The organism is Acinetobacter gyllenbergii CIP 110306 = MTCC 11365 (genome assembly GCF_000413855.1).
Classification (GTDB): Bacteria; Pseudomonadota; Gammaproteobacteria; order Pseudomonadales; family Moraxellaceae; genus Acinetobacter; species Acinetobacter gyllenbergii.
The window spans coordinates 57672-115342 of sequence record NZ_ATGG01000009.1 but is presented as its reverse complement, the minus strand read 5'-3'; the positions used below and the strand labels follow the sequence as shown (position 1 = coordinate 115342).

The 57671-nt window shown below is 38.0% G+C and carries 56 protein-coding genes, 3 tRNA genes and 2 pseudogenes (2 of these 61 cut by a window edge); 25 read left to right on the top strand and 36 right to left on the bottom strand.

The features are described from left to right. Window positions 1-260, bottom strand: the 5' portion of a protein-coding gene (gene glpK, locus F957_RS15610; RefSeq protein ID WP_016541215.1) for a glycerol kinase GlpK. 1255 nt of this gene lie to the left of the window's left edge; only the first 260 of its 1515 coding nucleotides appear in the window; it begins with the start codon at window positions 258-260; the stop codon falls past the left edge of the window. 261 nt (window positions 261-521) lie between these two features. Between glpK and F957_RS15615 the strand changes: the two genes are divergently transcribed. Further along, complete coding sequence (locus F957_RS15615) at window positions 522-944, top strand: hypothetical protein (protein WP_016541214.1); 423 nt, start codon at window positions 522-524, stop codon at window positions 942-944. A 61-nt stretch (window positions 945-1005) separates the two neighbouring features. On the opposite strand, the gene F957_RS15620 is transcribed toward F957_RS15615, so the two are convergent. The 3 genes from F957_RS15620 to folD form a co-directional block, all read right to left on the bottom strand. Next, on the bottom strand, window positions 1006-1290 hold the full coding sequence (locus F957_RS15620; RefSeq protein WP_016541213.1) for a GNAT family N-acetyltransferase: 285 nt from the start codon (window positions 1288-1290) through the stop codon (window positions 1006-1008). A gap of 143 nt (window positions 1291-1433) precedes the next feature. Further along, window positions 1434-2102, bottom strand: a complete 669-nt coding sequence (locus F957_RS15625; protein WP_004801487.1) for a class I SAM-dependent methyltransferase — start codon at window positions 2100-2102, stop codon at window positions 1434-1436. A 47-nt stretch (window positions 2103-2149) separates the two neighbouring features. Further along, window positions 2150-2998 carry a bifunctional methylenetetrahydrofolate dehydrogenase/methenyltetrahydrofolate cyclohydrolase FolD gene (gene folD, locus F957_RS15630; protein ID WP_004652016.1) on the bottom strand — a complete coding sequence of 283 codons (849 nt, stop codon included), beginning with the start codon at window positions 2996-2998 and terminating at the stop codon, window positions 2150-2152. Window positions 2999-3150: 152 nt separating this feature from the next. On the opposite strand from folD, the gene F957_RS15635 reads away from it, so the two are divergent. Both F957_RS15635 and F957_RS15640 read left to right on the top strand, forming a co-directional pair. Next, a tRNA-Cys gene (locus F957_RS15635) sits at window positions 3151-3224 on the top strand. Between the two features lie 8 nt (window positions 3225-3232). Continuing rightward, window positions 3233-3318: transfer RNA gene (locus F957_RS15640), tRNA-Leu, on the top strand. 129 nt (window positions 3319-3447) lie between these two features. Here the strand turns inward: F957_RS15640 and F957_RS15645 are convergent. Both F957_RS15645 and F957_RS15650 read right to left on the bottom strand, forming a co-directional pair. After that, complete coding sequence (locus tag F957_RS15645; RefSeq protein ID WP_228129635.1) at window positions 3448-3834, bottom strand: hypothetical protein; 387 nt, start codon at window positions 3832-3834, stop codon at window positions 3448-3450. Then, window positions 3835-4020 (bottom strand): DUF4339 domain-containing protein, encoded by a 186-nt coding sequence (locus tag F957_RS15650; protein WP_016541211.1) that lies wholly within the window; start codon window positions 4018-4020, stop codon window positions 3835-3837. A gap of 168 nt (window positions 4021-4188) precedes the next feature. On the opposite strand from F957_RS15650, the gene F957_RS15655 reads away from it, so the two are divergent. Further along, complete coding sequence (locus F957_RS15655) at window positions 4189-4386, top strand: hypothetical protein (RefSeq protein WP_016541210.1); 198 nt, start codon at window positions 4189-4191, stop codon at window positions 4384-4386. A 198-nt stretch (window positions 4387-4584) separates the two neighbouring features. Here the strand turns inward: F957_RS15655 and F957_RS15660 are convergent, their stop codons facing one another. From F957_RS15660 to F957_RS15680, 5 genes are all read right to left on the bottom strand, one after another. After that, window positions 4585-4845, bottom strand: coding sequence for a YkgJ family cysteine cluster protein (locus F957_RS15660; RefSeq protein ID WP_016541209.1), 261 nt, complete (start codon window positions 4843-4845; stop codon window positions 4585-4587). Then, window positions 4842-6491: a phage tail family protein gene (locus F957_RS15665; protein WP_016541208.1), complete on the bottom strand. Its 1650-nt coding sequence runs from the start codon at window positions 6489-6491 to the stop codon at window positions 4842-4844. Before F957_RS15665 ends, F957_RS15660 begins: the two co-directional genes overlap by 4 nt. A gap of 59 nt (window positions 6492-6550) precedes the next feature. After that, window positions 6551-7636 (bottom strand): hypothetical protein, encoded by a 1086-nt coding sequence (locus F957_RS15670; RefSeq protein WP_016541207.1) that lies wholly within the window; start codon window positions 7634-7636, stop codon window positions 6551-6553. Between the two features lie 30 nt (window positions 7637-7666). After that, window positions 7667-8566 carry a helix-turn-helix transcriptional regulator gene (locus F957_RS15675; protein ID WP_016541206.1) on the bottom strand — a complete coding sequence of 300 codons (900 nt, stop codon included), beginning with the start codon at window positions 8564-8566 and terminating at the stop codon, window positions 7667-7669. A gap of 321 nt (window positions 8567-8887) precedes the next feature. After that, window positions 8888-10648: an alkaline phosphatase D family protein gene (locus tag F957_RS15680; RefSeq protein ID WP_016541205.1), complete on the bottom strand. Its 1761-nt coding sequence runs from the start codon at window positions 10646-10648 to the stop codon at window positions 8888-8890. Window positions 10649-10860: 212 nt separating this feature from the next. Between F957_RS15680 and F957_RS15685 the strand changes: the two genes are divergently transcribed. Then, window positions 10861-10946 (top strand) — tRNA-Leu (locus F957_RS15685). Between the two features lie 142 nt (window positions 10947-11088). Here the strand turns inward: F957_RS15685 and pgaD are convergent. The 7 genes from pgaD to F957_RS15720 all read right to left on the bottom strand — a co-directional run bounded on the left by pgaD (window position 11089) and on the right by F957_RS15720 (window position 17822). After that, a complete protein-coding gene (pgaD, locus tag F957_RS15690; RefSeq protein ID WP_016541204.1) occupies window positions 11089-11505 on the bottom strand; it encodes a poly-beta-1,6-N-acetyl-D-glucosamine biosynthesis protein PgaD in 417 nt (138 codons plus the stop codon). A gap of 33 nt (window positions 11506-11538) precedes the next feature. Beyond that, window positions 11539-12795, bottom strand: coding sequence for a poly-beta-1,6-N-acetyl-D-glucosamine synthase (gene pgaC, locus F957_RS15695; RefSeq protein ID WP_016541203.1), 1257 nt, complete (start codon window positions 12793-12795; stop codon window positions 11539-11541). A gap of 13 nt (window positions 12796-12808) precedes the next feature. Continuing rightward, window positions 12809-14806, bottom strand: a complete 1998-nt coding sequence (gene pgaB / locus F957_RS15700) for a poly-beta-1,6-N-acetyl-D-glucosamine N-deacetylase PgaB (protein ID WP_016541202.1) — start codon at window positions 14804-14806, stop codon at window positions 12809-12811. A 257-nt stretch (window positions 14807-15063) separates the two neighbouring features. Continuing rightward, window positions 15064-15465, bottom strand: coding sequence for a hypothetical protein (locus F957_RS15705; protein WP_016541201.1), 402 nt, complete (start codon window positions 15463-15465; stop codon window positions 15064-15066). A gap of 365 nt (window positions 15466-15830) precedes the next feature. Continuing rightward, window positions 15831-16172: an FKBP-type peptidyl-prolyl cis-trans isomerase gene (locus F957_RS15710; protein ID WP_004652009.1), complete on the bottom strand. Its 342-nt coding sequence runs from the start codon at window positions 16170-16172 to the stop codon at window positions 15831-15833. A gap of 30 nt (window positions 16173-16202) precedes the next feature. Beyond that, window positions 16203-16733 (bottom strand): YaeQ family protein, encoded by a 531-nt coding sequence (locus F957_RS15715; RefSeq protein ID WP_016541200.1) that lies wholly within the window; start codon window positions 16731-16733, stop codon window positions 16203-16205. Window positions 16734-16787: 54 nt separating this feature from the next. Next, window positions 16788-17822 carry a CobW family GTP-binding protein gene (locus F957_RS15720; protein ID WP_016541199.1) on the bottom strand — a complete coding sequence of 345 codons (1035 nt, stop codon included), beginning with the start codon at window positions 17820-17822 and terminating at the stop codon, window positions 16788-16790. A 479-nt stretch (window positions 17823-18301) separates the two neighbouring features. Between F957_RS15720 and F957_RS15725 the strand changes: the two genes are divergently transcribed. Continuing rightward, complete coding sequence (locus tag F957_RS15725; RefSeq protein WP_016541198.1) at window positions 18302-18496, top strand: hypothetical protein; 195 nt, start codon at window positions 18302-18304, stop codon at window positions 18494-18496. 140 nt (window positions 18497-18636) lie between these two features. Here F957_RS15725 and F957_RS15730 read toward each other — a convergent pair whose 3' ends face one another. From F957_RS15730 to F957_RS15740, 3 genes are all read right to left on the bottom strand, one after another. Continuing rightward, a complete protein-coding gene (locus F957_RS15730) occupies window positions 18637-19152 on the bottom strand; it encodes an acyl-CoA thioesterase (protein ID WP_016660206.1) in 516 nt (171 codons plus the stop codon). Window positions 19153-19377: 225 nt separating this feature from the next. Further along, on the bottom strand, window positions 19378-20001 hold the full coding sequence (locus F957_RS15735; protein WP_016541197.1) for a MarC family protein: 624 nt from the start codon (window positions 19999-20001) through the stop codon (window positions 19378-19380). Between the two features lie 72 nt (window positions 20002-20073). After that, entirely contained in the window at window positions 20074-20484 is a 411-nt protein-coding gene (locus F957_RS15740; RefSeq protein ID WP_016660205.1) for a J517_1871 family lipoprotein, read from the bottom strand. 348 nt (window positions 20485-20832) lie between these two features. Here F957_RS15740 and F957_RS15745 point away from each other — a divergent pair, with 348 nt between their 5' ends. Next, window positions 20833-21168: a hypothetical protein gene (locus tag F957_RS15745; protein ID WP_016541195.1), complete on the top strand. Its 336-nt coding sequence runs from the start codon at window positions 20833-20835 to the stop codon at window positions 21166-21168. A 112-nt stretch (window positions 21169-21280) separates the two neighbouring features. On the opposite strand, the gene F957_RS15750 is transcribed toward F957_RS15745, so the two are convergent. Both F957_RS15750 and F957_RS15755 read right to left on the bottom strand, forming a co-directional pair. Next, window positions 21281-22168, bottom strand: a complete 888-nt coding sequence (locus tag F957_RS15750) for an ArgP/LysG family DNA-binding transcriptional regulator (RefSeq protein WP_016541194.1) — start codon at window positions 22166-22168, stop codon at window positions 21281-21283. 247 nt (window positions 22169-22415) lie between these two features. Then, window positions 22416-23579 (bottom strand): MFS transporter, encoded by a 1164-nt coding sequence (locus tag F957_RS15755; protein ID WP_016541193.1) that lies wholly within the window; start codon window positions 23577-23579, stop codon window positions 22416-22418. 388 nt (window positions 23580-23967) lie between these two features. Here F957_RS15755 and F957_RS15760 point away from each other — a divergent pair, with 388 nt between their 5' ends. From F957_RS15760 to F957_RS15785, 7 genes and pseudogenes are all read left to right on the top strand, one after another. Beyond that, on the top strand, window positions 23968-24564 hold the full coding sequence (locus F957_RS15760) for a LysE/ArgO family amino acid transporter (protein WP_016541192.1): 597 nt from the start codon (window positions 23968-23970) through the stop codon (window positions 24562-24564). A gap of 406 nt (window positions 24565-24970) precedes the next feature. Next, window positions 24971-25327: pseudogene (locus F957_RS21840) on the top strand (tyrosine-type recombinase/integrase); the annotation flags it as partial. Window positions 25328-25522: 195 nt separating this feature from the next. Further along, the gene (locus F957_RS15765; RefSeq protein ID WP_228129634.1) at window positions 25523-26413 is read left to right on the top strand and encodes a LysR substrate-binding domain-containing protein; all 891 of its coding nucleotides are present in this window, start codon (window positions 25523-25525) and stop codon (window positions 26411-26413) included. Between the two features lie 92 nt (window positions 26414-26505). Continuing rightward, entirely contained in the window at window positions 26506-27027 is a 522-nt protein-coding gene (locus tag F957_RS15770; RefSeq protein WP_016541189.1) for a hypothetical protein, read from the top strand. Beyond that, window positions 27024-27776, top strand: a complete 753-nt coding sequence (locus F957_RS15775; protein ID WP_016541188.1) for a glutathione S-transferase N-terminal domain-containing protein — start codon at window positions 27024-27026, stop codon at window positions 27774-27776. Before F957_RS15770 ends, F957_RS15775 begins: the two co-directional genes overlap by 4 nt. Before the next feature lie 52 nt (window positions 27777-27828). After that, window positions 27829-28176: a rhodanese-like domain-containing protein gene (locus F957_RS15780; RefSeq protein WP_016541187.1), complete on the top strand. Its 348-nt coding sequence runs from the start codon at window positions 27829-27831 to the stop codon at window positions 28174-28176. A 2-nt stretch (window positions 28177-28178) separates the two neighbouring features. Beyond that, the gene (locus tag F957_RS15785) at window positions 28179-29636 is read left to right on the top strand and encodes a GMC oxidoreductase (protein ID WP_016541186.1); all 1458 of its coding nucleotides are present in this window, start codon (window positions 28179-28181) and stop codon (window positions 29634-29636) included. A 199-nt stretch (window positions 29637-29835) separates the two neighbouring features. Here F957_RS15785 and dsbG read toward each other — a convergent pair whose 3' ends face one another. From dsbG to dsbD, 3 genes are read right to left on the bottom strand one after another with little or no spacing between them, the layout of a single operon-like run. Next, window positions 29836-30582 carry a thiol:disulfide interchange protein DsbG gene (gene dsbG, locus F957_RS15790; RefSeq protein ID WP_016541185.1) on the bottom strand — a complete coding sequence of 249 codons (747 nt, stop codon included), beginning with the start codon at window positions 30580-30582 and terminating at the stop codon, window positions 29836-29838. A 12-nt stretch (window positions 30583-30594) separates the two neighbouring features. After that, complete coding sequence (locus tag F957_RS15795; protein ID WP_016660204.1) at window positions 30595-31431, bottom strand: TlpA disulfide reductase family protein; 837 nt, start codon at window positions 31429-31431, stop codon at window positions 30595-30597. Next, entirely contained in the window at window positions 31428-33335 is a 1908-nt protein-coding gene (gene dsbD / locus F957_RS15800; RefSeq protein ID WP_016541183.1) for a protein-disulfide reductase DsbD, read from the bottom strand. The genes F957_RS15795 and dsbD overlap by 4 nt, the downstream gene beginning before the upstream one ends. A 109-nt stretch (window positions 33336-33444) precedes the next feature. Between dsbD and F957_RS15805 the strand changes: the two genes are divergently transcribed. After that, complete coding sequence (locus F957_RS15805; RefSeq protein ID WP_016541182.1) at window positions 33445-34116, top strand: response regulator; 672 nt, start codon at window positions 33445-33447, stop codon at window positions 34114-34116. Then, window positions 34113-35507, top strand: a complete 1395-nt coding sequence (locus tag F957_RS15810) for an ATP-binding protein (RefSeq protein WP_016541181.1) — start codon at window positions 34113-34115, stop codon at window positions 35505-35507. The genes F957_RS15805 and F957_RS15810 overlap by 4 nt, the downstream gene beginning before the upstream one ends. A gap of 122 nt (window positions 35508-35629) precedes the next feature. Here F957_RS15810 and cydB read toward each other — a convergent pair whose 3' ends face one another. Beyond that, window positions 35630-36634, bottom strand: a complete 1005-nt coding sequence (gene cydB, locus F957_RS15815; protein WP_016541180.1) for a cytochrome d ubiquinol oxidase subunit II — start codon at window positions 36632-36634, stop codon at window positions 35630-35632. Continuing rightward, on the bottom strand, window positions 36631-38064 hold the full coding sequence (locus tag F957_RS15820) for a cytochrome ubiquinol oxidase subunit I (RefSeq protein ID WP_016541179.1): 1434 nt from the start codon (window positions 38062-38064) through the stop codon (window positions 36631-36633). Before F957_RS15820 ends, cydB begins: the two co-directional genes overlap by 4 nt. Before the next feature lie 679 nt (window positions 38065-38743). Between F957_RS15820 and F957_RS15825 the strand changes: the two genes are divergently transcribed. The 3 genes from F957_RS15825 to F957_RS20845 are packed head-to-tail and all read left to right on the top strand — an operon-like array spanning window position 38744 to window position 40458. Beyond that, window positions 38744-39139, top strand: coding sequence for a rhodanese-like domain-containing protein (locus F957_RS15825; protein WP_016660201.1), 396 nt, complete (start codon window positions 38744-38746; stop codon window positions 39137-39139). Window positions 39140-39171: 32 nt separating this feature from the next. Then, on the top strand, window positions 39172-39819 hold the full coding sequence (locus F957_RS15830; RefSeq protein WP_016541178.1) for a peroxiredoxin: 648 nt from the start codon (window positions 39172-39174) through the stop codon (window positions 39817-39819). Between the two features lie 48 nt (window positions 39820-39867). Next, complete coding sequence (locus tag F957_RS20845) at window positions 39868-40458, top strand: MBL fold metallo-hydrolase (RefSeq protein WP_016660200.1); 591 nt, start codon at window positions 39868-39870, stop codon at window positions 40456-40458. A 550-nt stretch (window positions 40459-41008) separates the two neighbouring features. Here the strand turns inward: F957_RS20845 and F957_RS20840 are convergent. From F957_RS20840 to F957_RS15850, 4 genes and pseudogenes are all read right to left on the bottom strand, one after another. After that, window positions 41009-41895 (bottom strand): annotated as a pseudogene (locus F957_RS20840) (IS5 family transposase). 106 nt (window positions 41896-42001) lie between these two features. Beyond that, window positions 42002-42508, bottom strand: coding sequence for a DUF4411 family protein (locus F957_RS15840; protein ID WP_016541175.1), 507 nt, complete (start codon window positions 42506-42508; stop codon window positions 42002-42004). After that, complete coding sequence (locus F957_RS15845; RefSeq protein WP_016541174.1) at window positions 42501-43607, bottom strand: ImmA/IrrE family metallo-endopeptidase; 1107 nt, start codon at window positions 43605-43607, stop codon at window positions 42501-42503. The genes F957_RS15840 and F957_RS15845 overlap by 8 nt, the downstream gene beginning before the upstream one ends. Window positions 43608-44265: 658 nt before the next feature. Continuing rightward, window positions 44266-44628: a DUF2513 domain-containing protein gene (locus tag F957_RS15850; protein ID WP_016541172.1), complete on the bottom strand. Its 363-nt coding sequence runs from the start codon at window positions 44626-44628 to the stop codon at window positions 44266-44268. A gap of 312 nt (window positions 44629-44940) precedes the next feature. Here F957_RS15850 and xseA point away from each other — a divergent pair, with 312 nt between their 5' ends. The 6 genes from xseA to F957_RS15880 all read left to right on the top strand — a co-directional run bounded on the left by xseA (window position 44941) and on the right by F957_RS15880 (window position 53673). Beyond that, window positions 44941-46200: an exodeoxyribonuclease VII large subunit gene (xseA, locus tag F957_RS15855; protein ID WP_016541171.1), complete on the top strand. Its 1260-nt coding sequence runs from the start codon at window positions 44941-44943 to the stop codon at window positions 46198-46200. Continuing rightward, complete coding sequence (gene xseB / locus F957_RS15860; RefSeq protein WP_016541170.1) at window positions 46193-46387, top strand: exodeoxyribonuclease VII small subunit; 195 nt, start codon at window positions 46193-46195, stop codon at window positions 46385-46387. The genes xseA and xseB overlap by 8 nt, the downstream gene beginning before the upstream one ends. 93 nt (window positions 46388-46480) lie before the next feature. Then, on the top strand, window positions 46481-49216 hold the full coding sequence (locus tag F957_RS15865; protein WP_016541169.1) for a UvrD-helicase domain-containing protein: 2736 nt from the start codon (window positions 46481-46483) through the stop codon (window positions 49214-49216). A 1034-nt stretch (window positions 49217-50250) separates the two neighbouring features. Continuing rightward, complete coding sequence (locus F957_RS15870; protein WP_016541168.1) at window positions 50251-51435, top strand: ComEC/Rec2 family competence protein; 1185 nt, start codon at window positions 50251-50253, stop codon at window positions 51433-51435. Continuing rightward, complete coding sequence (locus F957_RS15875; protein ID WP_016541167.1) at window positions 51428-53191, top strand: ThiF family adenylyltransferase; 1764 nt, start codon at window positions 51428-51430, stop codon at window positions 53189-53191. The genes F957_RS15870 and F957_RS15875 overlap by 8 nt, the downstream gene beginning before the upstream one ends. Further along, window positions 53188-53673 carry a Mov34/MPN/PAD-1 family protein gene (locus F957_RS15880; protein ID WP_016660199.1) on the top strand — a complete coding sequence of 162 codons (486 nt, stop codon included), beginning with the start codon at window positions 53188-53190 and terminating at the stop codon, window positions 53671-53673. Before F957_RS15875 ends, F957_RS15880 begins: the two co-directional genes overlap by 4 nt. On the opposite strand, the gene F957_RS15885 is transcribed toward F957_RS15880, so the two are convergent. The 4 genes from F957_RS15885 to F957_RS15900 form a co-directional block, all read right to left on the bottom strand. Further along, window positions 53656-54411, bottom strand: a complete 756-nt coding sequence (locus tag F957_RS15885) for a hypothetical protein (RefSeq protein WP_016541166.1) — start codon at window positions 54409-54411, stop codon at window positions 53656-53658. The genes F957_RS15880 and F957_RS15885 overlap by 18 nt on opposite strands. A gap of 438 nt (window positions 54412-54849) precedes the next feature. Continuing rightward, entirely contained in the window at window positions 54850-55746 is an 897-nt protein-coding gene (locus tag F957_RS15890; protein ID WP_016541164.1) for a recombination directionality factor, read from the bottom strand. Window positions 55747-55971: 225 nt separating this feature from the next. Then, the gene (locus tag F957_RS15895) at window positions 55972-57084 is read right to left on the bottom strand and encodes a YqaJ viral recombinase family nuclease (RefSeq protein WP_016541163.1); all 1113 of its coding nucleotides are present in this window, start codon (window positions 57082-57084) and stop codon (window positions 55972-55974) included. A 165-nt stretch (window positions 57085-57249) separates the two neighbouring features. Continuing rightward, window positions 57250-57671, bottom strand: the final stretch of a protein-coding gene (locus F957_RS15900) for a DUF932 domain-containing protein (RefSeq protein ID WP_016541162.1). 628 nt of this gene lie beyond the right edge of the window; the window shows 422 of its 1050 coding nt (coding positions 629-1050); its start codon lies off the right edge, out of view; the stop codon is at window positions 57250-57252.

Sequence of the window (57671 nt, the reverse complement as noted above, 5' to 3'; positions counted from 1 at the left end):
TGGTTAGTGATTCCAATTGCTGCAATCTGCTCACTAGAAATACCTGCTTGCGCTAAAGCTTCAACCCATACGGCGCTTTGTGTCGCCCAGATTTCCATTGGATCATGCTCAACCCAACCTGGTTGTGGGTAAATTTGCGTAAATTCACGCTGAGCAATACTGATGACATTCGCATCGTGATCCAATACGATCGCACGTGAACTGGTTGTACCTTGGTCAAATGCAACCACGTATTTCTTTTGACTATCTGTAGAGATCATGACATACCTATCCAGACTTGCTTATGTATAGTGCAATAAATTAAATGCCCGTTAAAAAACGGGCTCAAATACTACAAAAAAGCAATGACTTCTGTATTAAATAAAAAACTTGGCAGATTATATGCAAAATTGTTCGAAAACGAAAATTCTTTCTTGATATTTGAAGCTAAAAAACGATGAATAGCCTGTGTTTTAAAGATTCCTCACAATAAAAAACTTATTTTATGCGATACTAAAACCAGAAATAACAGGATCATTGATATGAAAAAAACCAATTTATTGTTAATTATGAGCGGTGCTCTTGTTCTTGCAGCCTGTCAAAGCAGTCCACATCAATACAATGGCACAACGGGTTATCAAATCGAAAATAAAACAGCCACTTCCGCGACTGTTGCCTATACTCTCGCGGCACGGAGCAATAGCGATTTAGATGAAAAGAAATTACAACATGCCTGCAAGCAAATTTTAGGTGCAGACAAGACCTATAAACTTGCAGTATTGAGTGTCAATGAGATCGTTAACCCAACCCAACAAGAGCAATACGGCGTAAAAATCGGTAATAGCCGCGCAACATTTGGCTTATCGAACTCACCCGATTTAAATAATAGTGAAGGCTATGCAACCCGTCAGGCACTTGAAGCACGTCCAAGCACTCTCAAAGTGGTTCGCTATACCTGTTCTTAATTTTATGACTTGAGCAATAAAAATGGATGTATTCCATCATTGAGAATACATCCAACTCAGCCTAGCCTTTCAATACGTCATGAATCGAAAGATCTTTATCGAACACCGATTTTGCAAACGGGCATAGAGGAATGACTTTCACCTGACGTTCACGCACAAAACCAATCAACTCTTTTAACAACTTATGTCCGACACCTTGCCCACGAAATTGATCACTCACATCGGTATGATCAATAATGAGCATACTGTCTCCCGCCCATGTATAAGCCATTTCACCTGCGAGCACCTCGCCCTCAAACAGCTTAAATGCACCATGTTTCCCATCATCAGTCTGCTGGATACTCATACACCTTCCTTTTTTAAACATTCTTCTCTATAACAGCCCAAAGGCTATCTGTTTATTTCGTCTGAATGTTTTAGCACGCATACTGAACAGAGTGTGTTGAGATTTGATAACCTCAATACAATATAGCTTTTCACTGAGGCGTATTATTTGGTTCGGTAAAAACTAACATTTCTAAACTCTTTGGCTTCATCCAAATCTGGCCAAGTGCTTGCGCTACGCTCATCAATTTTTAGATATTGAGGATGACTAAAGTTTTTGACTCGACTATCCGCGACCCAAACCTCAGGTGCAAATTTTAAAAACTCATCCAGAAAGAAACGATTGGATTGGTCATACAGTACATCTGCCGCCAATAACACATCAACTTGTTCTGACTGGTACAAATCGTCTAGATACTCGAGTTCAACATCATTCAGCAAGGCATTTTCACGACATGATGCAAGACTTACGGGATCAATATCACAGCAAATGACGCGTTTAGCACCTGCCATTTTTGCCGCAATCGCAACGACACCAGATCCAGCACCAAAATCTAACACAACCTTGTCTTTAACGTGATGCGGCTCAGCCAACAACCATTGCGCCATTGCCAGACCAGAAGCCCAACAAAAAATCCAATACGGTGTTTCATTCCAAATCCGTCGAATCACTTCATCATCTAAGCGGTCTGTTGGAAATACTGGCGGAATTAACCACAGTGAAATCGGCGTTTCAGGTAACTGCTGTGCGAGTAAATCAGTATTGGGAATCACCTGATGCAAGGCCTGTAACAAATGTTCAGGTGCTTTGGCAAATTGAAAAGTGCAACTCATATTTTTTGAATTCTAAAAAACCCCTCTTAACGAGGGGTTATTAATCGTTACGCTAATGCTTTTTCAGCAGCTTCTACAGTTTGACGAATCAAAGTCGTGATTGTCATCGGCCCCACACCACCCGGCACTGGGGTATAAGCAGATGCGATTTCTTCAATACCGACCAATTGAATATCGCCGACACCACCGCCATCACGTGGATGGAAACCTGCATCAACCACAACAGCACCTTGTTTGATCCAGTCTTTTTGGATCAACTCAGCTTTACCGACTGCACCAACGATAATATCGGCTTGTTTAACCAATTCTGGCAGATTTTGAGTACGCGAGTGGCAAATCGTCACAGTGGCGTTGGCTTGTAAAAGCATCATCGCCATTGGCTTACCTAAAATAGCAGAGCGGCCTACCACGACAGCATGCTTACCTGCAATTTCAATCTTGTTTTCTTGCAAAATGGTCATAATGCCAGCTGGCGTTGCTGAACCATACGCCGCTTCTCCCATTGCCATACGACCAAAACCTAAACACGTCACGCCATCGACGTCTTTTGCCAATGAAATCGCATCAAAACAGGCTCTTTCATCAATTTGTTCTGGCACTGGATGTTGCAATAAGATGCCATGCACATCAGGATTAGCATTTAATTTTTCAATTTCAGCCAATAATTGTTCAGTTGTGGTTTCTTTTGGAAGCTCAACTTTAAGCGAGTCCATACCAACACGGCGACAAGCATTGCCTTTCATACGCACATAAGTGGCAGATGCACCATCATCACCAACCAAAATGGTTGCCAAGATTGGGGTACGCCCCGATTTTGCTTTTAATGCTTCTACACGTACCAACAAATCCGTTTCAATTTGTTTTGCTAATGCACGACCGTCTAAAACCAATGCCACAGCGCATCTCCAAAGTGGGTATGAATCAATTGCGTAAATAATACATGATAATTTGAGCAATATTCTTTTAGATGTTGTTTTTATGTGCATATTCGCTCTAAACACTATTGTTTTTTTTTTAAAGGTTGCTAATATGTGCATCACCAAGAGATGGCGGGGTGGCAGAGTGGTCATGCAGCGGACTGCAACTCCGTGTACGCCGGTTCGATTCCGACCTCCGCCTCCATTGGTAAAGCCCGAGTGGTGAAATCGGTAGACACAGGGGATTTAAAATCCCCCGCCCACAAAGCGTGCCAGTTCGAGTCTGGCCTCGGGCACCATATTTCAGCTACTGAAATATGGTGCAAATAAAAATCCAGCGTAAGCTGGTTTTTTTATGTCTGAATATTCCCCAATAATCTAAAAGAGGCAACCTAAGCAGCCTCATGGTAAATTGTTCATTTTCAGTTTTAGCTGTAGTTTGCCACGATAAAACAAACAATCCATACGATAAAATAAGCAAGACTCTGATCTAGCGCTTTAGCACGTTGGAATAAATACACAGGCACTAACCACACCATACCTTTAAATTTTTCTGTTTTCACCCCAGCTTTGTCCAACCGTTTCTCATCTAGAACGGAAAGCATAATATTTAAGGCAATGGTAATTACAAAATAATAGCCCTCCTCTACTTTATAAGTCGCTAATTCAACATTGCCCCCAGAGAATATGCCTGCGACAAAATATTCAAGAAATAGCCCTAAAATAGGTGCAAAAGCCAATACCCACACCATGGTATTATTTACATGCTGTCCAGTTAATGGAGGTGGAAGAGTATTATCAACAAATTGATTCAACTAAGTTTTTTCTAAAAACACCCAATCCTTTAAACCTTTTCTCCATACCACAGTGTCTCGATGCAACCCTCCTGTTTGAATAAGATTAATCATTTGTGATTGTGAAATTGCCCCTATACGCTCCCCATTCTTTTCATAAAACCATTCATTAGCCAAATTTTCTTCAAGATTAAGATTTTTTTCCATTATCTGCTTCCTATAAAAGTTACAGATTGAATATGTACAAGCTGTTTGACAGCTTATGTCAGTATTAAATATTTTTCTTATTTTTATATTTAATTTTTAAAATGACACTAGCTGTCATTCTCTTTATTTATAAATACGCCACATTAAACACCAATTAAAGAGAAAATCATGATTATTGGACTTATTTTACATTATTCATCTTTGAATAAAGCAGGCATAGTTATTGATGAAAATTCTGTTCGCTATCAATTCTCTAGTGAAGAATGGCGAGAAGACATCGATTTAAAGTTGGGGTTTAAAGTCACATTTGATTTAAATCAGTATGATCAAGTCACTAACATTCGTAAGGAGTGGCTTACCGTTTAAATCATCTCAAAGGCAAGAAATTAAATCTAAAATCTATTATCTGAGTACATACAGCCTTTAGCTAAAGTCTAACTAAAACCAAACTCAATCGTTCAGTTTTTTATTGCCTCAGCCAATTCCACTTCAGCAGATTGATTTATCAGCTCTAAAAAATGATTAATTAAAATTATTAGAAAATCAAAAACCATAGATTTAATTTTAATCCAACTCATTTAATTGTTTACATACGATCAAATTTAACTCAATAAAATCATCCCAAACATACCGCTCTTTTAAATATTTTTTATAATAATCATCAACTCGACAAATTTCTGGTCGATTCTCATATATACCACATAAACGTGTATCTAAATCGTAGTAATGACAAACACCATCACCACGATCTAGATAAGCAGTCAATTCAGATAAATTGACATGACGGCAACATGCACCACATTGAGTACATGGAAACGGTTTCATTCTCTAGTTAACCCCAATAACCAATTTGTTGTGCTATCCTGATTACCAGTTTCAAATGGCAAAACGATGCCTTGCTTTTCAACTTCTTGCTTCAACACTAGATTTTTTTCAAATTCTGAGCTTTTTCGCTCTAACTGAGATGCAAATTGTGATAATTCATTAAGGTCTAGTCCAAACTCTAATTGAGTTAACTCAAATATATATCGATCTAGTTCAGTATTTATTTCTTTAAAATGATCAAGAGTCCGTTCATATTTTGTTTTAAATCCATCCAAATACTCCCAAAACTTTAACATAATAGGACTTTGTTCAATAAAATAGCTCAAACCCAAGGTAATAATACCAGTTGCAAGAGCTGTAAAAAACCCACGAATCTCTGCACTTAATAAAGGCAGTGCCTCTAATACAACTAGATTCTCATGAATTATCATCCCTGCAACAACACCTATACTCGCCGACAAAATTTTAAAAGTTGCTTTTGCAAGTTGGCCTGTACTTAAGTTTTCAGGATTAAAGAAAACTAACTTAGCAATATTAACTATATTCAACCATGTTTCACGAATCATCTTCCCCCAAATTTTTGTGGTTGTTAAAAATATATTTAATATTGTCGTCGTAATACTAGAAAATATTCCAGAAATTGTACCTGTTCCAAAATTTAATAAAAGATCTTTAAATCTTATCTTCACTCGCTCAACAATATTGATTATTGTTTCTTTCAAATCATTTAAAAAATCTAGAATTTTAAATTCAATCTTTTTATACTTTGCATAAATATTTGGTATCTGTTCTTTAAGTTCAAACCAAATTTCGGCAAAAACAAGACCAAGAGACTCTCTTAGCCCCATCTTAATTCCAGCTACACCTGCTGCATTTATACTTGCATTAAAAAATTTCGAGCTTGTATAATATGAATTAATCTGTTTTTCATTTTCAGCCCTTGCTTTTGCATCTACCTTTTTCATAGTATCAGGATTAACTTGCAGTAATTGCTCTAATCGTTCTTGCTGTACTTTTAGAGTGTTCAACGCTTGTTGATACTCATGTTTTTGTTGTGATGAATCTTGCGGCATACTCTCTAATTTGTTTTTTAACTTCTCGATATTCACCTCACGACTTGCTATAGATTGTTGCAATGGTTTCCCATCTCCTAGCAACTCTGTAATGGAATGCTTATTCTTTACCTTATTAATTGTTTCTCCAGTTACACACAAATTTGAGCTTTTATTTGCGAGCTCCACTCCATCAAGCCCTGCTAGGACTCGACCTGCATCATTATGAATTTCAACTGCTGCAATAACATGGTCTAAGTTTGTTTTTTCTTGCTTATTTTGAAAAGCAAATGTTTTATTATTTCTGTAGGCATCTTTAAGTTCACCAGATTTTTGTAATTCTTTATTTATTCTATTTGTTTCTATATAGTTTGCATGCCGATGATAAGCCTCTGAATCGTATTTTCCTCGACACTCATAATTTTGCATTTCTTGCTCTGTTGCCCATATCCCCTGCCTAACATTATGAATAGTATCAACATCACCACCTTTTTTATCTTCTAACAATAGAAAATCTAGACCAAAAGTCGTTACTAAACTTTTAGTCACAACTTTATTAATTTCTTCTGACCAATCAAATACCTGTGCTACCATACCAACATCCAAAGTCATCCTTTACTTTATAAAAATAAAGGATGCATGATTATTTTTAATTAACGAGGATTTTTAAAATTATAAAAATCTTCACTTGCTGTTTCCAAAGCTTTATCCAATCTAGCTTTATCTAAAATCTGTATACCATCTGCATCAACTTGAATTTGAGGCAAATTATCATTACCTAAAATAGCCCCACCTTCAAAATCTCTTTTGACCTTAAATAATGGTGTCGAAATAAGCTTAGCCATAATAGCAGCGAGTATGATTCCATTTTGAATATATAAATTTGCAGTAGCGGTAAGATTTCTAATTTTTTCTTCATCACCATTTTTTACAATTTCATTTACATCCTTCAATAATTCAAAATACTCTTGAAAAATGACATATATTCTTTCTAATTCTGATGCAATTTTCTGAGCATATTGTTCTACCCTGAATAATTGCTCTTTTGCTTTATCCATTTTATCCACAGCATCAGCAATTTGTTGTTTAACATCTTGCGCATTTTCTAATGCTTTTGAACCATGTATCGCATAAGCAATACCAGCCACAGCCAATACAGGTGCAACTACAGCCCCACCTAAAACCATTGCCCCGCCAGCCATTCCCCACCCCCCAGCAGCTAGAGAGCCTCCTCCAATTGCAGCCATTGTTGCATTATATGCAGCTGCACCAGACAAAGCTGCTATTGGTGTCCCTGTGGAGGCTGCACCTAGCGCCATTACCCCACCATACACAGCAAATCCAGCTGCGGCACCAGATACCCCACCACCTACCGCCGTTCTCAAATAATCTGTTGCACTAATTGCAACCTCCTTAATTTGATTCAATTTATGCTTCGGAAGTTCAATTTTAGTATTTCCATATTTCTGAAAATTATTATTACGAAGTATCTCTTCAACTAACCGATCAAACTTATCAAAATCTTCACCTATTTTAAGTTCAAGCTCACCCAAACTCTCTAAGGCTTGACTAGTATTATTATTAACAACATCAAATACATCCTTCTTATTACGATAGAGTTTTTTTGACTCTTCAATAATATTGTCTGCACGGCTTTTGTCTTGATAACCGTCATACCCTTTTTTTGCACCAACTGCAGCAGCGATAGCAGCACCTGCTAAAATAAATGGTAATGGCATAAACCTCTCCTATCAGTTTAACTTTAATATTTACCGAGCTAAATATTTTTTTAGATCAGCTTCCAACTCATCCTGTAAATAATCAGGACTTATAATCTCCACATGTGGAATCCAATACCGTACTAAAGGCAAAAGCTGCATTGCATGACTGATTTTACAAGAAACATCCCAGCCGCCATCTTCTCGTTCTATCAGATTATCATCTTGCTCAGGCAAAAGTTTCCGTTGCTTAAAATGTGATATAACATCTGCATGGATTTTTAATTTAACCTCAATTTTTTCTTGTCCAAACCAAATACTATTTTCATCTTCAAGTTTTTTTAATACATCTGGATTATGTTCAAATCTTTCTAAATGGTGTTGTTCATAAGATTTGTTGATACGACTTACACGATAAGTCCGCAATTGCCCTTTTCTTACTGCTGCTAAATACCAACTACCATGATGATGAATTAAACGATAAGGTTCTACGACACGTGACTCTCCATTATATAGAAAACCAATTTGTTGCTTCTTTTCAATTGCTTCTGACAATATATCTAATAGATGTTCGAATTTACTTGAATCTTCATGAGCATACCCCTTTGCTGCATAGGTAAGTTGCCCCTGATTTAACAACTTAGTTAAAAATGGTGTAGCCAAATTTGGATATAAACTATGAATACCTGACATCTGAGCAAAGACTTTAATATCTTTTTGTTTAAACAGCCCCATTGATTTAGAGTCTAGATAATATCGCTGTTGGTCATCTCGCAGTAAAACTAAATTTGCTGACTCTAAACGACCAATATCACGGAAAATAGTACGTTCACTAACGTTCAGATCATCTGCTAATGTTTTAATATCAAGTTTCATCCCACTATTTAACTTGACTAAAATCTTCGCTAAACGCTCAGCTAGTTGCCCACTTTTTTCAGAAACTTTTGCCATTATTTACCTAGCTTATTTGGTTTTACTCAATCTATGCTTATTATTCACATTACTCTGACAGGTTGTGTCACTCAGAATTAATATCTTTTATTTTTTCACTCAATTTTTATAAATCATTCCGCTTAAAATAAAACTGATATTATACTGATTAATTAATTATTTTTAGTTTTATTATTTTTTTGAAGGACAACAGCAGTTATTGCCAAATTTAGAACAATAAAGTCACTTTATGACAATTAATGGGAACAACTATAAGATCTAAGAGAAATATAGATTAAAATGGCTAATTCATCGAATAATGAATTAGCCACAACAAAATAACTACGCGACTTGCTGCCCTGTTTTCAATGGCAATAAGTTTTTATCCAAGCTCAATTGATAACCACGGGTTTTATCAATCACATATTCAGGCTTTTTGATCGAATCCAGATAAATCCATTGTGATTGCACTTGAGTAGTATCAAATTGAACAATCAAATAGCCTCTTTGATTTAAATTGCAGTAATTCAACTCATCAATCAAAGTCGTAAATGCAAATTCAAACTGTTGCAACTGTGCCAATGGAATATTTAAGTATTTTTCTAAGCCTGGCGAAGACACTGAACTGGTTGCTAACTCTACCCCAACGAATGCACCATCTTTACTGTATAAATTTGATGACCATGCGTTATGCGTATCTCCCGCCAGCACCACGACTTTCTTCTTTAATTGGGCCAAAGCAGCATACACAATCTCACGCTCAGCAAAATAACCATCCCATGCATCCAAGTTATAGGGTGCAACCGTCAGAACACGTGCTTTTTCTTGTGTTGTTAAAGTCGGATCACCTTGTAATAATCGAATTTTCAATTTTACTAATTCAGTGATTTGGGCATTCATCTTATTTAAGGTATCTGTACTTGGATTACCCGCAGTAATTTCAGCCAAAGCAAGCAGCAGCTCAGCAGGAACCAACATCTTAGTCATTAGAATTTGCTGACCAAGCACATTCCAGTTTGCTGTCGACTGTTGCAGTTTTCCAATCAGCCAATCACGTTGGGTATAGCCCATTAGAGTACGTGCTGGATTGGTCAAATCTGCCTGGAATTTTGCAATATCCAAACCATTCGCTGTCATATAGTTGGCATAGTCCAATTGCTCATCACGCGCAATAATTCGCGTATCCAACATCGTTAATTGAACCAGATTACCAAAATCGAACTGGCGATAAATCTTGGTATGTTGATCATCGACAGGACGGATTGGCATCCATTCGAAATAAGCCTGTAAAGCCGCGAGCTTACGATCAAGGAATGGCCCTTCGTTTGGCTGATGATTTTCAGCCCCATCGCGCCATGCATCATTCGCAAGTTCATGATCATCCCAAATCACAATAAATGGGTGACGATGATGCAATGCCTGTAGATCTTTATCTTTACGATAGAGCGCATAGCGTTTGCGATAATCATCTAGTTTAATGATTTCCTTATTGTTGTCAGCTGCAAGTGTACGCCCCAGTTTAGCCGCATCTTCTGCTGCATAGCCGTCTGCACCATATTCATAAATATAGTCCCCCAGATGAATAACTACATCAACATTTTGCTTGGCCATTTCACGATACACATAGAAATAACCTGCTGGATAGTTTGAACATGAACACACCGCAAAACTGACTTTTGTCGCACTGCTTGGCAATGTCTTGGTTTGTCCGACAGGTGAAACCTTATCGCCGAAGATAAACCGATAGAAATAAGACTGATCTGGTTTTAAGCCTGTGGCATCCACTTTTACAGTAAAATCTTGCGCTGCAGCCGTTGTAACTTTATCGGTTTTAATGATTTGTTTGAATTGCTGATCTAAAGCAATTTCCCATGTCACTTGCAGACGGGCACTACTCTCGCTTGGCGTCAAGCGGGTCCACAAGATCACGCGATCTTGTAAAGGATCACCACTGGCAACCCCATGTTCAAAACTCACTTGCAATGTTGCTGTTTCTTGATCTGAACTGTCATTACAGCCTGTAAATCCCGCAGATAAAGACAACGCCCCGAAACCGAATAGACTTTTTTGAATGAGTTCCCGTCGTGAAATTTTTGCTGTCATTTGGATAGCTACCTTAATTTTATCACTATAAGTAAATGATTGAAATTAATGGGCTTAGATGAAGCTTTGATCTCAATTCGATGAAAGAATCATGAAAATATGATGACAATGCTTAATTTTCATCAGATAAGCACATGAATTGATTGAAAAGAAAGCAAATAGCAAGTTTTGCTCTTGCCAAGGTTTAAAGTGTCCTCTATTATTGCGCACATGCCCGAGTGGTGAAATCGGTAGACACAGGGGATTTAAAATCCCCCGCCCACAAAGCGTGCCAGTTCGAGTCTGGCCTCGGGCACCATCTTCCAACTAGTGAAAGATGGTGCAAATAAAAACCCAGCGAAAGCTGGTTTTTTTATGCCTGAAATTTAAGACCCAGCATAAAAAATGCCTTAATTCAAAAATTAAGGCATTCGATATTCTTGATTTAGAATAATAAGTAATTACTCTACGCGAATAATTTTACCATTCTCATCGTGATGAACAATGCTGATCTTCTGCTGACGTCCTACCTGAATCTCTTGCTCCGGTAATTCGAAATAACGCGCATAATCAGGTAAGGTCTTTTCAACAGCATGCTTTTTATGCACACGTTTAGCAGGCAACAATCCCCACAACAATAATGCAACCGCGCACATAAATAATGCAGTGACACCATGCTCAATGCCATCACTAAATGCAGACATCAAACGTTGAGCAATATGCGTCTTTTGTAATTCAACCAACACCCACACTAAAATAAATGGACGCCATAACAGTAACCAACCCGCCCACATCATTGCAGTGGTGGTGGTTGAGAAGTAACGTTTATGCCATGGGAGCTGGCGACGTACATCAATAATCAAGCTATCTGCTTTCATTGCTTTTTACTCAGCAAAATGAATCTTTTCGATTCAACGAATTCCACGATCTGGGCTAATCCAACGGGCACGTTTCTCATCATTACGCAACAGCACCTTTGGAAAGGCGACGATTGTAGCAGTAATTGTGATCAACCAAAACACAAACGGGTACCAAATCATCCAATAATAATTTTTCCCTAGGTTTGGTTCATAACGACTATCCATCCATTTGCTTAAAGCAAACTGAATTAAACAGGTCGCACCTAATAAAATTCCACTACCGTATGGTAAAAATGGTGAACTCACCACCGCAAGAGCTGGAATTGCAAAGATAAAGTGCAATAACCAGATCACCGCCATGATAAGCATCAAATATGACCAAATGAGTGTCAAACATAGTTCAAACATCAACGGCCATAAAAAATTAAGTTTAGGCTTTAAAAACACATCAATATTTTTAACTAAGACCTGTGCGCCACCCATCGCCCAACGTAGACGTTGCTTCCATAGACCATTAAGGGTTTCCGGCATCAATATCCACACCAAAGCATTTGGCTCAAAGCGGACATCCCAACCTGCACGTTGTAATTTCCATGTGATATCGATGTCTTCAGTCAACATATTCGGTGACCAATAATCCACTTGATGAACAGCGCTTTTACGAAAGGCCGTGATCACACCCGACACGGTAAATAACCGGCCAAAAGTACGTTGTGCACGTTTGATCATGCCGACAATCGAAGAGAATTCCCCGACTTGAATTCGTCCAAGTAAAGTCGAACGGGTCCGAATACGCGGGTTTCCCGTTACTGCGGCAACTGTTGGATCTTCTAAAAAATGTCGTATCATCCATTTAGCGGCATGTGGATCAAGCAAAGCATCGCCATCAATCCCGATCAGAAATTCTGCATCGGTCATCAAGCTACCCGCTTGTAGTCCCATCGCTTTACCTTGGTTCTGTGCCAGATGTACGACACGTAATTTTTCATACTGTGTCGCCAATCGATCTAGCACCTCACCCGTATTGTCAGAACTACCATCATTAATCGCAATCACCTCAAAATTCGGATAATCCAATTTGAGTGCGTGGCTAATGGTTTCTTCAGCATTGTCCCCTTCATTAAAACAAGGGACTAATACCGCGACTTTGGGATACTCAGGCAAAGCCGCAGGTTGCTGATAGGGAGGATCTTGACGCTCTTTCCAATAAAAAATAATTGCGCCAACCATCCATAAATACGACATAAACAATGGATAGTAAAAAACAAATTTAATGGCATATGACCACAATAAAGCAATCCAACTCATCTACATTACTCGACTATGGTACTAATTGAGATGATTTTAGACCAAAAGCCTTATGCATAGTTTCTACATCTGGATGTCCTTTGATCGGATCATCTGGATAATAAGCGATATGCATTGCACCCTGCTCATATAAGGACTTAATCGTTGCCGCCATTTCTTCAGATGGTACTTTCTGGTCATTGCGCCAGTTTACCGCCTGTAATTCCATCACGGTCTTTTTAATGCCGTTTGGATACTGCTTCACACGATTCATAATGTCTGAATAGAATTTTGCAGGATTGTCCGATTGCTCCATATACGGCATCGCCATAATCGCAGTAAAGTCATAACGATTTAGTGATTGCTCTAGAGATTGTGCATACCAATTTTCCGCATAAGCATTTAAAGCTACTTGCGCATAGAGATTACGAGCCGTCACCAAAAATGGCTGATACTGACGCACCTCTCCTGCCAACTCCATTGCGAAATCATCTAAATAATGGGTTTTATAAGCGGTCCACTTTTGCAAATCAACATCATTGTCACGAATTTTAGCAAGATCTGTTGGCAAGCCTTGCTTGGCATATGCCGCCAACGCATCAGGACTGGCATCTTCATAATCTGACAAAGTCACATCATCATGGAACAACAAGCCATCAAACGGGGTTGATTTAGCCAAATCCTGATATATTTCTTTAATTGTTTGTCGTGCTGCTGGTGAGAATGGACTGAGACGAATATAGCCCATATTCAAATGCTCACCCGCTTTTGCTTGCTGGGTTTCCACTAAATCTTTCGACACTGGATCAGTTTTAGGCAGTTCCCACGCCAATAATGGCATCCATGCATATAGACGCTGTACAGGCGTACGGGTTTGAATTTGCCAAGCCACACGATTGAACAAATCTGCACGCATTGGAATATGACGATTTGGGAAATACACCATATCCGCAGAACCATTAGCATCTGGATCAGAAAAAGCCTGTAAATAGACCGTATTCACGCCCATACCATTAATACGATCAATCAAATGATCAAGATTGCGTTCTTGCTGCTTCTCATCTGGATCATAGATATAGTCCAAATCGACATGCATAATCTTTTGCGGTCGATTATTGTCATTGAGATTCAGTTCGCGGTTCTTAATCTCCTGTGCTAAAGCACTGGTTGACATATTACCCTGAATCAAAATACGACTCATATTTTGTAGTGATTGCTTGGCATGATCTGCCCCATCATCCAAAGTAATGGTAATCGGCATCCCCAACTGTTTGGAGGTTTGTACCAACTGCATATTATAGCGACCATACGGCCAGACCATCACGCGTGGTGAACGTAAACCATGTGATTTTAAGAGGTCATTGTTCTTTTTTAAATCTTGATAAACGCGGGCTTGATAAGCTGCATCACTTTCATAACTCTTGGTTTTAGGATCATAAATACGCGTAATCGCAGCAGGTTCTGAGTTTCCTTGCGGATTACCATTAATGCCTTGGTGTAAATGATAACTGTGGCTAGCGATTTCGACCAAACCACTGTCTTGCATTTCCTTGAGTTCATCCCAACTCAGGATTTTATTACGCTCAATCAGCTCACCACCAAAATCTACTTTTTGATTCTCTTTTGGCTCCAACCAAGATCCAACGACAGCCAAAACCACTGGAATTTTTTTCGCGCGAATAATCGGATAGGCATTTTGATAAAATGACTGATAGCCATCATCAACCGTCAGCAAAATAGGTTTAGTTGGTAATTTATATTTACCTTGGTGTGCTTTGATCAGTTGATCAACATTAATAAAGTGATAGCCATTCTTTTTCAGCCAGTCGATGTGCTCACCAAACTGCTTGGCGGTGACCGCATAACTTGGAATCAGTGCATCTTTTCGATCTGTAATTTCGTGATACCCAATGACAGTCAATGTGGTTGCATCGATTTTTGGATTTGCCGCAAAAGTTGTGGTACTGGCAACCACCCCAAACACAAGACCTAAAAAAGTTTTTAACGTCGGGGACACTAAACGTGTTGTCATAGAGATATCGTCTCAAGATTAGAAATTCGCTGATCGCAGATCATGCCTGCATCATCTTACAATTTTATGGACAAATAAGATGTTTTTGATGGTCAGCTGGAAATACGGATTGTATTTATAATTTTAAAAGCTGAAAATAAACTTAAATGTATTTTTTATGAAATCAATCACATTTTAATTGAATATTTTTTGGTAAGTACCCCAACCCCTATTTCAAGATTTGAATTAGGGGGGGATTTAAGCGTCGTAGTACGAGATTAATACTGTATTAATTGAAAGTTGGGATGGTCTGCGAGCTGCTGTAAATAGTGGCGCTCTTTTTGATAAAAATATTTATTCAGACGGTTCACCCACTCACCTCGGCGGAAGCTCTGAATTTTTTTATGCACGCCATCATAATCCAATAACACCACATTGCTGTCATTCTCCCCTACAGCTAAACGCGTGATTTTATAGTCATGTGGTGCATACTGATGCGAAGGCTGTAAAGACCTGAGGATTTCAACCTTATAATCACCATCCATCCAGTAATGTTTGTCCGTTAGCGCTTTTTCATTGACCCAAAAACCAGTCTGGGCGCCATCATGGGTATCAATCAGAAAAAAATGATCTAACTCTCTTAATAGTTCTGATGCAGTGATATCCAAATAATCATTCATATCGACCTCTACTCACTCAAATTCTTATCATTACTTTTTGCCACATTTTTATCATCGATGAACTATAGCTGACTTACCCCCATCAACCTATCGTCACCTAAAGCACAATATTTCACACCCTGAGAATACCAATTTATGCTTTAACAAAAAGGGTCATAGAAAAATTGCTCTTTTAACTCAAAGATATACAGGACTGTATACAGAATCAATATATTTTTCTTGGGCTGTAATAAAATTCAGATGAAAGAAATGTTTTTAAAATCAAAATCTTATTATACAATTATTAATATTATTTTATCTTTATGATTTTAAAGCGATTTAGCCTAAAAAAACTAAACCGCTTCAATTCATTCAATCAAAACTGGTTATTCGTCGCGTGTTTTTACATCGAATAATTCAATTTCAAAAGTCAGATTAGCATTGGCTGGAATGATTTTGCCCATTTTACGTGAACCGTAGGCCAAATGTGCAGGTACGATCAACTTGCGCTTTCCACCCACACGCATACCCATAATGCCCTGATCCCAACCTTTAATCACACGACCTGTACCAATCACAGTTTCAAAGTAGTTGCCACGATCTAAAGACGAGTCAAACTTGGTTCCATCTTCCAACCAACCTGTATAATGAGTCGTGATCAAAGCACCACGAACCGCTTCTTTACCTTCACCTACTTTCAAGTCAATGATTTCTAATTCTGCACTCATTTCTATCTCTCCACATCACTCAAACTAAAATTATTGCAATTGTTGCCACTGAATGTCGACCTGTCCTTTGTCACTTAACAAAGTCCACTCACCATCCATAATATTCAACTGCAATTGCATGGTGCGTTCACATAACGCTTCAAGTGCTTGTGTGGTTTGTGGGGCCAATTGCCATACTTGCACATTACTTAAGGTTTTAATCTTGGTATTTTTCTGCCACCAATCATCCGATTGAGCGCCATAGGTCACCACTGCAACCTGTTTACAACGCGCACTGGCTTTTTTAACTTTATCTTCAGATGGACAACCGACTTCAATCCATTTCTCTAACAGCCCTGTCAGATCTTTTTGCCATAGTGCAGGCTCATCAGTTTCAAATAAATCTTTGGTAAATTCTAGACGTTCATCGGCAAAACGCGCATAAGCTAAAATACGCACCATTAAACGCTCAATGGTTTCAGAAGGATGCTGAGCAAGTGTGAGCTGATAATCTGCATAGATATGCTCATCCATATTGGCAATATTCAGATCTGCCTTATATATTGTTGCTTTTAGCGCCATAAACGATACTCTTCAATACGGTGTACTCAAATTTGGCGCTAAGCATACTCTATTTTACCCAGAAGCATGTGCGATTTGATCATGTTGATCATCAATCGGATTGATACGACACTGCAATAATTGTGTTTCAAAAGCCAACCAGTCTCGTGTTGACTGACAAATCAGCTCAATTCGATTATCGATGCTTTCCTCAGCCGATTTATAGTTAAACTGCTGCGGGTTAAAGTTAAAGCTTTTCCAACCTTGCTCAGTATTAAATATACCTTTAATACGCACCCAATCCTGTTGAGCACATAATAGATCCAACAAATCATAGAAGTTAAACTGCCAGCGTTTAGGCAGTTTCCAACCTGCTACCGTATAACCTTGCGTCGTTTCCACATAATGGTATGGCAGCTGTTTTATTTCAGGCAGCGGTTCAACAGCTTGCGTTTGCTGCAATCTTAATAAGGGTTGGATCTTACGTTGTACAGGTTGCTGCTGAATATCCAATTGTTGAATCTGTACTTGCCCATTTTCAGCTTCAATCCAATGCTGGGCATAAGTGTCATATTCTTGTTTTAAAGCCACATAGGCTTGATGATCTGCTGCGGTCATACAATCGATATGCGACAACACCACGATTTGTGCTGCTTTTAATTGATCTGTATATAAATTCTGTTTGGCCCAGTCTTGGTCATGTAGGCGACTACCATCCACAACAATGACTAAAGCTCGCATAGCCAAACTACTCTGCCAATGCGGTTCAGTCAGTTGTTCTAATAATTGTGCGGGATGGCCTAAACCTGTGGGTTCGATAAATAAACGATCCGGTTTGCTATCACTCAGCAGGCGGGACAATGCAATTTGCATCGGTAATTGACTGCTACAACACAAGCAGCCCCCCAACAATTCTTTTACCGCATAGCCTTGTTGCTGAGTAATCAGTTGCTGATCAACACCAATCTGCCCGAACTCATTCATCAGAACTGCCCAGACCTCATGTTCTGGTTTCTGAGCCAATAAATGCTGCAATAATGTGGTCTTACCCGCTCCTAAAAAACCAGAAATAATATGGGTAGGCACTGTTTTCGGAGCAACAAGCTTCACGATAGACTCGCATTAAAAATTTATTTCATTCTAAAGCGAAAAATTGATGAAATAAAATAAAGAATGGTTTTACCCATAATTAGATACACACCCCATCAATCAAAAATAAAGTGATATAAATCACAATTAAAATCTAAAAATCTTATTTAAATATTCAATATAAATGGTTTATTCAATTAAGCATTTTTTAGAAAACCAAACTTAATGTTTAAAACACGTAAAATTAGCGATTATTTTTTAATCACAAAAACATATTTACATACATTTTCATCCTTAATTTCTCCATCCTGTTTTACATAGCAGCTACAAAACAGCACGCAATATTTCATATTGTTAAGATAGTCGTAATAGATTGTTAAGAATATTGCCGCAAATGGGTTTGGCACATAGCATGAACCTCATGCCGAAATTGAGAGATTTGGATTAACCGAATCATCCCATGAAGGTTGTTATTTTTAAATGAAATAAGGATGCCAAACATGAAACTGATTAAAACTGTTCTTGCAACTACACTTACTCTTGCAGCAGCGTCTACATTTGCAGCACCAGTAGAAGCTCAAACTGAAGAAAAAGTCGTTGTTTCTACTCAAGAACAACCTGAAACTCAAGGTCAAGCTGCAACTGATGTAGCAGCAGCTGAAGCACCTGCATCTACACCTGCACCAACAAACTAATTAGATCTCAAGGTTCCTCCAGTTCCTTAGACTCACATTGGTAATGATTTAACCCTTACTTCATTACCAATGTAAAAAAAAGATCGAACCATGCTGCGGTTCGATCTTTTTTGCATCAGCACTCTATTAAAAACTGAGTACTAAGGGGTTTTCTTAAAAACACTGCATGAAGGTTGATGAACTTCTTGCAACCGTATTGCCTTACGCTGCTCAGCAGCTTCAAAACGACAACGCTTCCATTCTGTATCCAAATTTAGCTGTGGAACTTCTTTTGGCTTACGCTGTTCATCTACGGCAACCATGGTGAAATAACAGGTATTGGTATGTCGAATTGTCCGCTTTTGAATATTTTGCGCTTCAACACGAATGCCGATTTCCATTGAAGTACGGCCGACATGATTGACACTGGCAAGGAAAGTTACCAATTCACCGACATAGATGGGTTCTTTAAAATTGACGCGATCAACCGACATGGTTACCACATAGCTACCTGAATATCGACTGGCACATGCATAAGCCACTTGATCGAGCAACTTGAGAATCGTTCCACCATGAACATTACCTGAAAAATTTGCCATATCAGGTGTCATTAAAACCGTCATCGTCAACTCAGACTGGTCATCAGGTGCTTGGTTTGCTTGATCTAATTGATACATGAGAGCTCATTGAGAATGCAACATTGTTATTATCGTTCATTCATGCGCGTAAAAATATGCGCAAAATGATAAAACATCATCAATTATTTTTATATTCTTTCTATCATTCAATTCAAAATAATGACAATGAAACTGTTTTTATCCAAATACGCTCTTCAAACTGGTAGATGAATGAAAGAAAAAACAGCTTCAATATCAGATATATTAAATCAAGCTAGAAGGTAATTAACTCAAATTAGCTGAACGGATCAGACCAACGATACCATTTACAATCATATCAATTGCAATCGTACCAATCAGCAAAGCAGATAAACGTCCGACAATATCAAAATAGCGATCGATATATTTTGCATGTTTATAGCGTAAATGATCATGACCAAACTTCATCAAGATCAAAATACTACAGGTTAGAATCAAGGTAATTGCAATAACAGCCATTGCCCCTGTAAAAGGTACACTCACCCCAGTCACCACCGCCGCACTAATTGTGCCTGGACCGATCATAAATGGCATCGCGATAGTACCCGCCAGATGTTCAGGCGCACCCCGCATTTCTCCGATCGTTTCTGCACCCTGGAATACATAACGGTAACCAATCACCAAGAAAATTAAGCCACCAAAAATTTGAAAAGATTCGAAACGAACATTTAAATAGCGACTAAAAATATTCTCACCGCCCCAGGCAAATAGAATAAATACCCCGAAGGCAATCAAACTCCCCTGTATCAAGGCTTTACTAAATACCTTTGCATCGGTATTACGGATCATCCCCACCATATAAACACTCATCAGGAAGGGATTGAGCAATGAGAAAAATAATGCAAACGCATGAATATAAGGAGAAAACATAATGGTCTCTTTCATCTGCGAAAAACTTAACTGCCTGCAATCACAGGCAAGGTTTAGAATAGCAATACAAAATTAATTTAGGGCTTGCTTACAACCTACTGTGGCATTCTTTAAAGAATCATCTTTATTCAGATCAAGATTAACCCCTAATCCCAATAGACTCATGTGAATGTTGGCCTTACTATTATTCAACGCTTTGACTTTAAACTTGACCCCTTTATCACTGTATAGGGTGTTATCGACCAACTTTACCCGATAAGACATAACTTCCTTACGGTCATCCATACACAGCAACCCACTGCCTTGACGGTTCAGACTTAACGCGACTGATGCAGCACCCGCTTCACCGGTCCAACTTCCAGCAAATGGAATCGGGGTTGTGGTGAGCTGGTTAAATTGAGCAGGCGACATTGTTGTAATCGAGGTACAGCCCACTAAAGCAAATGCAAAAATAACGGGGAATAAAATCTTTTTCACAACCATCACCTAAAACGATAAAAATCAAATAATTCTTAACATTTTCACATATCAGCACTTTTTTTAATTTGTACTCCATGTATATGACAAGTATCGGAAATGTAAAAACAGTTTAAATAAATCCCAATCCAAGATTTATATTCAATTTCATTTTTTGAATTAGCTTTTATCAAGACAACTACAATTTAATATTTTCATTAGCATAACCCTCTCAACATTCGATAATTTTTAAGAAAACGGAATGCCAATCTTTGGATAAAAGGTATACACGAATAGAGTTAAAATAAATAAAAAATTAAGGCTTGATTTTCAGCTCGATCATCTGTAGATTTTCTTTTTGAGCGAGTGATTCAAATGACTTTCCAATCTATATTTGAAACTTTCCAGACTCTTCCGAATGGAACGGATGCCTACAAACAATTAAAAAATCAATGTGAACAAGCGATTGTTGCTGCAGAGCAGCCGCTAGAACACAGTGCTTTATTGCTGATTTATGGTTTTGCAAAAAACTATGTCTTACTTTATGAAGATCAACCTGTTACACCAGACTTTTCCAACAAAGTAAAAGCTCAGCTTTTAGCTTATATGAATGAGCTCAACCAAGCGTTAATAACCCAAGATGCAATGCACATATTAACCGCCCTTAATAATGTCTCTACCCAATATATCCAAAGCTCTAGAATATTTTAATGATTTAAAATATCGAATTTGAATCAAGCTTCTAAATCAGTACTTATACGACATGATTATAAGCAAACAATTTAGAAGCTTGGTTACGAGTTTTATTTATACTGTGGCTTACTTACGCCAAAATTAATCGAGCATGATTTACAATATGCTCAGTCAAAAGCTGTAATGGCTTTGATTGTTGATCCCAATGATGCCAATACAGTGGAATATCAACACTAATATCAGGCAATAACCCAACCAATACTTCTGCTTTATTTTCAATATTCAGTTGTAGCTCAGGCACCATGCCATAGCCTAATCCCAATTTAATGGCGGTCACAAAAGACTCTGATGATGGAATTAAATGACAAGGATAAGTACCTTTCATCAATCCATAGTTTTTTTCGAGAAGATCGAAATGCATACGGTCTTTTTCATTAAAAATAATTGCGGGTGCAGCACGTAATGTTTCTCGATGAATTCCCTCTGCAAACCATTTCTTTTTAAATTGCTCAGTTGCCATCATGCGATAACGCATCAGTCCTAAATATTCAGCATGACAGCCTCGCATCGGCTGATCTTCAATCGAAATACAAGCACTGACTGTGCCCTTTTCTAATAATGAATAAGTATGCGACTGGTCATCTGTTCTCAGCTCAATCACGATCTTTTCTTTGAGTAACACTTCCTTTAATGCAGGAAGTAACCAGGTTGCCAAGGAGTCCTCATTAGAACCAATCACGGTTTTAAAAAAGTGTGACTCTCCTGCACCCGTCAAACCATGCAACAGGTTTTGCTCTAAACGCCTGATGTGCTGTAAATGCTCAAACATTTGCTGACCTGCTTGCGTCAAGACACAAGGGCGACCACGAATCAATAACAACTGTCCCAGTTCTTTTTCCAGTGCCTGAACTCTTAAAGTCACCGCAGATGCAGTAATGCACAACTTCAACCCCGCTTGTTCAAAACTTCCATTTTCAGCAACTGCAAAAAAGGCCTCACATTGTTTATTGTCCAGCATAACGACTTTAAAAAAATTTAGCTAAATCCAATTAATCTTAATTCTACTGAATTTTTAAAAGAAAAAAAGATGATGCTAAACCCCGTAACTTTTCTCTCTGAAAAGTTCTCATTCTTTTAGGCAATGGATCTACCTACTTTCAAGTAGGATTCTGATTTGTCTTGGCGTCACGGGGCTTTCCAAGATCGTTATTAATTTCCCCCTGATCACGACTAACGCAAAATGCCTCTGTCCTGATTGAGGTAGATCAAGCCAGTCTTTTTCTCAAATAAATAATACTAAGTAAAGCAAATGCCAAGCCGATAAAGGACGGCGCATAGCCAAAAGGCGTTGCTAACAAGCCAACGATGACGGCTCCAGCTACTGCCCCTCCATAATTAAAAATATTAACACGCGCAATAATTTCATCTCGTCGACTTTCATCTAAACGACCTACAGCAGAATAAGTCAGTGGAACCAATGCACCTACAGCGACACCAGCCAATGCAAAACCAACAATAACCGTGACTAATGAATGACTTATTCCAGATAATATGCATCCGAATGCTCCAATCAGGAGCGTGACCAAAGCAACCCATGTCGCTGTTTTAAATTGCAATAAATAATCAATACTTAAGCGCGTGAGTAAAATTCCTATTTGATAGGCCGCATAACCTAAAGGAGCAATTGTTGCTGAACTTGCTAAAACGTCTTTGAGATAAATGGAACTCCATGTACTGATTGCAGAATCGACAGTGAACACAATCAGAATAATCACGCCAAAAATGAGAAGGTGTTGATATGGAATCGCTGGTTTCTCTTGTGGATGTATTTCTGAGGATTGTTTTTGCTGAAATAACCAGTTTCTAGAAAGTTGTGAGGTGACGAATGCAATCACCACCGCAATACATAATGCTGTCGTTGCCCCAAGTGCAGTTGAAACCGTGGCTGACATCATTAATGCACCGAAAAATGCAGCCGCAGTGTAACAAGCAAAGAAGCCACCAAAGATACTTTTACCAAGCCGTTGTTCCATCATAACCGCTTGCATATTCAGTGCTGCGTCTAAGCAACCTAACCCAAGTCCATAAAGCAAAAAACTCGCAATCATCACAATCACATTTGGACTAAATGCAGCAATTGCGATTCCGATGGCTTCAAAAATAAAACCTATCACCACGGCAAGTCGTGAACCAAGTCTGCGCGCGATACGATCAGCTAAAATTGAACCAACCGCCGCTGCAATACATACACCAAGAATAATCAGTGATAACTGATCATCAGAAAGTCTGAAACGGCCTTTTATTGTAGGGAGTGCGGTCATCACAGTTGCATAACCCAGACCTTGTGTGGCAAAACCGAGCGCAATCACTGTCCTTGTTTTACTGAGCGTTCGGTTATTTACATTTTGAATATGATGATTGAGATCCATGCCTGACTCACTGCATTATTTTTAAATATTTGTCTGGATATTTCCTCGAACACTTCCTGTGTCGATTGTTTTTAATTTTGATCTAAAACGATTCTTAAAATAAGGGCAATAATTGAAGAATAAGGGGGGTAATTCGGACAACAATAGCTAAGCTGCTTTGTTGCACTCCCATCCTCAAACCTTAAAAAAATTTAGCCAAACCAAAACAATCTTAATTTTACTGACTTTTATAAATATAAAAAGATAATAGCAAACAGTAAATTTTTAACGGAAAAAGCATCTAACTCTTGAGCTAAGCGTTAGACGGACTGTCTTTGCCTAAGCATTTGCACGTTCTTTTCCATCCAAAGCCATCACAGACCACCCAATACGATTGAGGAACCAAAATATGACTGCATTTTTCTATGGGCTCGGTATTGGCTTTTCTTTAATTTTAGCCATTGGTGCACAGAATGCATTTGTCCTCAAACAAGGCTTAAAACAGCAGCATGTATTTTGGGTGTGTTTAATCTGTGCACTTTCAGATTCTATCCTAATTTATCTAGGGGTGATGGGCTTTTCAAAAATCGTGATCGACTTTCCTTTGATTGTGACCATTGCCAAATACTTCGGTGCTGCTTTTTTATTTTTATATGGTCTCAGAAACTTTTACTCAGCCATCAATAATAGCTCAGCACTGAATCCTAGTCAGATTGAGAAAGATTCCCTCCTTAAAATCATTGGCATGTGTCTGGCCTTTACATGGCTGAATCCACATGTCTATTTAGACACCGTGATTCTGGTTGGTTCGATTTCAGTTCAGTTTGCCGATCACCTGTACTGGTTTGCGGCTGGAACCATACTTTCTTCATGGATCTTCTTTTTCACTTTAGGCTATGGCGCAAGAGTTTTATTGCCTTGGTTTAAAAAAGCCAGTTCTTGGAGAATTCTAGATGTTGTCGTTGGACTTATGATGTGGGCAATTGCAACGAAGCTGTTAATCTAAATACAGAGAAATAAAAAAGCCCTTATTTTCATAAGGGCTTTTTCGTATTTGGCGGAAGCGGTGACAGTCGAATTAAAAATATAAATTATTGATAGTAAAAAATTAAATATTTTAAATATAATTTTTTACTACTATTTTTACTACATCACATTTTCTTTGTTTCAGCACTAAATCCCATATATTTACACATCTTAGAATTCGATTCCTGCTTTATAGAAAGTCTGTCTTTCGAACTCCTATTACCACAATAAGATAGAAATTAAGACTAATATACTGCGTCTCAACCAATATTAAAACGAAATTAATATATTAAAATACAAACATATAGAAAGAAAATCTGGTTTCACTTTGAGAGCCAACCAGTGAATTATTGAAATCTTTTCAGTCTGATACACAATCATAAGGTTACATTTCCACTGAACCTCGTAGTGATAGCATGCTTTCTGATATGTAAATAACTGCTTTGATTAAGCTCATGCATCAACAGAAATTGAAGGAAAATAGCTTAGGCTATATCGATCCTAAACAAAACCGAGTAATTACAACACATGGTTTTCGCTCTACTTTTCATGACTAGTCAGTTGATAAGACTGGATATCCACGTGAAGTTTGTGAGCATGTATTAGTACATAAGCTACTAGATGAGGTTGAAGCTGCTTATTTGCGTGGGGCATATCTTGAAAAACGTAAAGGATTAATGAAAGATTGGGCAAAGTTTTGCAATATAATCAAATTTGATTCGCAACTTTTAACTTGTATTTAAGATGATCAAATAACAAGCTTATCTGTTAAAATATAAATAGTTGAAAATGATGTATATACAAAACATTACTGTACCATTACTCGGCTAGAGACTGTGTTAACAAAAAACTATTATCTTATAGATCAATAAATTAGGAGTGAATAAAGACTTAGTATTTCTGTGTAACTAAATCAAAACAGGATAAGTGTGATTTCTGTGCAACATCAAAAATTTGACTCATTTAATGCTTTATGGGTTTTTAATATTGCTGCTGAGTATAAAAGTTTTAAAAAAGCTGCTGAAGTATTATGTGTCACTCCTTCAGCCGTTAGCCAGCAAATTAAGAATCTTGAAGCCAATCTGAGTATTTTGTTGTTCGAGCGCCAACATCAGTCACTCAAGCTGACTGAAGCAGGACAATGGTACTGGCAAAAAATTCAGCCGCAATTATCGTTGATTCAAGATCATACAGTTCAGCTCATGCAGAGATATAACAGTACAGTGCTGAAAATTAGCTGTATGCCACCCGTGGCGAGTCGGGTTATTTTTCCTCATTTACGCACATTTCAACAAGCTTGGCCTGAGATTGAGCTTAGGTTTGATGTTTCATTAAAATATATAGACTTGCAACATAATACAGCAGATGTTGCTATACGTTTTGGCCAGCCACCATGGTCTGGTTGTGAGCATCAAAAATTAGTGGATCTCGATATTCAGCCTGTATGTGCGCCAAAAATTGCTTCTCAGCTCAACTTAAAATCACATCCTGAACGCTTAACTCAAGCCCCTTTAATTCATATGACATCCAGACCAGAAGCATGGACATTGGTGTTTGACTATTTAGGATTGTCCTTACCCGATAAAAATGAATCGATCTATGTTGATGATTACCCCGCTGCGATTGATGCTGCAAACAACCTTGGTGTGGCACTCGCTTTGTATCCAATTGAGAATACTGCGATCAAAAATGAGCAGCTGGTCGCTGTTGGACCTGCAATTTCAGGATATGGCGAAATTTATGCAGTGACCAAGCAAGGGCGTTTACAAGAGCAAGCCATTCAAACTTTCTTGGCATGGCTTATACAGCGCTTGCAAGATTTAAATTAGTTTTTCTAATGTGCAGACATAATTTATATCGTTTGTCAGCCAATCAACATTTAAGCACACTAACTATACAACTTATTTAGTGAGTGTTAGGAATGTTAAACGCGACCACAGCAGCGCTGCCGTTATCTGAATTGGTGTTAAAGCAACAATCAGAACTGGTAGAGTATTTCTCGACATTACCCAGTGCAACATCCGATCAGCTTGCAGGTCGCGCATGGGTGGGTAAGCTCTATGCACTGATTAAAGTAGAAAAAATGCCAACACTGGTTCGAAAATCAGTGGCCACCGTACTCAGCGCAGCAATAAACCCTTGGAAAGGAAAGGCTTTTAATGTGGACGATACAGGTGCCAATTTATGGTTGTGGGGGCAACAATTTGGCCAATACACCATGTTAGAACAAGATAGCCTAGTTGATCAGCAACCCTGTCTTTGGCTAGATTATAATGTTGTTAGTAATCCGTCATTGTTAAGGCATATCCGAGGTGAGGTACGCGTTTTAGGCGAGAATCAGTTTTTGGCTAGAATGAACTGGTTAGCCAATGATCAATTTTATTGTGTGGCGTACTTTAGTTTAAGCAGCCCAAAAACTGTGTCAAAAGGAGTTGCGCCATGATGACATTACTGACCTCGGCGTTAGCATCTGGTGTTCGTGGAGGGAAAGGCTTATCTGCCATTGTTCGTCTAGATCAACCAGCCAAACTACTGGAGTTTTATGATATTGAGGGCTGTCCTTATTGTCGTCCTGTTCGTGAGGCATTAACTCAATTAGATCTGGATGTCTTGATTTATCCTTGCCCCAAAGGCAGTAATCATTATTGGGATCGGCTAACCGCACTCGGTGGCAAGTCACAAGTTCCTTTTCTATATGATCCCAACACCAGTCGCTACCTGTATGACGCACGTCAAATTATCGACTATTTATTTCAAACTTATATGCCAGAAAAGACACTACGAGCTCCTCAAAATTTGGGCTTACGTCAGTCACAATTGGCGACTGCTTTGCGACTCAAAGCAGGACTTAAAGCACATCAGAATAGCTCAGCTGCCAAGGCGGTAGTACAGCCATTAGAATTATTTAGTTTTGAAGCCAGTCCTTTTTCTAGACTAGTACGAGAAAAATTATCTGAACTCAGTATTGCTTATGTGTTGAGAAACTCTGGCAAGCAACAACTTGCAGACCAAGGGCTACCATGGCTTCGCCCCAATCTAGGGACATATCAGCCGATCGCAGGGACTAAGCGCGCTGAACTACTCGCTCGTACTGGTAAAGTACAATTTCCATACTTATACGACCCAAACACAGGTACAGGGTTGTTCGAGTCCAAAGCAATTATTCGTTATTTAGAGCAGCAATACACCTAAGGGAAGCAATTCGACTGTGCTATCGAAAAACCCGTCATTTGAGGAAGCCCTAATGAATATTTTAAATTGGTTGCCTTTTGGCAAAGTACCAGAAATCACAGTAAAACAGCTTAATAAAACCATAGATCATGTACAAATTTTAGACGTTAGAACAGCACTAGAGTTTCGGCAGAGCCATATCAAAGGTGCGATTAATTTGCCAATCACACAGTTTAACTCAGCACATATTGCCAAACTTAATCTAGATCCAACTCGGCCTGTGGTAACGATTTGTTTGTCGGCACATCGTAGTATTCCTGCAACTCGTCAGTTAAATAAAATGAATTTCAATGCCAGTCAATTACAGGGTGGTATGCGCGAATGGTGGCGGCGAGATCAACCTTGTGTCAAGGGGGATTAAACATGATCAAGACTGATATTTTAGTGATTGGCAGTGGTTTTGGTGGTGCTGTTTGTGCTGCTCGTTTGGTTGATGCGGGAAAAAAAGTTAGCTTATTGGAGCGTGGCCCTTGGCGAGATAGTGAGTCGAATCGACAGTCGGATTTGCCCCAACAAGGCGTAACACTACAACCATTCCCACATGGACGGCAGCTGCCTAGCCATTTTTTACGTCAAGTGAGCATTGGTCTATTAAATGGTCCTAAAATGCTTAATCGGCATGGACTATTTGATCTAAGTCTACATCCGCAAATGAGCGTACTTTGCTCGGCTGGCGTCGGTGGTGGTAGTCATGTGTACTGGTCTATGAATATGCGCCCAACAGATCCACAGTATTGGGATAATCGTGCAATTGGATTAAGTGCCAAGCAAATGGCACCACATTACAATTGGATTTTGGCACAAATGGGCTCTCAGCCATTAGAGCAGATGACTGTTGCACCCAATAAAATTGATCAAGCACTGGCAGAGTATCCATCACTCAATACACAGTGTGAGCAGCCAGCTTTAGGTTTTCGTTTTAGAGGCGAATACAGCAATCACGGTATGCTCGGTGATGCTGCAAATCATAAAGTTGGACTAGACGAGCAACTGTTATTGCCACGATTATCCCAAGGATTAACCGTCTATGCTGAGCATGAGTGCCTGACGATACGACGCGTTGGCGCCTATTATCATGTGCATAGCGTTGATCACCAAAAACAGCAAGACAAAGTTTTTGTCACCAAAACTGTGGTACTAGGCGCAGGTGTCATTAATAGCATGCGTATTTTATTCCGTTCACGACAGGTAGGTGGACTGACTGGGTTATCCGCGCTTGGTCAAGGCTTTTCCGGTAATGGCGATGTATTTGCATTGTGGCGTGCAGGTCGAGATACACAAGATTTCCGTCAGTCACCACCGAGCATGGGACGCTTTCAAGTTGGTCATCAACCAGATGCGCCGTTCTTATATGCGACAGGTTTGAATATTTTGCAGCAAATTCCATTACTGCCTACAATGCTACAACGCCAGTTAAAACATTGGTTGATTTTGGTGGGAATGGGTCAAGATGCGGCTGATGGCAACATAAGTTGGGGGCAGCACGATATATCTTTACAATTTGAACAAAGCAAAAGCCCTATTTTTAAAAGTCTTTACCAGTCACTCCGACAACTAAAAATCATATCGAAACGTCGTGCATGGTTTTTGCCTCAAGTCCCCATGACTGTACACCCCTTAGGTGGCGCATGTGTTGGTATAAACGAAGAACAAGGCGTAGTGGATGGACACGGAGAAGTTTTTGGACATCCTAACCTCTATATCACCGATGGTAGTGCACTACCAGCAGCAACAGGTACGCCACCATCCATGACGATTGCGGCATGGTCAAGTCATGTAAGTCAGGCCATTTTACAAAAATTACAGGAGTCCAATGAATGAGTAACTACCCCCCCCATATATACTGTCTCTGACATTTGTAAGCAATATTATTGCTGTTATACCATTAGCCACCATAACTAAAGGTTAATAAAACCTTAAGTAACATGATTTTAGATGTGGGCTTAATCATATATAAATTTAGTTGTTGACTAAGCCCTCAGATATGAAAACATAATAGTTTATAATAAGTGCAATAAAGTTATTCAAAAATCCCTTTCAAATCTTTTGGTAGTCCAGAGGCTGTCTCCATTTGCCCTTTGCTATTTTTCCAGATCATGGCTGGTGTGGCATAAAACCCATACTTGGTCATCATTTCCTCATTATTTTCAATTTTTTGAGCAATGTTTGCTGGGATTGGTTTCATCTCCTTTAACTTCTGCTTCCCTTTGGTCGCATTGAATTCTTCAAAAACCTTGGCTGGATTTGCAGCAGCAAGTAAAGTTGCCGCTTGGCCTTTACTTTCAGGGCGAATCACTGCCACTTGAATATGACGTAACTGGACTTTTCCTGATTTCACATAAGGACGGGCTTTTTCCCAGAACATATGACAGTATGGACAGTTTGGATCTGAAAACACGTAAATAATACGGGGTGCATTAACATTACCGTCCTGAATATAAGCGGATTTACCCAGACTTTTCCAGACATCATCCAATACAGATTGTTTAACATGCTTATTTAGGGCATCAACAGTAAGGTTATCTCCTTTGGCATTATGTAAGTCACCAATAATGTAATATTTCTGGTCATTGGAGATAAAGACTGTTGCAGGGTTCTGTTGCATATGTCCTGCCCAACCCGTCATTTGTGCAGGGGCTTCGATCTGTTTTACAAAGCTAAAGCCCTCTTTTTCCAGTTTCTGCTTAATGGTCGGTACAGCGGCAAATGCCTGAGCAGCACTCAGGGATAGTACTAAGCCAGACATTAACTTTAAATGAGTGTTCATCAAGTTGCACCTCTATTGATTTGATGGATGAGTAATTTTTTGCAGGTATTGCTTAAGCATGGCTTGGCTTAATTCACCAAGATGACGTTCCACAAGTTGTCCTTGTGCATTAAAAAACAAGGTACTGGGTAAGCCATACATATTCATGTGTTGAGGCATTTCCCCATAAGGATCAAACAGGACATTATTAAAATTCAATTGATAACGATGTAGATAGGACACAATCGCTTCAGGTGTTTCACCTTGGTTAAGCATGACAAATTGAACATCTGGATAATCTTGCTGTGCCTGATACAACACAGGCATTTCACGATGGCAAGGCGGACACCAACTCGCCCATAAATTCACCACAGTAGGTTTACCCATAAATTGAGTAAGAGATTGTGGTTGCAGTTTAAGGTCGTTAAATGCTAAATCTGGATAGTGTTGTTGTGCATTCCAATGGTTGAGTAGATTGATTCCCACAAACTGTATTGTGATAAACAATAGAAAACTGCTGACCAATACAGGCACTTTTAATAGGTGATTTTTCCAGATAAACCAGCCACTACCCGCAATGATGCCTGCATAAAGGTTAAATCCTTTATCCTGAATTTTCAGAATATCAACAGGATGAGCCAGATACAGATCAGCATTAATCAGCACAAATACAACTCTTGCGGCAAGTAAGCCCACCCATATTGCTGTCCATAAAGAATCCTTATAGCACTGCCAAGCTGAATCATCCCATTGATAACGTTGCTTAAAATATTTTCCAATGAACCATACGCCAACAAGTCCTGACAGTAATATCAATAATGACCACGGCAGCATGAACATACCTAGATGTAGTGCTTGGGAAGAAATCAAGGTTGATTCTCCTCATTTAATTTTTGAATATTCTGAATTAATTGTGATGCGGTATAAGTCCCTGTGAGACGAAGATCACGTTGTTCTTTCTGGTCAGGTGCAAGAAACAATACCGTTGGTGGGCCAAGAATTTGCCATTGTTTTAAAATGATGTCTTGCGAAGCTTCATACTGGGTCAAATCCAGTTTAATACGGGTTACATTTTTTAATGCATCCTGAACGTCAGCTCTTGGTAAAAGCTCTCTTTCAATCGGCTGGCAGGCAACACACCAGTCAGCGTAAACGTCCAGTACAATAGTATCTTTGGCATGTGTAGCTAATGCCTGATTCAGTTCCTGCTGATTTTTAACAACAATCCATGAATGAAGTGTCTCGCTTTCAGTGGTATTCACATTCGCAATCGCCTGATTCACATGCCAGATCCCACTCACAGCACAGATACAGACCAAGACCAGAACGGCAGCTTTATAAGGGACGTGAACAATATGGCGCAAAATAGCCAGTAAATATCCCGCCATTGCGATCAGAATTAAGGCAAGTCCTACATAGTACAAAGTTAGAGGCAATAAAGGACGAGCAAAATAGACGGCCATTGCCAGCATGATAAAACCAAAACTATACTTTAACCGATCCATCCATAAACCTGGCTTGGGTAAATATTTAGCTCCAAAGACACTGGCAATAAATAGCGGTATCCCAATCCCCAAACCCAGCAAGAACAGGTAGAAACCACCAAGCAGGCTATGTTCCAGATGAGAGACATAGAGCAAAGCCCCTGCCAATGGTGCACTCATACAAGGGCCAACGATCAGGGCTGAAACTGCTCCCATGATGCCAGCACCCAACAGTGTTCCCCCTTTTTGGCGTTGTTGTATCTGATCTAAACGCTGTAAAAGACCTTGTGGTAAGGACAGTTGATATAAACCGAATAAGTTCAACGCAAATACAATAAACATCAGGGCAAATATGCCAATGAATACAGGATTTTGAAACCAGCGCTGAATACCGTAACCAATTTGTGAAACCACAATCCCCATCACCCCATAAACCAATGCCATACTCAGGACAAAGGTCAATGCGATAATGGCGGCTTTATAACCCTTTTTACGCTGCACCAAAATGCCTGAAAGAATTGGAATCAGAGGTAATGAACAAGGTAAAAAGGCAAGCAGAATGCCTAACCCTAGAAACAGGATAATGTTAAAAACAACACTTTGACTGGACAAAAGGTTTAAAAAGAATTGGTCATTATTCCAGTCATCACTCAATGATGCCGTTTGTGGCTGAGCTTTGACCTGATCTTGTCGCTTGTCTTGATGAGGACTATCTGTACTATCTTGCTGTACATTTAAAGAGGGTTCTGGACTGATTTTCTCTTGCGCTGGTTGAATAGATTGCTGGCTAGTTTCACTTTCAGATTCTGACTTCACCTCAGGCGTATTTTCCTGAGTGACTAAAGTTGCAAGATGAGAGTGTCTTGCCTCAGAATTCTGTTGAGGAAGTAGACCTGTAGCATCCGTTGTGATTGTAGTTCGTTGTACGGGGTAACATAAGCCATCCTCTGAACAGCCCTGCCAACTGACTGTATATTGGCTATTTGGCTTTACATCCAGTTGCGTCAGCACCTGATTATGATGCACATTGGTTACACCAAAGGTTGGATCATCTTTTTCCTGACCTTTAGGTAGATTTAAAGCTAAGTTCTGTTGCTCTAGACTCACCTTAAACTGATCATGATATAAATAATAATGAGGAGCAATATCCCATTTTAACTCGGCGGTTTTGTCAGAAACAGAACTTGCCTGAAATTTAAATGCTTGACCTGGTGGCAGAAAATCATGATTTGCATATAACGATGCTGTGGCCATACCCAGTGCAATCGCTATAAATGGTTTCATCAACATACGAGCTTATCTAAACTTAACATTCAGAGCATTATCAAGGGTGCAAAATTAACAGAACATTAAGGGCTGTTTTTGTTTGTAAAATAGGTAGGCTAGATGAGGAAATACCATGTTTGTTGTACTTGTTGAAGATGACCCCTATATTGCCCAGAGTATTGTTGCTGCACTCGATTACCTGAATATTTCAGTTGAGCATGTTGATACAGCCAAAGCTGCGGATTATTTCATTCGTAACAGTGCAGTAGACCTATGTTTACTTGATTTGGGTCTGCCTGATCAGGATGGTCTTGACCTATTAAATACATGGCGTAAAGATCAAATTCATGTACCTATTCTGGTACTCACAGCACGTAATCAAACCCAGCAATGTGTGGATGCCTTAAATTTAGGTGCAGATGATTACCTAACCAAACCGTTTGAGCTAAATGAACTGATTGCAAGAGTTCATGCTTTGGCTAGGCGGAATCGTGGATATTCCTCAAATATATTGCATATGGGCGAATTAGAGATTCATCAGGACACTCAACAGGCACATTATCAAGGACAACTTCTTACGCTCTCCAGACGGGAATACAGTTTGCTAGAAGCCTTTATGCTTTATCCCAATCAAGTGTTAAAAACAGAACAACTATTTGATAAAATTTATGGCTATCAGGACAGTATTGAAAGCAATGCACTGAATGTACATATCCATCACCTTAGACAAAAGATTCATCCTGATATAATTCAGACCATTCGGGGTGTAGGTTATATGCTTAAAGTACCAGAGCAAAGTACATGAAAAGTTATAGTTTAAAATGGCGCCTGGTTTCCACCATTTTAGCAGTCTTTGTTATCTTGTGGTCACTGGTATTTTGCTGGCTTTATTTTGAACTGGAAAAACGCCTGCAAGATACATTGGATGAACGCCTTTCTGCGTCTGCCCACATGGTTGCCCGTTTAATTCAGCAACTCCCAGTAGATGAGATTGCCAATACTGTTAATGCAGTACAACAAGACCATAGCACCCCAAATTTGATTGCCTGTCAGGTGTCATTATTTAGTTCCAATATCTCAGCCAACCATCAGGTGATTGCCAAGACATTGGGTTCACCTGAAAGTCTAAGCACACGAAAAATAGGGTTAAGTACATGGTCGGAAAATGGGGTGGAATGGCGTAGCTATGTCTTGCAAAAAGGACAAATACAGGTTGTTGCAGCGGAGAAATTACAATTACGTTATTCATTACTCAAACAGATTTTACAATCAGTATTAATCCCTTTAATCATTACTTTGATTTTATGTATTTTTTTAATTCTATGGATTATTCGGGTTGAGTTTCAACCTTTAGACCAAATTGCACAACACCTAGGTCATAAAAAACAGAATTTATCAGATGCGGCCACCTATTTAATAGAATTAAAAACACAGAATATTCCCAAAGAAATTCAACCCTTTGTCGATGGTTTACTGGAACTTATTCAGAATCTGCACCAAAGTCTGGAAAATGAAAAAAGCTTTAGTGCCTTTGCTGCTCATGAGTTACGCAGTCCACTCACCGCAATTAAGACCAATGTTCAACTAAGTCAGCTTATGCTGAACAAGTCTGGACAAACACAAAGCAAAATTGATTTCAATCTCCAACAGGCAGAAGCAAGTATTCAGCGTTATGAGCAATTACTTGAACAACTGCTATTACTGAGCAAAACTGAAATACAACCAGAGCATGTTTCGATGGAATCCACAGAAGTTTCCCAAACTTTGCAACAGGTCATTTTTGAACTTGGGCAGAAATACAATGACATACAAGAACATCTTGATATCGATTGGAAAAATCTCTCCACTATCGGATTACCTCATCCTACTTTAGCAATTGTACTTAAAAACCTGATTGAGAATGCTTACTTACATGCACAATCTACAGACTCGATTCAAGTGTATATGGATAAAGGGGATTTAATGATTACAGATTCAGGTTTTGGTTTGACTGATGCTGAACTTGGTTTACTGACACAACGGTTTTGGCGAAAATCTTCACAAAATATTGGTCATGGTCTAGGCTTATCTTTAGTCAAATTACTATTAGATAAATATGGATTTTCAATACAGTTTTTACAAAATCTACCGCAAGGTTTAAAAGTAAAGATTTCAAACAAAGAGAATCACAAAAATACACTTTGTGATTCTCCTTAGCAATTAATATGCAAGTTTGAGTAAAAGCCTAAACAGCATTGCGATCAGTAGTAGCCCGAAGAAACCACCTAACCACAGCAAGATAAACCATTGTGTTTGTGATAATTTCATATCCGTAACTCCTAGTGATAACCTTCATCACCAATCCGAACTTTATCTCTGAATACCCAATACGCCATGATGGTGTAAATGATAATAATCGGAATCAAAATAAGTGCACCAATAAGCGCGAATAATTGACTATTGGCTGGTGCGGCTGCATCCCAAATGGTGACAGAAGGTGGAATAATATAAGGAAAAATACTGATTAAAAAACCTGTATATGCCAAGAATACCAACGCCAAGGTGTATAAAAATGGCATTGATTCTTGTCGTTTTTGACATGCTTTAATCGTTAAATAAGTAAAGACTAAAACTAAAATCGGTACAGGGCTGAAATATAAAATTTGAGGTTGCGTAAACCAACGTTCAGCTATCATTGGATGCGCTAATGGGGTGTAAATACTGACCGATGCAAAGATAAGCAATAGCCCGATAATCAATTTTGGCATCAGGTTGTACATGCTGATTTGTAGTCGATCATCTGTTTTCATAATCAACCATCCACAACCAAGTGCAGCGTACACAACGACAACACCGACCCCAGTGAAAAGAGAGAATGGCGTTAGCCAATCTAAGCCACCGCCTGCATATCGTCCATCAACAATATGAATCCCTTGAATATAAGCACCTAAGATGACACCTTGCAAAAAGCTAGAAAGTACAGATCCACCAATAAAAGCAGCATCCCACAAATGCTTCGTACGATTTGCTTTAAAACGAAACTCAAAAGCGACACCACGGAATATCAGCGCAATGACCATCAAAATGATAGGCATATAAAAAGCAGATAGAACTGCTGCATAAACCATTGGAAAAGCTGCAAATAAACCTGCACCACCCAAAACCATCCATGTTTCGTTGCCATCCCAAACAGGAGCAACAGTATTCATCATGACATCGCGTTCTTGCTGATCTTTGATAAACGGAAAAAGAATCCCGATACCTAAGTCAAAACCATCAAGTACAATATAGATAAAAACACCAATGGCAATGATTACAATCCAAATCAGAGATAAATCAATCATGATGAAGCTCCTTGATCACGATCATCAATTTTTTCATCAGCTGCACTTAACGGACGCATTGGTGTTTTAAAATGACCGACACCACCCACTTGTTCAGCTTTGCTATCAATAAACTCTGGACCTTTATGCATCAGTTTCAGCATGTAATAAATGCCCACACCAAATACAATGCAGTACACCACTACAAAAATAATCAGCGTTAAACCTACTTGTTCAGCCGAAACCGGTGATAAGGCATCTTTAGTTCGCATGACACCGTAAACCACCCACGGCTGACGACCTACTTCTGTAGTAAACCAACCTGCAAGTAATGCAATAAATCCTGATGGTCCCATAATCAAAGCGAAACGATGAAACCATTTGTTTTCATAAAACTTACCTGTTTTTCTGAGCCATAAACCCATCGCTGCAAGCAAAAGCATCAGCATGCCTAAGCCGACCATAATGCGGAAACTCCAAAAAACGATTGTAGAGTTAGGACGATCTTCAGGCGCAAAATCTTTTAATCCTTTAACCGTACCATCCATAGAATGGGTTAGGATTAAACTGCCCAAGTTGGGAATTGCAATTGCATATTTGGTACGTTCTTCCTGCATGTCTGGTATGCCAAATAGATAGAGTGGCATTCCCTCGTCGTAATTGGTTTCCCAATGACCTTCCATTGCTGCAAGCTTGGCAGGTTGGTGTTTTAGCGTATTAAGACCATGCGCATCACCCACGAAAACCTGTAGTGGTGCTAAAATCAGAATCAACCACAGAGCCATTGAAAATGATTTCTTGACCAATTCATCACGTCGACCTTTTAGCAAATGCCAAGCGGCTGTTGAAGCAACAAGGAGTGCGGCAACCATAAAGGCTGCAATTGCCATGTGTGCTAAGCGATAAGGAAATGATGGATTAAAGACGATTGCAAACCAATCTTGCGGAACAACAATGCCATTTTCGATGGTGAAACCTTGAGGTGTTTGCATCCAACTATTTGATGACAGAATCCAGAACATAGAAATACATGTTCCGACTGCGACCATCAGGGTGGCAAAGAAATGTGCTTTTTTGCCGACACGTCCCCAACCAAATAACATGATGCCAAGAAAGCCAGCCTCTAAGAAGAAAGCACTGAGCACCTCATATGCTAATAAGGGGCCAGTTACACCACCTGCGAATCGGGAAAACTCACTCCAGTTTGTGCCAAACTGGTAACTCATGACTACACCAGACACCACGCCCATTCCAAAAGCGACGGCAAAGATTTTGACCCAGTATTTAAATAGATCTTTATAAATAGGATCATTGGTTTTTAGCCATCGCCATTCTAAGACGGCTAAGAAACTGGCTAAGCCAATCGATATGGCTGGAAAAATGATATGAAAAGATACAGTGAAGGCGAATTGGATTCGAGCCAATTCTAAGGCGGTTAGTCCTAGATTCATAAGAACTCCCGATAAAAATTAATAGAAGAGTACTCAACTAACAAATTTAAATACCCATATGAGAAGTTAAAAAATGCAACATGTATAGGACACAGCAAAGAGAATGCCAATAAAGTTTAAAATTATAAAAATATTTTAAAACAATAAGTTATTTTATATATTACAACTGAATTTTTTCTGAATTTAGATTTTTGTTTCAAATTCACGTTTCAATTAAAACATGAAACATGAAACATGAAACATGAAACATGAAACATGATTCCAACCTGGTTTTATAAAGTAAAGAGCAACTTTCTTTGTATAAAAATTAATCAACGCTACATAAGGTATGATGATGGCTCTTCTTAACATTGTTTGTTAGGTTAAACTTTGTATTTACTAACCATAGTCAATAATATTGTGTAAAAAATTTTAATTACTGCTTAAAATTTTTTCGCTAAAATTCAAATGTTTTGCATTCACTTTAAGGCTAACCTATTAAATTATATATACCATTTAACCAGTCTTGTTCTCATAATTTCCAACGTAAATGAAACAAAGTCTTATTTTTCAGAGCTAATGATTAAATCAAAACTTATCTAAAAAAACGATTAAAATAAAAAAAATTACAATCAACACTCTATATAATATATTTAAAAAATATATATTATAAAAACATATTCCATTAAGTGGTAAAAAAATGAAAACAGCCGATCAATTAATCCTAGATGCAAAACAGCACATTCAAGAAATTAGTGTTAAAGATTTTCATAAAATTTGGACTACAAACAATGACTTAATTCTTATAGATGTTCGTGAACCGGAAGAATATCAAGAAGCCTCAATAGATAGATCAGTCAATTTTCCAAGAGGTCTACTTGAAATGAAAATTGCTCAACATCCTCTTGTCAATCATCACTGTGATGAGGACATTTCGTTAAAGGAACTTTCTCAAAAGGATATTTATATTATTTGTAAGACTGGAGGACGCTCTGCCCTAGCAACTTTAAGTCTACAAAAAATGGGATTTACAAAATTATTTTCAGTCCAAGGAGGTATACAAACTTGGTTGAATGAAAATCTTCCTATTAATTAATTGTTGTTATTCCATCATCAAAGGAGACTATCATGTCTAATACAAATGAAACTGTAATGTTCCCACAATTAAATAAACCAGCTCCAAACTTTAATGCTAAAACCACTTACGGTATGAAAAGCCTTGAAGACTACAAAGGGAAATGGTTGATTTTATTTTCACATCCAGCAGATTTCACCCCAGTTTGTACTACTGAATTTATGGGATTTGCTACACGTGCTGAACAATTTAAAGAACTAAATTGTGAATTATTAGGTCTTTCAATTGACAGTGTTCACGCTCACATAGCTTGGGCCCGTAGTATTGAAGAAAATTTTGGTGTCAAAATTGAATTTCCTATAATTGCAGACCTTTCTATGGATGTTGCAAAAGCATATGGCATGATACAACCAGGAGCAAGCGACACAGCCGCTGTACGTGCAACTTTTATTATTGATCCTGAAGGAATTATGCGTGCGATGGTTTACTACCCTATGAGTAATGGGCGAAGCATTGACGAGTTCTTACGTGTACTAAAAGCACTTCAAACTTCTGACAATAATAAAGTAGCTACTCCTGAAAACTGGCAACCTGGACAAGAAGTCATTGTTCCACCACCAGCTACTATGGAAGCAGCAGAAGCACGCAAATCAGAAGGTTATAATTATGTAGACTGGTATTACAGCACTAAATCACTTTAGTTTATCAGTTTTTCAGTTCACAGCCCCAAACTACATCGAGGATAAAACATGAATAAATCTTTTAATGTCAAAGCATTCTTAGATCATGATAGTGAAACTTTCAGTTATGTTGTATTTGATGCTGTGAACTATGTCGGGGTCATCATTGATCCCGTACTTGACTTTGACTATAAGTCAGGGCGGACTTCAACCACTAGCGCTCAGAAAATTCTTGATTTTGTGAAATTTGAGAATATTCAGGTTGAGTGGATATTAGAAACTCATGCACACGCAGATCATTTATCAGCAGCACCTTTTTTTAAAGATACTCTAAATTCAAAAATCGGTATAGGAGCTCATATTCAAGAAGTTCAAGCAATTTTTAAAGATATATTCAACCTTGAAAAAGAGTTTTTACCAAATGGTAACCAGTTTGATCATTTATTCCAAGAAAATGAAATTTTGAAAATTGGTTCAATGGAGATTCGTATTTTGCACACACCAGGGCATACACCCGCTGATATCGCTTACATTATCAATGAGCGAGCAGCTTTCGTCGGTGACACTTTGTTTATGCCAGATATCGGAACAGCACGATGTGATTTCCCAGGTGGTGATGCTGGACAACTCTATGATTCAATAAAAAAATATTGCGCTTAAATAATGATACAGAAATATATATTTGCCATGATTATCCACCCGACCATCGCTCGCATACATACTTAACAACTGTAGCTGATCAAAAACAAAATAATATTCACATTAGTAAGAATACTACACGAGAAAAATTTATCGAAAAAAGGCTAGCAAGAGATGCAACTCTCGCAATGCCGCGGTTAATTCTACCATCAGTACAGGTCAATATTCGTGCAGGTCAAATGCCACCTAGGGATGAAAAAGGAAAAACCTATTTAAAAGTACCAATTAATTTATTATGACATTTATCTATTTCTTAAGAGTTAAAATTTACAACATGAATGTTTGAACGCAGGAGTCTTTACAATGAGAAATATTTGGGATCAAAGATATGGTGAATCAATACACTTATATGGTTCTGAACCAAATAAATTTATACAATAGGCTAGTGAAAATTATCGTATATATGGTAATACGCTTGCTATTGCTGAGGGAGATGGGCGAAACATTCTATATTTAGCTTGCTTTGTTGCACAAACATTTCATAGACTGGTTTCCCCCTAACCTATCAAATTCAAGGCACAACTCGAGTGTGAGGTTGGCCTAATTCTGTAAATTTATTTAAAATGGCTATACCTGCATGTACCTCATTGACTTGGCTTTGAAAGTTCCTAGCACTGAGTTTATCGCTAAATAATTTGATGCAAGGCATCTTTGTTTCCACTAAACTTCGGTGATGATAGCCTGACCATTGTTTCCATAGTGTCCTGCCGAAACGTTTAACTGTTCGAAGTAATTCATTTCGCTCTCGCGAATGAACTTTATTATATTTCCAAGGCTTTGCATTTTTCTAGGTGGATTCACTGCATACGCTTTCCTATCTGCAATGACCAGACGGCATTGTTTTGTGTCATAAGCCCCGTCTGTATAGACTGAATCAATCTGTTCATCGATATTACTTGTTGTAAGCTGAACTGCTCGTATTTGAAGGGTCTTAGCATCTATACCAATAGGCAGTATACGCCATTGGCGACGATATTCGGGCTGATGTTTCTTATGCTTCCATTCGCCTTCACCTAAAAATTTTAACCCCGTAGAGTCGACGAGTAGGTCTAACCCATCACGACTTTTTTGATAGCTTATCGCAATATCAATATGCTTTTGTCGTCTACAGAGGGTGGAGTAATCTGATGCTGTCCAATTCAAACCACAGAGTTTAATCAGGCTTTGAGCAAAGCCAGTGACCATATGTAAAGAAAGACGGAATAGAGATTTGATCATTAAACAGCATTGAATCGCTGTATCGGAATAAGTTTGATTTTGTCCATGCTTGCCTTGTGGCTGTGCATACCATTGGGTCTTGGGATCAAACCAGATTGAAATATTTCCTCGCTTGATTAAAGCTTGGTTATACGAGGACCAATTGGTTGTACGGTAGATTTTAGGAACAAGCTTCTTCATCTGGAAATTATATTGCTGAAGAAACCTTAAAGAATAGATTTGTGCAACAAAGCCACACTATTTTAAAAACAGCATATTAATTTGACTATTTATAAATAAATTATCTCTAAATTTTTAAACCAATCTCTTGAAAAAAAGTGTTCATATCTATACAGCGAACACCAAGATCATTAGCAATATCAGGAACTTTAGGATTTTGTGTAGGTTGATTTCTGTTTAAATTAATATTTTTTGTTTCACTTGTTACAATCACTAAATTATCTTTTTTTGCAATTGCGACTAACCATCCATCTGCTATTTTTTCACGTGCCCAACTTTTATCATTGGTTAAAGCCTTGTCACTATAACATTCATGTGTTGCAATATGCTGTATAACCTCACCCCATAAATCAGCATAATCCTTGTATTTACAAGAAGCTCCTATAAAGTTTTCATCAAGCCACTTTTTAAAAGTTTCATCTTGATAATGTTCATTAACAACAATATCAGGAAGTACTACTTGTGAATTGATGATTAGTTTTATTTTCTGCCAAAAACTTGGAAAAAAATCAAATAGATAATATCTTTCATAAAAATTGATATAAATATTAGTGTCCAATAGATACTTAGTCATTGCCACCTCTATTCATCAAAATTTTATATCCTTTGAATCCAACACCTACAATATTAAATGCATCCGTATATGAAATACGATCATGATTAACAGCATTCATAACATATTTGAAAAATTTATTATCAATTCTAAATCTAATATTATTCGTATAACTCCCGCCAGAAGAATCACTGGGTAAGAGATATTTAATGTTCTTTTCAAGCTCAATAATGCGATTTTGATATTCTTGACGGGTTATTTTATTTAAATCCAATAATCTTCTAACGATTACAAACTCACTAACTTTAAATTTTTTAGCTAAAAAATTACTATCAGTTGAATCGAGCTGCAAAAAAATCTCTTGAGGAACTAAAATTTCTGCCGTTACTTTATTTATGAATGCTTCAGTTCGATCAAATCGATAATCACCAGTATCAACAATATTAAATATTTCTTCAGTACCTACAAAAATATGTACTAACTCATGTACTAATGTAAAAAGCTGACCATTCTTAGTATCTTTTTGATTAATAAAAATTATAGGTGCTTTATGGTCAAGCAATACAAAACCTCGAAACTCTTTCACACTAAGAGGACGATATGTATTGTCTTTCACTTTACCATTAAAAAAAATAAATACGCCTATACCATTAATCTTATCACGTAGATAATTTAATGGATTATCAGCTTGATTCTGAAAAAACAAAGGAATTTCTAGCTTATCACGTATTTTTTTAGCTACCTCCAAGAAATTGGAATCAATAGAAAATTGACCAACAAAATCTAAATTTTCAGTAATTTCATTCTTCAAAAATTCTTGTTTGACTTCCATTTCCGCAATGGTATCTCTTAACTCTTCACTTGCTTCATCTATTGAATCTGACTCTAGTGTCCTGAAGTCCAATCGCTTGATGTCAATATCAAGAGTTTTATTCAGTAATAAGAGACCTGTTGGAACATTAATTTTTTTTGCTATTTCAGATAACTGATTAAAAGTTGGCTGTTTTTCTCCACTTAAAAACTGATCTAAATTATTAATTTTCGCTCTTAAAACACTCAAAGAAATTTGGGCATTTTGAACATAATAATTCAATGTGTTAGTGTCGATACGCATTGACATTACATTCCCTCCTCTATATGCCCATTTGACCTTGTCTTATGCTAACATAAATTAACTGTGCAATTCTGTCTATAAATACTCACAACAGAACGGTACAATTTGACGTGAAATTTTTATTAGAAATATTTTAAAGCCTTCTTTTTTCCGTCCGTGTATAAATTTGCTTCGCTAATCACTTAGCAACTTTTTACGCAATTTTTCCATACTCATGACCTTATCACAGGTTTCCTCATTCCCTACAATTCAGGTAAGAAACAAGTCTATTAACTCTCCAGATAAGTACTCAATGAAGCGATATAAAGAGTTTGCATTTACTCCTCACACACAATTTCTTCATTTTCGATAGCGGCTAGGTCAACCAGATCAAAGAACAATTGTTCAGCTACACTAAAATCTGAACCGAATGTCACATTCAACTCATCAGTCAAACGCGATACGTTATCCGTAGATTATGCTTACCCTGTTAAGTAAGCAAATCCGAAATAAAGAAACGCTGGCCTAACGCTTTAAGTAACTTGATGAAAAAACAATATAGAAAAACTAGCTCCACCTTTTGATGAAGTTGTCATCAAATTAAGCTCTTTTGAGATTTTACAACACCTTTATATACGAATTTTAATATATACAAAAATCCATATATCTGTTTGCTAAAAATGCTCTAAGTTAACAAACTCGTTAAAGCCAAACCAAGCATGACCTTAATAGACTCAAAAGTTATATCTACACCTTTTTCTTTAGAAATCTCTTTAATACGATTCCAAACATTCTGATCCCTAAGCGTATCTAATAATTCATGTCCATCCCAAGTAAGCTGTAAGCTATATAGACCTAATCCACCATCAAGATATGGTACCCGTTCTCCAGTAAAGAATCCTTTAGCGAGTAACAAGTCTGCCATTTCTAATCTTATTTTTTCTTGCGGATTATCAATTGCATGAGTATCGATATCAAAGCTATCTGAATAAGTTAACGCTTCTATCTCTATAAGCAGACTACGAATTACATCCCAATCCCTTTTCATTGTATTTAGCTCGCTATGATTGGATTACCCAACACTACCATTAAATTAAATAAAAAGTCTTCCTAGTTAAGATTTAGAGACATTGAGTGTCGCTTAAATCTGAATTATAACTTTGCTCATGTATTTAGCTACTATCAATTCAAAGCCTGCACCGACTGCTACAAGCCTTTCTGTATATCCTGAACATGAGTCAAATCATCGGAATGCTTTACTACTCTGATTTGGATTCATCTCTTTAAAAACCTCTTAGCACAATATTCAAGTTCTTTTCACTTTGATACTATAAAACCATCAGCTCTTTTGACTTATATAATGTCTGAACCTCAATTTTCCCTAAGTGACTATTTATCAACCGTACAGGAAATCATTCGCCTGTCATTTGATGAACCTGTTTGGGTAAAAGCTGAGATACGAAACCTTAGTATCAAGGGCGGACACTACTACCTTGAGTTGGCTGAAAAGGAAGAGGATACAGATAAAGTCATTGCAAGCTGTAAAGCAACGATCTGGAAATCCACTGCCGTAAAAATTGTACTTAAGTTTGAGCGTGAAAGTGGCATTGAGCTTTCAAAAGACTTAAACGTACTGATTAGGATTAAAGCCCGTTTTGATCCCCAATATGGCTTTTCAGTCAACATTGAGGACATCGACTCCAGCTTTACGCTGGGTGATATCGCCAAACGCTATCAACAGATTCTTTCCCGCCTAAGCACCGAGGGTTTGGTGAATCTGAACAAGTCACTTTCTGCTCCTTTTGATATTGAAAATGTTCTAGTGATTGCACCAGAAAATGCTGCTGGATTGGGTGACTTTAGGAAAGATGCTGATGCCTTAAATAAAGCTGGTGTTTGCCACTTTGTTTACTGTACAGCCACATTTCAGGGTAATACTGCGGCAAACAGCATTATGGAGTCTTTAAGTTCAGGACTTCGCCAGTGGGCTAAAGATTATGCTATTCCACCTGACCTCATTGTGATCATTCGTGGTGGTGGTGCCGTAAATGATTTAGCTTATTTAAATGACTATGATCTTGCCGCCCTGCTCTGCAAACGAAAAGTGCCGATTTGGGTGGGCATAGGTCATGAAAAAGATCGAACCATTCTGGATGAAATCGCCCATCGTTCTTTTGATACACCAAGTAAAGTGATTACAGGTATTCGCAATGTGATTTCAGAACGTTCTCAGGATGTGATGGGTTACCTGCAAACTATCAAACTGCTGTCACAGCATCAAATCACAGCATATCAGGGCCAAAATGATCAGTTGATGAATACCATCAAGACTCATGCCCAGAATCAGATTAATACAGCTAATAGAAATCTTGATTTGGTTAAGTCAACAACACAATATTTTTCCCAGCAGCAGCTTAAGCTTGCCTCCACTCAGATTGAGTCCTTAGTGCGTGAAACTTTATTGCAGAATCCAAAGAATGTGCTTGCTAAGGGCTATGCTATTGTACGGAGTCAAAATAAAGCTATTCGCTCTGTACAACAGGTCGGTTCAACTGTTTCAATTGAGATGCAGGATGGCTATATTCATGCCAGTGTAAGTGAGGTAATAAATCATGAGTAAAAATGAGTTAAGCTTTAAAGAGGGTTATGAACTGTTAAAAAAGAATGCTGCCCTACTGGAATCTCAGGAAGAACCAGACATCGACAACCTAATGAAGATTGTGGAAGAGTCAATGACTGCTTACAAGGCATGTAAGTCACGCGTGGATGCTGTACAGCAAGCATTAAATGAAACATTCAAGGAGTAGTTGTGAAAGAAATAAAAACAATTAGCTAAAATTTCTGTAAACTTTATAACCACTTATAAATCTTCAATTATTAAAAAAACATTTTAGGGCAATATGAATATCCGACCAAGTTTACTCAGTTTCATTTTTGCAGGTTCCAGCAAATGGCGACTCAGCTATACATTTCCTGAGCTGGTACTTGAACTGGATACCAGAACCGTAAAGCTCAATCCTGAACAGGTACTGGAAACGCATATCCAGAAAGGCTGGATATGGTCATCTTTAATGCTCAAGACCATTGATCAAAACTTTCAGTTCAAGGGTATGTTCAATACACAGGCTGAACAGTTTCAAGCTGAAATCCGTAATGACGCGGAATTCCTGAGAAATAAAAGAAACGCTGAAAAGATCAAAGAAACCTTAAAACCGTACTTACTGGAATATCACAAATTTATCCAGCAAAACATTTACCTCTCCCATCGCCTCAGCAAGCTGTTTAGGTCAGATTTATCACAAAGATCAAAAGTCTCTATTGAACAATTTAACAGCCTGATTCAAAGGGATAGTTCTTTTGCATTTGAACCGCCTCTACAGAACCTGTTTGAGCAATTGCGACAGTTTATTGAATTGCCAGTTGAAGCAAACTATGCCATCGATGCAAAGAATAAGCGTTTTGTTGAAAGTGAGTTAAAGGTATTTAAGCAGTTCTTTGATCAGGTAGAGAGTACGCCTCTAACCGATGAACAGCGTATTTCCTCAATTATCTTTGAAGACCGTAACCTATTGGTTGCTGCGGCTGGTTCAGGCAAAACATCCACGATTGTTGGAAAGGTGGGCTATGCCCTCTTAACTGGACTCTACAAACCTGAAGAGATTCTGGTTCTCGCATTTAATAAAAATGCAGGTGAGGAACTCAGTGAACGTATTAACTTTCGATTAAAAGACATTCTCGCCCAGTTTAATACTCGTGTTGAAGCACTTAATTTCCATAAGTTTGGCGTAAAGGTGATTGGTAAGGCCACTGGAAAAAGCCCCTCTGTTTCCAATGATGCAGGAAAACCGCAGTCCCTGTTGAATAAGATTATTCAACAACTGATCGAAACAGATCCAGACTTTCAGGCAAAATATCTTTTATTTAAAACGGCCTACCTAAGACCTCCCTTATCACCATTTGCATTTAAAACTCAAAGTGAATGGGAAAAGGCTCGCAGACGTTCATTTGACAGGTTCAAGGATGGTTTTGAAACTTATCAGGGAGAAATCGTTAAATCACATGGTGAAAAAGCGATAGCAAACTGGTTATACAGTCAGGGGGTTCCCTATCAGTACGAAAGAAACTACGAGCATGACACAGCGAATGAACACCACCGCCAATACAAGCCTGACTTTTACCTACCTGAAATCAACCTATATCTAGAACACTATGCTGTAGACCAGCATGGCAAACCGCCTGCGCATTTTGGGCAAAAGTATCTGGAAGACATGAAATGGAAATCAGGAATCCATCAACAATATAAGTCGGATTTAATTACTACCACCTTTCATGAGTTTATTACAGGTTCCATCTTTCAGAAGTTGGAAAAAGAGCTTAAATCAAGAGGACAAATTTTTAAGCCGCGTAGTCTTGCCGAGATCAACGTTAAAGCACAGTCCATCTATGAATATGATACTAATGAACTTTATGTCAGTTTTTTAAGTCATTACAAATCTAATCAAGCAAATATTGCTAGTCTATTAGCCAAACCATCACTTAGCCAACGAGAGAGTCTTTTTTTACAGCTATTTTCTAAGGTTTACCAGCGCTATGATCAATTATTAAAAACCAGTAAAGAACATGACTTTGATGACCTGCTGATTGAGTCTGCCCAATTAATCAATGAAAATAGATATAAAAGCCCTTTCAAGCTTATTATCGTGGATGAGTTTCAAGATACTTCACAAGCTAGGGCCAGACTCATTTTATCCTTACTGAATCAGATGCCTGAAGCTAAACTTTTTTGTGTTGGGGACGACTGGCAAGCCATATACCGCTTTGCAGGCTCAGACATCAGTATTTTTACTCAATTTGAAAAGGTCTTTGGCTATACCAAGCAGACACAGCTTACCCAGACATTCCGTTCCAATCAGGGCATTGCGAATGTCGCCAGTGGCTTTATCCAAAAAAATAAGTCCCAGCTTCAAAAAGTCGTCAATGCTGTTGATAAGACCATTAGTAAAGTGGTTGAGATAAGCTTTTTAACTAAGACTCAGGAAATTAATGAGTACCTGATGAAAACCATTATGGAAATTAATAATGCCAATTCAGGTTCAGGGAAAAAGAAATCCATTTATATTTTAGGTCGCTACAGACATCACAAACCAAATCTAGACAGTATTCAACCCTTTCTTAGAAATTGCAGCATTGAGTTTAAAACCATCCACTCATCCAAAGGCCTACAGGCAGACTATGTGATTCTTTTAGGTTTAAATACTGGCAGTAGTGCATTCCCTTCTGAAAAAGAAGATGACCCTCTTATCAACTTAGTCTTGCCACAACCAGAAACACATGCCTATGCTGAAGAACGCCGTCTGTTCTATGTTGCATTGACTCGGGCAAAAGAGAAAGTCTTTCTTATTGGTGAACGTAATTCAGTATTCCTAGAGGAAATTACCAAAGACTCAAGCATCAAGGAATTTATTCATATACCTCAAGATGAAAATACGTCCATTAACCATGATATTCCAGAAAAATGGCGATGCCCGAAATGTAATCAGGGACGTATGTGGAAAAGAACAGGGCCATATGGTGACTTTATGGCTTGTAACCGTTATCCAAATTGTGACTATAAAAGAAATTTAAAACAACGTTAACCATATTTATGCTGAGAAAATTGATGGCTATTCAACTATTCAGACAGTTGTTTGAAAGGAAATATAAAAGATATTACAAATTAATAATATTTAAATCCACTTGTTTCACTTACTCTAAAGTCCTTGAATAAACTGATCAATATGTTCTATCTAATATTTCTTGAATTTTAGGGTTTGTAGCTTTTAGATCACATATTTCTTTTAATATTATAAAATTACTTCTAGAACCTAGATATTCAGGATTTGATGAAATAATATCTACTGTTAAATCAGTGTGTTGCTCAACTTCGTTATGTCCAAGTTGTTAGCTGGTTTTTATGTTTCCTAAGGGGAATAGTCGATCTATTTGACAGTCAAATAAAATTGCAATTTGCCTTTATATTCAGCCCATGATTATTGAAGATCATGCGGACAAGAATAATTCTTAGCTTTTGGTTTTGATTTGATACTTTGGCTCGTAGCTCTTCATCAAGATGTTTCCTCTCCCTCACCTCATGATAACGCCCAATGTCAGAGAATACAGTTAATCAGGCATTACATCGCTAAGGCTATACATAAAATAAGCATGCGGACATAATTTCAAAGCATTAGCTTGGACTATTTCAATACCCTATGGCGTAGATTGAGTAGCAACTAGCTCATCACGTCAGAGATATGCACAGAAAATTCTACAATCGTACCAAACACTTAAATAAACGTATTGAAATGATGCAGGCTTGAGCCAACTATCGTGATCAATTAAGATTTTAAGTTAATACAAATTTATATAAAAATTGGTTTAGAGGTTATTAAAATATGGCCATTTATACCCCCTTAATAAGAATTCCTATAAATTAAATCAAAACAAGCCCACCTATATATTTAAAAAAATTAATAACAATGATTAAATTTAATTAATAATATTTAAATTTATATTTTCAATTAAGGCCTTGAAATAAAAATAAAAACCTCCAAATCATTTTTTAAGCAAGAAATAAAATTTATTGAAACTTGTGAAACAAACTAAATATTAATTAAGTAATGTGACTTAACTCATGACAGCTAAAATTGACTTCTTCCCTGTCGATAACGGGGATATGGTATTAGTAACACTTGAAAGTGGGCGGACTATACTCATTGACGTAAACATTCGAAAATCTGCAGATGATGAAAATCAAGAAGACATTGTAGATGTCGCAACTTTATTAAAAGAAAAGCTTCAGAGAGATGCAGAAGGTCGACTATATGTTGATGCATTTTTATTGACTCACCCTGATCAGGATCACTGTAGAGGTGTTGAAAGACATTTCCATTTAGGCAAACCAGATGACTGGAAAAATGATGATAATGAAAAAATTATTATTCGTGAAATGTGGTCATCCCCAATTATTTTCCGTCGAAAGAAAGAGGTTAGTGAGACTGGTTTATGTGAAGATGCAAATGCTTGGTGGAAAGAAGCACGTCGTAGAGTTAATCTTTACAAACAAACCACTAATAAATCTTCAATTAAAGATGGTGATCGTATTCTAGTTTTAGGTGAAGATAAAGATGGTAAAACAAATGATATTTCGGACATTTTAGTTAAAACAGATGATCAAATTAGAAAAATTTGTGGAATTATTGATAACACCTTTACTGCTTGGTTAATTGCCCCTCTTTTAGTTAATGAAGAAGAAGCTAAAGAACTTACTGGAAAAAATAGATCAAGTACTATTATTCGTTTTAGCATAAAAGCAAACGATAATAATGAAGCTGGTTTATTTCTAGTTGGAGGAGACGCAGAAGTACAGAATTGGGAACGAGTTTGGCGTCGTAACTCATTGAAAAAAGAAAGATTAGAGTACAATGTATTACTTTCTCCTCATCATTGTTCATGGCATTCTTTATCGCATGATAGTTGGTCAGAAAAGAAACGTGAAGCAGTGGTAGATGTAGATGCTCGTCAAGCATTAGCACAAGCTAAGAATCAAGCATTTATTATCGCAAGTAGCAAAACGATACAAGATGATGAAAATGATCCTCCATGTATTCGAGCAAAAGAAGAATACGAGGAGATTTTAAATGGAGTTAATGGAAAATTTCTATGTGTAGCTGAGGAATGTAAAGAAGATGTCCTAACAATAGAAATTACTTCAACAGGGCCACAATTAGGTACTAAGAAAAGTGGAGGATTCTTCGGTGCAGAACCAGGTGTAACACCAAGAGAAACAGAAAAAGCTAGTGGTCGTAGATATGCTTAAATCGCTTCAAAGTTCTGGAAGTACGTTTGATTCATCCAAAACGCTGTTGTGGAAATGGTTACAGGCTAATGCTAATGTCGTTAAGACATTAGCAACTAAAGTACTTTCTTCTTACACAGGTAAGATTTTCATTTGTGGGTGGGCAATAAGTTTGCAAACCTCAAATCAAATATTCAATTTCCATATTTTATTAGATGAATACTTTCCTTACTCCCCTATCCGAATAGCATATAAAGATACGGATAATTTCTTAAAATGGCCTCATGTTGAACCTAATGGACTCTTGTGTTTACCTCTTTTAAATACAATTGAAATTGAAGCTAATATTCATCAATGTCTTCTAAACGCAATTGAGTTAATAGAACGATGTCAAAATGATGAAAATTATATAAAAGAAGAATTTAGTAAAGAATTTTTATCTTACTGGGATCATTCGAATAAATCTATCGCGATTAAATCACTATTAAATATTAATAACCGTACCGCTCGTTTAACTTATATATGGACCTCTAAAAAATATCAATTGGTTGGAGAAAATATAGAACAGATAGAATCTTGGTTAAAAAATGAAAATATTTATTTTGATATTTCGGATATTAAAGTTGGAGTTTTTGGTTTCCTGAGCACGCCACCAACGCCACCGTTTCCTAAAAATCCAAGAGCCCTTTTAAAGCTATTACGTAATACTTCAAATGAGATTATTAGAGTTCTTTCAAACATTCCTTTTAATGAAAAAGCATTAATTGTATTAGGTGCTCAGTCACCTAATGGGATAGGCCTTATTGCAACAGAATTAAGTGCACAAAGTCTCAATGGCTTCAGAAGAAAGAAAGTATATAATCAAAGGATCAACTTATTATTACGAAGAAAAAGAGGAATGCTGAAGAATAAGGATGTTCAACGACTTGATGCACAATGGGTACATGGTAGGGATCAAAATGGAAGTTTAGTGTATCTTGAGAATGCAAAAGTATTAATCTTGGGGTGTGGCTCATTAGGATCACAGGTTGCTATGCGTCTTGCCCAGTCTGGTATTGGTAACTTAATTCTTATTGATCCTGAAATCTTAGTTCCTTCAAATATAGGTAGACATGCTTTAGGTATCAATTCAACAAATAAATATAAATCTGACGAATTAAAATTAGAAATAGGAAAAAAATACCCTCATCTCAAAGTAGAAAGCTATCCTAAAACTTGGCAACAAGTATTCAAAGAGCATTCTAATATAATTAATGATAATAATCTTATTATATCTTGTATGGGTGAGTGGAGTGCTGAAGGGCAACTCTCTGATTGGCAAGACAGTTATTCCCTCCCACAACCCATAATTTATGGCTGGTTAGATGAAAATGGGGTGGCTTCACATGCTGTTGCCATACTTGATCAAGAAATTTCATTAAAATGTATATTGGATGAAAATGGTATCCTAAAAAATCCAGAAACAAAATGGGATCAAGGCGGTTATATGCAAACAGAACCAGCATGTGGCACACTTTTTCAACCTTATGGCCCATTGGATGCTAGTCGAGCAGAATTCATAGTTACCCGTCTATCAATTGATTTTTTAACCCACAAAGTTAAGAATTCAGTGCATCGTGTATATGCTGGCCCTACCTCCCAAATTAAAGAACATCATGGAGAATGGAGTCAAGAACACTTAAAGTATAGGCCTAATGGTTTTAATGGAGCTTTCGAGTATGAAAAAACAGCTCTTTTCAACTGTAATATTTGCAATCAATGTAAGAAAAAGAAATGAAATACAATAAAATGACATTTGAATTACCTGAAAATTTAGGTTTTGTCGAGTTCTCACCAGAAGTTTTAGAACATTTAGAAAAATATAAGCAAAAATCCTGCTTTTCTAGAGAAGCAGGAGGCCAACTATTCGGTTCGTATAATGGTCACAATACAACTAAAATAATCGGTATTACAGGCCCTCGTCCGCAAGATTGGCGAACAAGATTCGGGTATGTACCTAATGCTAAAGCCGAGCAAGCAGAAATTAAAGAAAATTATAAGTTAGGTTTACATTTCTTAGGGGACTGGCATACACATCCACAAGATATCCCCTTTCCTTCATCTACAGATGAGAACTCAATGAAAAAGCTAGTCAAAGAAAGTATTCATGATTTCGTTGGTTTTCTCATGATCATAGTTGGAAGAAAAACATTTCCTGAAGGGTTATATGTTTCCTTCCACACTGCAACGCACTCTTATAAATTAAAGTTTATATGTTGAATTTAATAAAGAGTTAGCATACTTGTGAGCTGCTTTTGTAACTTTGAATTCTGTTACAACAGCTATCCATAAAATCAACATGACTAATGTTAATCCTACCGTAAGCCAAATAGCCATTTTTTGCACCTTTAAAAATGCTAAAATAGCTTCTCTACTAAAACTATCTGTAGGATAGAAAAGAAAAAAAAGAATAATAAAAACCAATAGAACTAATATACAGATGCCAATTGCATAAAACTTTAACCCTAAACAATTTCTGATAAAACCATAATTAATATTATCAGTTAATAAAACATTGAAATCATTGCCTCTCGTATTCTCTCTAATCCAAGTTACAGCTTCATCATATTGTAAATCAGCTTCTTGTGGATCATTACTTTCCTCAACAGCAGTTGGAAGAAGAATAGAAGTTTTAGCCGAAATCTTGGCATGTATTTGTTGCTTTCTTTGCTTACTTAAAGTTGAGTCGTTGTGTCTCAAAAATTGGGTGGTAGGTAAAACCTTCCATTTCTTCAATAGTTTTTCTTGAACCTTTAAACCATTTGATCTTGCAAAGTTAGATAAAACAAAAATGGCAGTAAAAACAACTAAACCACCAACTACAACATTTGACACAAAAGCTTGATTTAAATTGAAGTAACATCCAATCAAAGCTATCAGCGGTAAGGTGGCTAAAAAAGCTGGTAGAAACCTCGCCTTTAATGTATAAGCATCAAAAAAACCTAAATAGTCTTTCATAAGTTAATATATTCTAGAAGTAATTTACTAATTTTAGCATGCTGCGCATTGTTTAAAAGCCCTGATAACTTAACTGCTATGATAATTCTTTCAGTTAAAAAAGAGAGCCTTATACTCTCTTTTTATTTTTCAGTAGGTTTAGGCTCAATTCAACCATTTAACTTTCGAGCCAGTCAGGCCATTTGATTTACAGAAAGTTTGATAGATTTAGGAAAACTTTCATCATACCTCTTAGACATTGAGTCCATCATTAGGTAAATTATTGGTCAGCTTAGACCAGTAATTTCTCATACTTATATAATCTTGAATAATTGATTCATCTGGAAATCTTGATCTTTTTGGCACATTCATGATTCATTCTCCTAATCATTGATGCGAGCAGTAATTTAATCAAATAGTAGAGCTCGCTATAATAAAAAATGTACTGCTCTCACCTCATCAATTCAAAGCCTGTACCGACTGCTGCAACCCTTTCTGGATATCCTGCACATGAGTTAAATCATTAGATTGCTGACGCTGCTCTGTATTCGCTTCATCCGTATAAAACTCCTCAACAATATCTAGTCCCTCTTCACCATCCACCTCAAAGCTAGCATTTCCATAGCCCTGTCGTGCAATATAATCTAATGCCTCCTGATAAAACCCTACTGCCTTGCTTTGTTCCTCAATCTGTTTCGCTGAGACAATTGCTTCTTGCAAATTAACGCCATCCCGAAGTGTCAGGTCCACGTAGTAAATGGGGGTACGGTAACTTTGGGTAGTACTTTTTCCTCTCAAAGTGAGTTGCAGTGGCAGGCATGAAAGTAGATCACCTGATGCGGCATGGTAGTAACGCAACCTTGCTGCCAAAGTACGAATACTATTAAAACCTGTGGTTCTAAAAATGAATGTACCCAACTCATCCGACTCATCTAAGTTGACGTACAGTCTGCCATAAGGCTTGCACTGCCCACCTTGGGCCAAAGGACATAAATCAGGTGATGGACATGGATGCTGCTCAACTCCATTTGGTCCATGTCGCTGACAAGTATCTCCATTACCGGTACAAATTGGCCGACCAGTTTGTCTATCAAACAAGGTGTACTCGGCTCGCAAGTTGAGTTCAGGATCATTAAAAATCATCCTGACAGGAATGGTTCTGAGTTTCTGGTTTTGTGCCCTAGCACGTAATTGTTCATCCAATGGGTGTTTCACCCATCCATCCTTATTCTGGATCTGGCTGGTAATGGTAAATTGATCATCTTTTTCAGGTATACGTTTGCCATTCTTCTCGACGATCTTGCCGATACTGATACGTCCTAATACGGGTGGCGTGATTGCTAAACCTTTAATCATGTTGCTTTCCTCTACGGTAATTTTTTACGGTTGCCCCTTTGATATGTGTAAGAAGCAAACATTTTTTAAATGCATAAATTCAGCGCAGAACAGTCCATTTAGTCATCAGTAAGTACTTCACGGTACTTGCTGGTGACGGGGGCTGTTTTGCGCTTTTTTGATGAAATGGGATTTGGGGAAGTGATGTGGAAGTTCAGAAGATTTGCTTAGGCTAATTCGGTTGGATTAATCAGCATCTGTATAAATCTGGAATCTACGTGTGCCCTGTTTGTTTTGTGGGAACTGTTGTAAAAACTCTGGATGCTGCTGCAATAAGGCTTTACTGTCTAAGCTGATCGAATCTTTCGACTTCTTCCAAGTGACTGAACCGGCCTTAAATATGGCCCGTTCTGAATCCTGCATCTTGATTTGGATTTGATGCTTCAACTGATCAAAACTTCTTTGGTGTTGCTCCAGCAAATGACGTTGTTGCAGTAATTGCTCAAAGCATTGATTGGCTGTGACATCCTCAGATAGATCCGTCGTACTGAGTGGTATATGGGCTGGATATAAAAGCTGTAAGGCTTTGGCTGCTGAATCAGATGCATCGACATCAGGTGGTACATCTTTTTCCACACATTCCCAGAAGTAACGCTCTGCATCCACAATGTATTTGATCACCGTTTCACTGCGGGTTACCTTAAAGATCCGGGTTTCATGTCCACAGATCAAGGCACAGATATGCGCTGCTTGTTTGCCTGTGACTGCCAGTTGATGTTGTACCTGGCATAAAACATACAGCGGTACACCGTCCCGCCATAGTTTTGAACCATACTCACCTACTGTTTTACACTCCAATATCTGGACTTCTTCATTACCCACCACGGCATAGTCCAAGTTAGCCAGCATAAAGTGTTTGTCTTCGTCAGAATGCTGTAGCACGGCATTAACCCGACGGACTTTATGGTTGGTATGCATACTGTAGTATTGGGCCACTAGAGGTTCCAGCTGCTTACCCCAATATAAAGGTGCATGGCCAGCACTTTCATCTTCAATATTTTGCTGCATACGACCGGTCTTGATCATCCATAATTCCAGCATCGACATATAGGGATTGAGGCCACATGCGGTTGCTGCATCACTGCTGCCAATGCCCTGTTTTCTGACTTCTATCCATTGTTGGTAGTTCAGCTTTTTAGTGTTGGCAAGACGTTTTGCTGAAGGTAGATGATTGGTTTTCTTTGGCGTTTTCTTGGTTCGGGTGCCCACCTCAACCTTATGTTCAGTTTCAATCTTGATGGGATAAGGTTGTAACGGTGGATGATTTAGAGTGTTCTGAATTTGGGTATGACTATTCATAGAGAATATTCCTGTATCGGTAAAATTGTAAATGCTGAATTTCGGGCATAAAAAAAGCCACATCTGAGGAAGTGGCCAAAAGGGTATTGCTTTGCTTGCTACGGTTGTTACCGTAGTTTTAGATTAGGACGTTAAGCTTAATTAAAACTGAATAGATGCCTTGATTTAAGCCACCATTCTCAATGCCTGTTCAAGTCCTCGTTGTTTAATGGCTGCTCCCATACCGAACCATGCAGAGTCCAGACGATGATCTCTACTCATGGCACGACGTTCATGATCACAGAACTCGGTGATTGAGCATAATAATCCATACGCCGTATCTTTGGCTGAACTCAGCTCTGCCCCACGTCCATGCCCGTTAAACATGGTCATCACCTTAGACATGGCACGTCCATTCGGTTCTGTCTTATTGTCTGATCGAGATGAGTTGGTTGGACTCGGCATAGCAACATTTCGATAGAACTGAATGATACTTTCATCCTGCTCAGCCATGCTTAAATTAGTATTGTTAAACACTGCATCAAAATAAGCGGCAGCTTCTTGCTGCGTCACTTTACGCTGACTCAATTGTTTCATTTCATACATGT

Coding starts and splice junctions, on each gene's coding strand:
- F957_RS15615 (WP_016541214.1), top strand. CDS start 522: ATGAAAAAAACCAATTTATTGTTAATTATGAGCGGTGCTCTTGTTCTT.
- F957_RS15620 (WP_016541213.1), bottom strand. CDS start 1,290: ATGAGTATCCAGCAGACTGATGATGGGAAACATGGTGCATTTAAGCTG.
- F957_RS15625 (WP_004801487.1), bottom strand. CDS start 2,102: ATGAGTTGCACTTTTCAATTTGCCAAAGCACCTGAACATTTGTTACAG.
- F957_RS15650 (WP_016541211.1), bottom strand. CDS start 4,020: ATGGAAAAAAATCTTAATCTTGAAGAAAATTTGGCTAATGAATGGTTT.
- F957_RS15655 (WP_016541210.1), top strand. CDS start 4,189: ATGATTATTGGACTTATTTTACATTATTCATCTTTGAATAAAGCAGGC.
- F957_RS15660 (WP_016541209.1), bottom strand. CDS start 4,845: ATGAAACCGTTTCCATGTACTCAATGTGGTGCATGTTGCCGTCATGTC.
- F957_RS15665 (WP_016541208.1), bottom strand. CDS start 6,491: ATGGTAGCACAGGTATTTGATTGGTCAGAAGAAATTAATAAAGTTGTG.
- F957_RS15670 (WP_016541207.1), bottom strand. CDS start 7,636: ATGCCATTACCATTTATTTTAGCAGGTGCTGCTATCGCTGCTGCAGTT.
- F957_RS15675 (WP_016541206.1), bottom strand. CDS start 8,566: ATGGCAAAAGTTTCTGAAAAAAGTGGGCAACTAGCTGAGCGTTTAGCG.
- F957_RS15680 (WP_016541205.1), bottom strand. CDS start 10,648: ATGACAGCAAAAATTTCACGACGGGAACTCATTCAAAAAAGTCTATTC.
- pgaD (WP_016541204.1), bottom strand. CDS start 11,505: ATGAAAGCAGATAGCTTGATTATTGATGTACGTCGCCAGCTCCCATGG.
- pgaC (WP_016541203.1), bottom strand. CDS start 12,795: ATGAGTTGGATTGCTTTATTGTGGTCATATGCCATTAAATTTGTTTTT.
- pgaB (WP_016541202.1), bottom strand. CDS start 14,806: ATGACAACACGTTTAGTGTCCCCGACGTTAAAAACTTTTTTAGGTCTT.
- F957_RS15705 (WP_016541201.1), bottom strand. CDS start 15,465: ATGAATGATTATTTGGATATCACTGCATCAGAACTATTAAGAGAGTTA.
- F957_RS15710 (WP_004652009.1), bottom strand. CDS start 16,172: ATGAGTGCAGAATTAGAAATCATTGACTTGAAAGTAGGTGAAGGTAAA.
- F957_RS15715 (WP_016541200.1), bottom strand. CDS start 16,733: ATGGCGCTAAAAGCAACAATATATAAGGCAGATCTGAATATTGCCAAT.
- F957_RS15725 (WP_016541198.1), top strand. CDS start 18,302: ATGAAACTGATTAAAACTGTTCTTGCAACTACACTTACTCTTGCAGCA.
- F957_RS15730 (WP_016660206.1), bottom strand. CDS start 19,152: ATGTATCAATTAGATCAAGCAAACCAAGCACCTGATGACCAGTCTGAG.
- F957_RS15735 (WP_016541197.1), bottom strand. CDS start 20,001: ATGTTTTCTCCTTATATTCATGCGTTTGCATTATTTTTCTCATTGCTC.
- F957_RS15740 (WP_016660205.1), bottom strand. CDS start 20,484: ATGGTTGTGAAAAAGATTTTATTCCCCGTTATTTTTGCATTTGCTTTA.
- F957_RS15745 (WP_016541195.1), top strand. CDS start 20,833: ATGACTTTCCAATCTATATTTGAAACTTTCCAGACTCTTCCGAATGGA.
- F957_RS15750 (WP_016541194.1), bottom strand. CDS start 22,168: ATGCTGGACAATAAACAATGTGAGGCCTTTTTTGCAGTTGCTGAAAAT.
- F957_RS15755 (WP_016541193.1), bottom strand. CDS start 23,579: ATGGATCTCAATCATCATATTCAAAATGTAAATAACCGAACGCTCAGT.
- F957_RS15760 (WP_016541192.1), top strand. CDS start 23,968: ATGACTGCATTTTTCTATGGGCTCGGTATTGGCTTTTCTTTAATTTTA.
- F957_RS15770 (WP_016541189.1), top strand. CDS start 26,506: ATGTTAAACGCGACCACAGCAGCGCTGCCGTTATCTGAATTGGTGTTA.
- F957_RS15775 (WP_016541188.1), top strand. CDS start 27,024: ATGATGACATTACTGACCTCGGCGTTAGCATCTGGTGTTCGTGGAGGG.
- F957_RS15780 (WP_016541187.1), top strand. CDS start 27,829: ATGAATATTTTAAATTGGTTGCCTTTTGGCAAAGTACCAGAAATCACA.
- F957_RS15785 (WP_016541186.1), top strand. CDS start 28,179: ATGATCAAGACTGATATTTTAGTGATTGGCAGTGGTTTTGGTGGTGCT.
- dsbG (WP_016541185.1), bottom strand. CDS start 30,582: ATGAACACTCATTTAAAGTTAATGTCTGGCTTAGTACTATCCCTGAGT.
- dsbD (WP_016541183.1), bottom strand. CDS start 33,335: ATGTTGATGAAACCATTTATAGCGATTGCACTGGGTATGGCCACAGCA.
- F957_RS15805 (WP_016541182.1), top strand. CDS start 33,445: ATGTTTGTTGTACTTGTTGAAGATGACCCCTATATTGCCCAGAGTATT.
- F957_RS15810 (WP_016541181.1), top strand. CDS start 34,113: ATGAAAAGTTATAGTTTAAAATGGCGCCTGGTTTCCACCATTTTAGCA.
- cydB (WP_016541180.1), bottom strand. CDS start 36,634: ATGATTGATTTATCTCTGATTTGGATTGTAATCATTGCCATTGGTGTT.
- F957_RS15820 (WP_016541179.1), bottom strand. CDS start 38,064: ATGAATCTAGGACTAACCGCCTTAGAATTGGCTCGAATCCAATTCGCC.
- F957_RS15825 (WP_016660201.1), top strand. CDS start 38,744: ATGAAAACAGCCGATCAATTAATCCTAGATGCAAAACAGCACATTCAA.
- F957_RS15830 (WP_016541178.1), top strand. CDS start 39,172: ATGTCTAATACAAATGAAACTGTAATGTTCCCACAATTAAATAAACCA.
- F957_RS20845 (WP_016660200.1), top strand. CDS start 39,868: ATGAATAAATCTTTTAATGTCAAAGCATTCTTAGATCATGATAGTGAA.
- F957_RS15840 (WP_016541175.1), bottom strand. CDS start 42,508: ATGACTAAGTATCTATTGGACACTAATATTTATATCAATTTTTATGAA.
- F957_RS15845 (WP_016541174.1), bottom strand. CDS start 43,607: ATGTCAATGCGTATCGACACTAACACATTGAATTATTATGTTCAAAAT.
- F957_RS15850 (WP_016541172.1), bottom strand. CDS start 44,628: ATGAAAAGGGATTGGGATGTAATTCGTAGTCTGCTTATAGAGATAGAA.
- xseA (WP_016541171.1), top strand. CDS start 44,941: ATGTCTGAACCTCAATTTTCCCTAAGTGACTATTTATCAACCGTACAG.
- xseB (WP_016541170.1), top strand. CDS start 46,193: ATGAGTAAAAATGAGTTAAGCTTTAAAGAGGGTTATGAACTGTTAAAA.
- F957_RS15865 (WP_016541169.1), top strand. CDS start 46,481: ATGAATATCCGACCAAGTTTACTCAGTTTCATTTTTGCAGGTTCCAGC.
- F957_RS15870 (WP_016541168.1), top strand. CDS start 50,251: ATGACAGCTAAAATTGACTTCTTCCCTGTCGATAACGGGGATATGGTA.
- F957_RS15875 (WP_016541167.1), top strand. CDS start 51,428: ATGCTTAAATCGCTTCAAAGTTCTGGAAGTACGTTTGATTCATCCAAA.
- F957_RS15880 (WP_016660199.1), top strand. CDS start 53,188: ATGAAATACAATAAAATGACATTTGAATTACCTGAAAATTTAGGTTTT.
- F957_RS15885 (WP_016541166.1), bottom strand. CDS start 54,411: ATGAAAGACTATTTAGGTTTTTTTGATGCTTATACATTAAAGGCGAGG.
- F957_RS15890 (WP_016541164.1), bottom strand. CDS start 55,746: ATGATTAAAGGTTTAGCAATCACGCCACCCGTATTAGGACGTATCAGT.
- F957_RS15895 (WP_016541163.1), bottom strand. CDS start 57,084: ATGAATAGTCATACCCAAATTCAGAACACTCTAAATCATCCACCGTTA.